We start from the raw sequence: 57,671 nt of genomic DNA, 5'->3' as shown, positions 1-57,671 counted from the left end.
GCGGGTTACCTCCTGGAGCATCAGTGAAGTCTTCTTCGTTGCGCTTGTTACCAGCTCCATATAGAGCTGAGGGGTCTTGAATAATCCGCTCCTGCCGATTACACGGCAATCGCGTTCAAATACTTTATGAATAAACGTCAGCAGCAGATAGCTTCTCACAAGGGACAGTTCGTCTTTGGTTATATCTTCAGGAATAATGGGTGTGTTCAGAGTAGTTCTGGTAGTGGTCGCCATATAAATCACCTCATTTATAGTATGCGAACTTCTGTTCTTATTATACCTTGAATTTATAATGAAAAGCAATAATTATCCAAAAAATAATGAAAAGCAATGAAATAATAAAAATATTGACTCTGATATCTATACATGATATGATCTATCTTGTGGTCGCGAAAGTGCCCCTCATAATATGCGGTCATGGCGGAATTGGCAGACGCGCTGGCTTCAGGTGCCAGTGGTAGCAATATCGTGGAGGTTCGAGTCCTCTTGACCGCATCCTATTGTAGAAGACCCGTAATCGCTTAGGCGATACGGGTCTTCTTTTTGCTATGGACAGATGATCACTGTGTGTCGGTTTTATGTGGAATCCTGTAATGAACACTTGACATAAGCCTTTAAAGCCACTATATTTGCACTTATTAAAAGAGTTATAATAACTTGCCGTTATGAAAGGAGCCTGTTATGACCGTATCCCATAATACACATCAGGTCAAAAGGATAAATGTAGAGCTGGTGAAAAATACATTGAAGGCCGCGGGGACCGGAACGAAGGCATCGATTGCCGGTATGACACAGCTGAGTGTAGCTACTTGCGGCAGTATTTTGAATGAGCTGGTCCGCAGCGGGGAGGTGCTGGAGCTTGAACTGGAGGAGTCGAGCGGCGGTCGTCCTGCCAGACAATACATGTTCAATGCTGATTATGCCTGCGTGCTCTGCCTTATGGTGAGAACTGAAGGCGGACGGCATTCCGTATCGTACATAGTGGTTAATCTGACAGGGGACAGGCTGGATGAAGGGACCCGTGACTTTACCAGGATTAATGCGGATACAGTGGATCTGCTAATCGGAGAGCTGACCCAAAAATACAGCAATATAAAGGCAGCCGGCATCGGCATACCGGGAGTTGCACACCGCGGGGTAATCGGCATCTGTGATGTGGCTGAGCTGGCTGGAGTCCCTTTGGGTGAGCAGCTCAGCGAGAAGTACGATATGGATATCATCGTTGAGAACGACATGAATGCTACCGTATACGGGTTTTATCAGCTGCATAATCCGGAGGAGGACCAGCCGTTTGCCGTAGTCACCTTTCCCAAGCACCATTTTCCGGGAGCAGGCTTTATCGTAAACGGGCGGATGGTGTCGGGGATCACCCATTTTGCCGGAGAAATCTCGTACCTTCCTTCTGCATACACACGGGAGGAGCAGCTTCAGCGGCTGCATAAGCAGGAGACCTTTATCCCCATGGCGGCCCAAATGCTGGCTTCGGTCATCACGATACTCAATCCGGTCTCGGTAGCCGTTACCGGCGAGCTGACAGACCCCTCTATGACGCAGGAGCTGCTTAATGAATGCCTGGAGCATATTCCGCAGGAGCATATGCCTGCGCTGCTGATCAAAAATAACACACAGGAAGAATACATGACCGGCATTACTGCCCTTACGCTGGAGAGTCTGACGTACAGGCTGCAGCTGGTTGAACGCAAATAATAACGGGCATCAAGTCCGGTCTGAGTCTTTAATTTGTCCATAATCAACATTCACATCTTTCGGGAGGCTTTTACGTTGAAACAGCGCACAACATCATTTAATAAAACCTATGCTATGCAGCTGGTTACGATCTTCTTGGGTTTTATCATCTTTGGGATATCAGAGAATATTAAAGGACCGGCCATTCCGCGGATCCAGTTAGACTTTCACTTGAACGAGGAGCAATTAGGAAGCCTGCTGTCCCTCAACGCACTGGGTTATCTCATTGCCTGTTCGTTCACCGCTATACTGGTCCGTAAATTCGGAATTAAAGCGACAAGCATCATTTCATTTGCCTCCATGCTGCTGTCCGGTATTTTTATCTTTGTCTCGCATGCTTATCCGGCTTTTGCCGCCTCTTACTTCCTGATGTATATCGGCAACGGAATGCTGGAAATTGCCCTGGCTATACTGGGGGCGCGGATTTTTGTCAAAAATGTCGGTACGATGATGAATCTGTCCCATTTTTTCTATGGATTAAGCTCGACTGTTGCCCCGCTGATTGCCACGGGGATGATGTCGGTGCAAATATTCGGGCAGGAACTGGATTGGCGGGGAATGTATCTGGTGATGCTCTCACTGTCTCTGCTGCCGATTCTGACTGCGCTGCGCAGCACCTTTCCGGGGGATGATCTGCCGGCTGAACAACGCACGCCCTTCAAAGAATTAAGGCGGGACCCGGCCTTATGGTGGATGGTACTGATCCTCTCCTTCGGCGTTGTGTCTGAGCTGGCTGTCGGCGGCTGGCTGGTTAATTTCCTGGAGAAGGCTTACCGCTGGGATACCGTTAAGGCCTCCGGCCTGCTGTCCGCATTCTTCCTGCTGTTCTCAGTCGGCAGGCTGGTACTGGGACCGTTGACTGACAAAATCGGCTTTACGCTGTCGCTGATTATCTTCTCGGGCTTCTCAGCTGTCTGTACCTTTGCAGCACTGGCAGGAGGTGAGTCCTGGGCATTCCTGTTTGCTGCCGCCGGCCTTGGGATTGCGATGATCTATCCGACCGTTATGGCCTTCATAGCCAAGCGTTATCCGGGCGGAAGCGATACAGCCATTACTTTTACAGTTACTATGATGGGGCTGGGCAGTGTAATCGGGAACTATATAATCGGCTTTGTTATCGAAGCGGTAAAGAAGGTGTATGGTGAGAATAACCCGGATGCACTGCTGCGCGGGCTACAGGCTGGATATGGTTTTATTGGACTGTGTGCGCTGCTGTGTGCGGTATGCGGCTTCGTTCTGTACCGCTTCCTGAAGAAGCGCGGCGAGCTGATCTAACGCACAATAGCCAGTTTGTCAGACAAGATCCATGCTCTAGCCGGGGAATCGGGTTGCTGGGGAGTTGGCTTAATATAGGTACGAACTGAGGACGCAGTGACTACGCTCGAATATGAAAAAGGGTGCTTTCCTGTTATAGGAGAGCACCTTTTCTGCGTTAATTCAGGCTGATTTTAAGCCGTCTGTAATACAGCCAGGTTCTGCTGACAAAGGAGCCGAAGATGATGACTGAGACAAGCATCAGCAGAATATTGGTAAGCCGCGCAGGGTTGGCGCCGTCACCGCCGGCACTGCCGATAAAGACTGTAAGATTCAGCGAATAGAGCAGCAGCATAGGCAGGAAAAGCAGAGTATAGTACATAGCGATTCTGCGCACATGCTTCAGGCGGTGGAACGGATCGCTGTACATTTGCGGGCGCTCTTCACCCTGGTCATACTCCTTGCTCCATATCGTCCATTTGCGGGTAGAAAAAGAGGTGCTGAACCTGTTCTTCCAGCCGGCCGCCCTGTGCAGCTCGAAGTAATCCGGGTCTGCGGCAAGCTGATAATCCGCATGATAATTCACCAGCCGCGGACTGCCTTTAATGAAGTAGAACATCGTACCCAGCCGTCCGACCTTGTACAGGTTGTAACCGCGGCGTTCCTGATTCTCAAGCCATTTCTCCAGCCGGTCCGGGGAGTACATCCAGCCGAGTCTCAGACGGACAGCCCTGCGGCCTGCTGACAGATGCATAGGCTCGGACGTTTGTGTCCGCCCATTCTCGCTGTAGTAGTGCCTGCTCTCAGTTCTGATCTTGTAAAGAGCTGTCACGGCGGCTGTAAGCAGCAGAAGAAGAACGAAGCCTGCAATCCCGGTAACCAGCCACATGGGGCTTTTCACAACATGGACAGGTGTGCCTGACCATACTGAAGCAGCGAGAAGAGTCACCGGGATGATGGTAATAACAGCTGCATACACGGTTACTCCAGTGAAGAACAGGGAGTGGGTTCGGCTGCGCTTAAGCAGGTCTTTCCGGGCCGGGTATAGCTTAATCTGCTCCGGCTGGCCGCTGTTAGCATATACAGACCATTTGCCCTGCTGCAAATGCTTCCTCCAGCCAACGGCGGCCAATGCTGCCGGAATATCCGTTATGGCTGAAGGGTCATAGGCGATCTGCCATATCATGCGGACAGGGCTATCCTGCCGGAATGAAAATGTGCGGAGCCGCAGATTCCAGCCTGCAAACATCCAGCCCTGGGCGGCCATTTCTGTTAACCAGGCTTCGGTCCGGTGTAATTCATAGCTCCAGAAGGGACGAAAGACGGTTTTCATAAAAAATCCTCCTCACAGGCGACGGCGTTGCGGTGCAGCTCCTTCAATCTGCTGATTTCAACTGTCATCACTTTTTTGCCGGACTCCGATACCTCATAGACGGTTTTGCGTTCTTCGTCGGCGTATACAGTAATCAGCCCGTCCTTGTTCATTTTGGTTAATGTACCGTACACTGTGCCTGATCCCAGCTTAATCCTTCCGCCGGACAGCTCTTCTACATGCTTGATGATCCCGTAGCCGTGGCGCGGTTTCGACAGAGACAGCAGGATGTAAAAAGCCGTTTCGGTCATCGGTACATATTTTTTCAGCAGCTTATCGGTTGCGGACAACTCCATCACCTTTTCCTTGGTCATGCTCAAACTATATCATGACGTGACTATATCACGTCGTGACATAATAATCAACCGTGTCTGGCCGGAATGGTAATCTTACGGTTCAGCAGAATCGCATTGATCTCTCCGCCAACCAGAATAATAATCGAGCTGATATAGAGCCAGATTAGCAGAATCATGACCCCGCCAAGGCTGCCGTAGGTTTTGGTAAAGTCACTGAACTGGTTGACATAGACGGAGAACAGCACGGATGTGATGATCCAGCCCAAGGTGGAGAAAAGCGCTCCCGGCATAACCTCTTTAAGCCGCAGCCTGCGGCTGGGGGCAATCCAGTAGAGCAGTGTGAATACGACGAACATGACGAAGAGGGGGACGGCATATTGGAGCAGATCCCAGAGCTTGTTCAGGCCATAGGGCAGATCAGCCAGTAAAAAGACCTGTGTCTTCAGCCAGCTTCCGAACACGAGCAGAAGAATGCTAAGCAGCACAACTAAGCCGATTGACAAGGTAGCCAGAAAAGCGATCCCCCGGACCTTCCAGAACACTCTGCTCTCATCAATATCATAAGCACGGTTGAGGCCTTTGATAATGGCATTAATTCCTTTTGAAGCGGCCCACAGTGTTGCAAGCATCCCAAATGAGAGCAGTGCCTGGCTCCGCCCCTCAGAGACATCCTGCAGAATTTCATTGATAATGGAGACGGCTTCGGCCGGCATAATCCCCTCAAGCTGACTGATCTTGTCCTCGAGGGAGATATGTGCATACCCGATCAGCGTCATAATAAAGATCAGGAACGGAAACAGGGAGAGAATCAGATAATAGGTTAATTGCGCGCTGATGCCCTGCACATCATCGTTTTTAATTTTGGTTAACAGCTCTTTGCCAAAAGAGTACATTCCGGCCGAATTCTTCTTCATATTTCCCTCCTTCAATTACTCTATAATATGTACTTGTGTGATATTAATATTATTATCATTACCCTGAATAAGGTTAAACTCTCTATATACAGGACTGGTTCTACCGTAACGCCCGCCCGCTTGATCTGGCAAGATGGCAGTATCACTTTGAGGACAGCGGACAGGAGGCTGTACTTAAGGCACTGGCTGCCTACCAGAATGAGGATGGCGGATTCGGACATGCCCTGGAGGCGGATTCATGGAATCCCAATTCCTCGCCGCTGTCTACGGCGACTGCCGCAGAACGGCTGCTGGAGATCGGCTATGAGAACAGCGCGCATCCGGTCGTGCAGGGAATGCTGTTGTTTCTAGGCAGCGGGGCCGAAATGGATGATAACACCTGGCGGAATGTGATTGCCTCGAATAACGAATATCCGCATGCTCCCTGGTGGCATACAGATTCGGACAGCACCTTTAATCCGACGGCGATATTGGCCGGGTTTATTCTGCAGCATGCGGACAGGGAGAGCCTGCTTTTTGCCCGGGGATTGGAGATTGCGAAGGAGCTGGAACGGCTATGAACGGGAATTTGCGGTCAGTGAAAACTGGTGGAAGGCGGGAATAGCACTTGATAAGCTGCTGTTTCTGCAGGCGTTCGGGCGTCTGGATTAAAGCTCTATTATAAACAAAGCGGTGCAGAGGCTGATCTCCGGAGGGAGAAGGCTTTCGGCACCGCTTTGTTGGGGATTAGATTACGGGGGCTCCTGAGAATTCCTGCAGATAGATATGTTGAACCTGGTTCAGTACGGCAGGGGCATGTCCGGAGAACTTCAGTGAAGATACCTGATCCTTGATCAGGAAGACACCCGGATTATCTTTGTGTTTACCGAGTGCAGCATTATATAGCAGGCCGGCGCCGTAGCTCGGGTGATGGAAAAACATTTTCATCAGCGGCTTGATGTAAAAGGGCAGACCTGAATTTTTATCCTTGCGGAGTGTATTGTTGCCTCCCGGATCAGCACTGCGGAGCTGGATGCCTTCAGCAGCCAGTGTAGGGGCCAGCTCCTGTGTCCACAGGGAGAGCGCCATTTTGGTGTGAGCATACGGCCCGAACAGCTTTTTAAATGTAAGCGGACGCTCCAGCAGGGCGGGGTCGAATGATTTTATACTCAGAATGGCATTTGAAGAGGTGTTGATTACGGTCGGCATGGAGCCCTTGAGCAGCAGCTCCTTCAGCTCCATGGTTATAATATAGGGAACAACCGTCTGCAGCTCATAGTGCAGCTCACGACCTTGAGGGGAATACAGCAGCTCAGGAAAGCTGCCTCCGGCGTTGTTGAACAGCAGCTCCAGCTTAGGCTCATCTGCTTTGATCCGGTTCAGCGACCCGCGCAGACTGCTGAAGTCGGCCAGATCTGCTGTGTATATCCGCAGTTGCCTGCTGTTGACGGCTTTCATAATTGGAAGGTCATCTGCCGGGAAAGCTGAGCGAATAAGTGCAGCGACCTCCCAGCCCTCGTTAAGCAGTCTGCGGGTCAGCTCAAGGCCTATTCCGTTATTGGCTCCTGTAATCAGCGCGGTTCCTGTATATTGTGTGTTCATTGGAATCTCTCCTTAGGTTAAGTGTAGGCTTTGACAGAGGTGTCTGATGCCCCTTTATCTGCCGGTGGGCCCATTCTATAACTTGGAGCCGGCTCCAAGTCAACAGATGTTTTGACGGAAAATAACAGGCTTGACTTGGAGTGGACTCCAGGTTATACAATAAGGAAACTGCATTGCGGACAGATTACGGTGTGAATTATGGAGGTGAGGGAAATGACCGAAATGACCGAAATGACCGAAATGACCGAAATGACCGAAACAGCTGTAATACCGGAGCAAGCAGGATATTCCATCAAGCAGACAGCTGAGCTTACCGGCATAACAGAGGATACTATCCGGTATTATGAGAAGATTGGACTTCTGCCCCGGGCACAGCGTAAAGGAAATACCCACCGGATCTACAGCAGCGCGGACGTAGAGAGGATGAAGCTGATTGGCTGCCTCAAAAAAGCAGGAATGCCGCTGGATGATATGCGCCCCTATCTAAGTCTGACCCCTGCTACCGCTCTGACTGAGTATCCGGAATTGTACGAGCAGCTTCAGGTGCATAAGCAGAATATTCTGGAGCAGATTGCCTCTCTGCAGCAAATTGTTGATTTCATAGACAACAAGGTCATCGGGAGCGGTTTTGGAGCCAGAAACCAGGATTGTACCCTTGCAGGAGATACCAAACGGATGCCTGTCCGCAAGAAATAAAGGATACTGAAATGAGCTCCATTCCGCCGGAATTGGGGCTTTTTTAATTGCATGCGGAAGGTTACTTCTATACAATGATGCTCAGCTGGGAAATGGAGGAAATTAAATGAGACAGATTACTTTTGCACCGTCCAAATACATTCAGGGCGAGGGAGAGCTAGGCAGGCTGGGAGCCTATTGTGCAGAAATGGAAACCGGGGAGGCTTATGCCGTTATCGACCCCTACATTCTGTCTGTGTATGGTGAGGCCGTAAGGGACAGCTTTGCAGCAGCAGATCTGCCGCTTCAGCTGCGGGAATTTCAAGGGGAGTGCAGCTTCGGACAAGTAGAGCAGATTGTCTCGGGGCTCGATCTTGACAGGGTAGGGGTCATTCTGGGCATCGGCGGCGGTAAAACACTGGATACCGCGAAGGCGGTCAGCCATTATGCCAATCTGCCGGTAATGCTCGTTCCCACAGTGGCTTCTACGGATGCACCGTGCAGTGCGGTCGCCGTTCTGTATTTCGAAGACGGCCGGTTTGACCGTTATCTGTCACTGCGGCGCAGTCCGGATACAGTGATCGCTGATACGGCTCTGATTGCCAAAGCACCGGCCAGGCTGCTGGCGGCAGGGATGGGTGATGCTTTATCTACGTATTTTGAAGCGCGGGCCTGCCGCGAATCGGGCGCTGTCACCGAAGCCGGGGGAGCCGGTTCCATTGCTGCCCTGGCACTTGCCCGGGCCTGCTACGATACTCTTCTCGCTGACGGGGCGGCAGCCTTGGAGGATGTCCGCAAGGGACGGGCTTCAGCGCGGGTCGCCCATATTGTTGAAGCGAACATTTATCTGAGCGGCATCGGCTTCGAGAGCGGCGGCCTTGCCGCAGCCCATGCCATTCATAACGGCCTGACTATACTTGAGGAATGCCGCCACGTGCTGCACGGGGAAAAGGTAGCTTTTGCCACCCTTGTCCAGCTGATGCTGGAGCAGGCGCCGGAGGAGGAGATTGCCGCTGTTGCCGGCTTTTGCCGTGATGCCGGATTGCCGGTAACACTGGAGCAGCTGGGCCTTGCCAATGTTAGTGCAGAGAAGCTGACGGCTGCCGCTGCAGCCAGCTGTACCGAAGAGGGACCGATGAAGAATATGCCGTTCCCTGTTACTCCCCGGGATGTATACGCAGCGATACTGGCTGCCGACCGCCGGGGACAGCAGACGGATTAGGACTGTTAATTATTGCGCATCCCGCCTGTACATATTAAACCTTCGGATTCCAAACAATGAGAGCATTAGTTGCAGAAGACGAAGGGGGCGTTCCTGATGAACACACGATACACAGTCCGTTACAAATGCCGAAAGCTGCTTTCATATGCCGCCGTAGCCGTTCTTATGACCACGCTGATTCCGGGAGCTACATCTGCTGCGGGGACAGCAACTGAACTCCGGGCAGAGGGGAGCAGCATTACGGGAGCTAACGAACAGCCGGCGGAGAGCGTCCGCAGCCGGGTAGTAATCATAGTTGATGATTTCGGCAACGGAATGCGCGGCACGGACGAGATGTTCGAGCTGCCGGTCAAAATAACAGCAGCGGTCATGCCGTTCCTGTCCACTACGGAGCAGGATGCGAAGCGGGCTCATGAACGGGGATATGATGTGCTCGTGCATTTGCCGATGGAGCCGCGTAAGGGCAAGCCGGAGTGGCTGGGACCCGGTGCTGTACTGACCAGCATGAGTGATGCGGAGGTTCGCCAGCGGGTGGAAGCAGCCTTGGATAATGTCCCGTATGCAATCGGAATTAATAATCACATGGGCTCAAAGGTAACCGGAGATGAACGGGTTATGGGCATTGTGCTGGCAGTCTGTAAGGAACGCGGCCTGTTCTTTGTAGACAGCCATACGAATTACCGCTCTGTTGCCGGCAAGCTGGCCCGGGAGCTTGGTCTGCCGCCTGTGGAGAATCACATCTTCCTTGATGATGTTCACTCGGCGGGCCATGTGCTGAAGCAGATGCGGCTTGTGCAGGAGCGCGCGCTGAATCAGGATTTCTGTGTAACGATCGGGCATGTCGGCATTCAGGGTAAAGAGACCGCTGCGGGCATCCGCAGCGGCATTGCAGAACTGAAGGATCATGTGGATTTCGTCGGCATTTCGGATCTGGTCAAGCAAGAATGGCAATGGAAGGCACAGCTCACACTTCCATAAGATAAGCAGCGATTCCGCCGGCAATGGCTTCTGCAAGCTCTTCCTGGCCATGCGGTGTGCAGAGCCGGCTGCGGTCTGCCGGACTGCTTATAAAGCCCGCCTCAACGATTACTGTTGTGGCGGTTATTTTGTTGAGCAGATAAAAGGGCTTGCCCGGTCTCGGGTCAGCCTGCATGCCATACAGCTTGTTGAGCTGATCCTGAATAGATCTCGCCAGCAGAAAGCTGCGCCCTTCCTGGCGGTACAGCACCAGCGGCCCGTGCTTTACCGGTGAAGGAGCCCAGTTGATGTGGACGCTAACCACCACATTTGCCGGAAGCGTCTCCGCGAGCTCCTTGCGCTGGGCCAGATCGCGCATATGGCGGGAGGAGCTGCGCAGCCAGCGGTTCTCATCGCTGGGGGCATAATCCCCTGTACGGTTAAGGATGGCATCGAAGCCGTCGCTGCGCAGCAGCAGAAACAGGCGGCGGGAAATTGCCAGGGTGATATCCTTCTCCAGAATGTCACCATGGGAGGTCCCCCCGTCGATTCCCCCGTGTCCGGCATCAATCAGGATAATCCGCTGGTCGTGGCCCAGCACCTGCCGGCGTTCGTGCTGTGCGGCAGGCGGTGATGCGGCAGGGGTAGTAAGAAGGCGAGCAGCATCAGCGGGTTCGGCCAGCAGCGCCAGCAGTCCTGCTGTAGCGAGCAGTATCGACCATCTGCACCATGTGCGCCTTACGGTTCTTTTGTCATAATCGGCAGTACTCAAGCTTAAATGTCTCATGTGCATGACCTCCTTGCACGTTATTCGGTTCTTCCGGCGAATTCTTTGTTAGATTGTGCTGGAAAAGGCAAGTCTATACGGTCCGCTGCCGGTTTAGGGAGATAAGCTTTGGAGCACACTAGATCCATAGAGATCCGGCAGCGGCCGGATGAAGAAGGATAGCTGATTGTAGAACAAACAGAGGAGGTATGAAGAATGGCTTCCAGCGGAGATGATCTGGTAAAGTACATTACCCAGAAGGTAGTAGTCTATATGGAGGACCCGAAGGCGAGCCGGGAGCGCCGTAAAGCCGAGAAGCAGCCGTGGGCGCAAAGATGGTTCGGCATGCTGCCGCTCGCACTCTCGATCTGGCGGAGCAAATGGACCCGGGAGGAGCGCCGGTGAGCGGCGGATTCCGGATCTGCGGCAGGTTTATACACAAAGCAAACAACCTTCCCGGCCGCATGGCGGCCCTATAACGGGAAGGTTGTTTTGATATTAGGAAGAACATTCGGATGAAAAAGCGGACCCGTCCTGTAAACAGTCTGAAATGACGTTATTTCTGCTGAATAATACGGCGTTTAAAAATTATAACGGAGTCCGTAAGCATGACCGGAAGGGAATCGGGATGCCATAAACTATCGCAGGAGCACAATTAACGGGTCACTGTCAGCCTTTGTTCCATAAGCCATGCCGTTGCCCTTTGCATCCGGCAGCTTATGCAGTGTTCCTGTCTGCTGCAGCAGGGCGAAGGGGAGATACCGCAGTCCCTTCGGGCCGGAGGCAGCATAGATAACTGTGCGGCTGTTCTTGCTATTCGCTCCTTCGGAGTTATGCCAGCTCTGATAGCCGGTAATCATAAACGGAGCTCCGGTCGTGTCATTGGCGCCAGGGGACTGAAAGGCCAGGGCACGGCCGCTGCCAAGCAGGACGGCAACATTGCCGCTATCTACCGCCTTCAGTCTGGAGCTGGCCAGCCAGCTTATATCTTTATAAGGATCATCGGTTCCTCCGCTGAAGCTTGCTGACAGCGGAGTCCAGCCGTTGTCCTTACTGGTTACGGCACCAGCCGCCGGGAATACTGCTCTCATTGCTGCGTCTGCTTTGGCCGGATTCCACGGCAGAAGTTCAAGGGTTACAGCATTTATATAGTAGGTGTGATTGTCCAGCGTCAGCTTCCATACCGGCAGCATTGGCGCATAAAGGGCTGTTAATTCGGCGTTACCGGAATAGGATGAAGGGATAAGAGCCTCCTGCACCGCATACTGGCGCAGTTCGGTCAAGCTGTAAGGAAGGCCGGTTGTGCCCGCCCCGTATTCACTAAGGGAGTAGCCGCCGTCTTCCGTCGCGGAAATGATCATGTAGCCGATACGCTGATCACCGCTGAGCACATTTACAAGCCAGCTGTGAGTGCCCGGGCCGAGCGGATAATATTCGGTCTTGGCATTCTTCCAGGCTGTAAAAGGAGCAGCCACAGATAATTTGCTGATGTTATCCGCAGTAAACTGCTGAAGGGACTTGGGTGAAGTCTGCGGTTTCAGGGTAAGGGTAAGGTCTGGCTGAAGTACCGGAGTGACGGCCTGTGACACCGTATTACGGCTGCCTTGAGCGGTAGCCTCACCTGTTCCCGCAAAAGCTGCCGTAATAGGCAAAAGGGCCAATCCGAGACACAGCAGGGGGAAAAAACGGGTGTGCCGTTTAACCGCTGCAGGCGGTCTTGCCAATGATTTCATATCATCATTCACCTTTCTTCGTCCATAATCATACGGGCTTGTCCTCTACAGCTATTGTAGAGGACAAGTCCTGAAAAGGCTGTTGCTTGCTGTCGCGCAGGTGCTTGGAAAACGGCTTGTTTTTTTGCCTGCTTTTAGCAGACCTGGTCGTATTCTATGAGCTGCGCAGATGAAACAGACCATATGTGACAGCGGAAACTGCAACTTGCGGCTCGTACTGCCAAGCCGTCTCAGTCCGCCGGGCATTATATTGCTCCTCGATTGCCTGCTTCTTCTCCTCGTCCGGCTCCTTTAGCAGCTCGGCATAATAGAGATCGACGATGCTTAGCTCCAGCTTCAGCCGTTCCCGCGCCTGCTCAGCCCAGCTGTAATCCATCCCGGCAAGCTGTCCGGTCAAATAGCTCTCCAGCCTGTCGGCACCGCCGGATACACTTAAATCATAAGGCTGAATATGAATATTCTCCGGCAGCCGCGGAGTCAGCTCCAGCCGGTCCAGCCTGGAGCCGAAATCTGTGGCAATCTTCCCGGTGGTCAGCGAGATCCCGAGAAAATGCAGCTCCTCCCGTTTCAGGTCGCAGGTCATCTCAACCTTGTAACAGACGCCCAGCCATGGCTCATAGGCTGCTGAGAATAAGGTCATCCGCTGCCTGCTGCCGGGGTCCTCGAACAATTGGAGGCATTTGCCTTCATCCCGCGCCGCAGCCCAGATCTGGTTGAGCCGTTTGCTGCCGTAGATGACATCCTCGCGGCGGATCATGCCAGGCCCCAGACGCGGCAGTGCCGGAACAACCCCGAAATAACGGGCGAGTATGCTGTCCTGCGGATCGGCCGATACTCCGGGCGGTCCTCCAGCCGGGGCACCGTCCGGGGCCGTTCCGGCGGCGGCTGGCTCGGCAGCAGCCTCTGCGTTTAAGCTGACCTGCGGCTGATTCACGGCGCTGCGCGTCCGGGCAGGCGCTGCTGCCTGGGCAGCGGCATGATCATATTGCTCCGGATCGAATACGAAGGTGAATGAAAGCGTCTCCGGCGCTGCGCCTGTGCGTTCTACAAATCCCCAATAATAAGGCCTGTCGGTCAGCATACGGTCAGCCCGGGGTGAGAGCTTAACGGTTACATGCAGCGGCGAAACTTCGATAATGGTACAGTCTGTGGCCTCCAAATATTCCATTACATGCTTGCGGACTTCCTGTGCTGTCAGCGTCATGGCGTAGCCCTGCTTTCCTTCCGGGCTTCCTGGGAGAGACCGCTCAGCGATTCGCCGATATGATCCAGGCTGCTGCGCAGCTCCTCGTCGCTGCGGGCTTCCAGCATGATTTTATAAAGGCTTTTTTCCAGTGATTCCTTCTGTTCAAAGCGTTCCAGGATTACATCCAGCCCCCCGATGACCATCTCGAACATGTTGATTTTTTCGTGCAGCAGGTGGAGAATATGCTCTTCAATGGTTCCCTGGGTAGACAGGTTATATATAACAACGTCATTCTGCTGGCCCAGCCGGTGCACCCGGCCGATCCGCTGCTCCACCCGCATCGGGTTCCAGGGCAGATCGAAATTGATCATATGGTGGCAGAACTGCAGGTTAATGCCCTCGCCGCCTGCTTCAGTGGCAATCATCACCTGGGCACGCCCGCGGAAGAGATCCATCATCCAGTCCTTTTTACCGCGGTTCATCCCGCCGGAATAAGGTACACACTGCAGCCCGTGATCACGGAAATATTGCAGCAGATACTCTTGCGTGGCCCGGTATTCCGTGAACACAATGACCTTCTCGTTCATATCCCGGATCAGCTCCATCGTTTTCTCTGCCTTGGTGTTCGTCTTGACTGTACGGATGCTCTGCAGAAGTTCCATCATCCGGTCACGTTTGGGCGAATCGGCAGGCAGCTTTTTGATCAGATTAACGAGTGTGATGAAGACCGCATCGCGGCTGCTGCAAACCTCGCGCTGAAGCGTGACAAGGGAGAGCATACTGCTGAGATTGCCGCCGGATTCCTGATAAGTGTCCTTTACAAAAGCAGTCACCCCGTCATACAGCGCTTTTTCCTCCGGTGAGAGGATGAGCGGGATGTTCCGCACTTTACGTTTCGTGAAGTTTACAGGTCCTTCGCCGCGGCGGTTGCGGATCATCACCTTGGAGAGCTCGCCGCGCAGCTGAACCTCGTTCTTCGGCTGCCGCTTATCGACAACGAAGTTGGCTGCAAAATCACCCTGATTCCCAAGCTGTCCCGGCTTCAGCAGCGTGATCAGATTGAACAGCTCACCAAGATCATTCTGGACAGGCGTCGCGGTGAGCAGCAGGCAGTATTTTTTGCGGAGCTGCTGTACGAACTGGTAATTGGTCGATTTCTTGTTCTTCAGCTTGTGGGCCTCGTCAATAATCAGCATGTCATATTCGGAGCTTAACAGCAGCTCCTTATGCGGGTCTCGTTTGGCTGTATCCAGGGATGCGACGACGATGTCATTGCCCCAGGAGTAGGCTTTTTTCTGGGCGACGGCGGTAATCCCGAACTTGGCATTCAGCTCCCGGACCCATTGCAGCACAAGTGAAGCAGGGACCAGGATCAGTACTTTACCTACCAGGCCGCGGACCAGATACTCTTTTAGGATAAGCCCGGCTTCAATTGTCTTCCCGAGACCGACCTCATCAGCGAGAATCGCGCGGCCGGACATTTCAAACAGCACCTTATGGGCGGTATCAAGCTGATGAGGGAGCGGAGACAGGCCGGACAGATGCTTGGTGCACTGCAGCTCGTCAAAGCTTGTGACCAGTCCACTTTGTTCACCCTGCACAGCAAGCCGGGAACATTTCCAGTCTCCCCAGGGGCCGCCTTTTTCCAGCCTCGATTCCAGATCCTGCAGCCAGTTTCGCTCAAAGGATAGAGGGACCGGCAGCAGCGGGGCAGCCTGGCCTTCCACCTGCGGTAAGGAATTGCGGGATAATTGCGTCATGTTGCAGCCTCCTCCGGCGCGGTATTATATCGGAATGCGTAGAAGTAGTATGCTCGTATTAAAGAGAATTCATAACAGAGACTAAAAAACCGCGAAATCGCCGGAAAAAGCGACCCAAAACTGTTTTTTCTGCGGAATCGCTTCTATTTTCAAAAAGGAACTCTGCTACAATATGTGGTATAGTGATGAAGCATGTTCATACAATATATTGTTACAAAAGCGTGAAATGTTGGTTTGCTGAATGCATTTGGCGGTTGTTTTTTATTGACAAGCCAGGGCATAGTGTTACTGTAATTCTGTTTTACATATCACATACCGGGAGGTTTTTCTATTGAGTACAGAGGGACCCAAGCAGCGCCTCGAAGGACTGAGCGAGAAGATATTTTTGGACCGTTACGCCTGGAAGGATGCGGACACAAACAATGCCAAGGTGGGCGATGTAGTACTGGTGCTGACCAAGGATGACCCGAAATTTCCGACCAAGGAGGTCGGTGAGATTGTCGAGCGCAGCGGCCGGATTGTGAAGGTTAGAACCCGCAGCGGCGAGCTCGTGCAATCCGATGTGGAGAAGCTGACACTTAATATAGAAAAAACACCGGAGGAAATGTGGGACCGGCTGGCTGCAGCCATGGCCTCTGTCGAGAAGACGCCGGAGCTGCAGAAGGAGTGGACGGACAAGTTCCGTTCGATTCTGGATGACTGGAAGCTCGTTCCGGGCGGCCGGATTGCCGCTGGTGCAGGAGCGAGCGAGGAGCTCACTTTGTTCAACTGCTATGTGGTTCCTTCGCCCAAAGACAGCCGCGGCGGCATCATGCAGACTCTCTCTGAAATGACCGAAATTATGGCCCGCGGCGGCGGTGTCGGCATTAACCTGTCCTCGCTTCGTCCGCGCCGGGCAATTGTCAGAGGCGTTAACGGCTCGTCCAGCGGCTCTGTGTCCTGGGGCGGCTTGTTCAGCTACACTACCGGACTGATTGAGCAGGGCGGCAGCCGCCGCGGGGCGCTGATGCTGATGATCAACGACTGGCATCCGGATGTGCTGGATTTCATCACCGTGAAGCAGACAATGGGCCAGGTCACCAATGCCAACCTGTCGGTGTGCGTGAGCAACAGCTTTATGAAGGCAGTCAAAGAGGATCTGGACTGGGAGCTGGTCTTCCCGGATACAACGGATTCCGATTACGATGAAATCTGGGACGGTGATCTGGATAAATGGAAGGCGGCCGGCCGCAAGGTTATCCCTTACCGGACCGTCAAGGCCCGCGATATCTGGCATACGATTATCGAATCGGCCTGGAAATCGGCGGAGCCGGGCGTTGTGTTCATGGAATACTATAACCAGATGTCGAACAGCTGGTATTTCAATCCGATCATTTGTACGAATCCTTGTTTCCACCCGGACACTCGCATTACAACAGAATATGGACTCCTTACAATAGAGGAATTATATAAAAAGACAGCCGGAGAATCGTTCCTGGTCGGAACCGATTTAAGACTGGTCGAGCAGGCAAAAGTAGTCGGCGGCCGAAGCTATGAAATTCCGGGTCTGCAGATGAGAAGGGCGACGGTATTTCCTACCGGCACGAGAGAGACCTTGAAGATTTCCCTGCAAAATGGGGTTGAATTATCTGTGACACCTGAACACCGTCTGTTTACCGACTCCGGCTGGAAAGAGGCTCACGCCTTAACCGCTGAAGACCATGTATATCTGCAATCAGGTGAAGGCGGCTTCGCGGCGGAAGACACACTCGGGGAACAGTGGGGCTGGTTCCTGGGGTGGCTGACTGGAGATGGCTGGATTTCCAGACGCGGCGACATTGGCATGGTATTTGGTGAGGCGGACAGCGAAGTCATCCCGGCACTGATTGCTGCTGGAGAAAGTATTACGGGCGTAACCGCCAAAGTGTTTAACCGGGACAACGGGACCAAGCAGGCATACTGGTGGCGCAAATCGTTCCGCGAGCAGCTTGAAGCCCTTGGAGTCAAAGCTGTCAAAGCGGCGCAAAAAGAGGTTCCGGCCGCACTGTATACCGCTTCGCGCACGACAGTTGTAGCTTTCCTTCAAGGATTATTTTCGGCAGACGGAACGGTGTATGAGAATGACGAGATGCACCGGAATGTAAGGCTGACATCTGCATCAAAGAAGCTGCTGCAGGGCGTTCAGTTGCTGCTGCTTAATTTCGGGATTAACAGCTCCATTTATAATCGTCCCAAGAAAGCACAGGCTGTCTTTACTTACACAACTCTAGGTGGAGAAGAACGAACTTACGAGGGCAGCGGGTTCTATGAGCTGATTCTAAGCGGCAACAACATTGTGCAATTTAAGGAAAAGATCGGCTTCAAGCTGATTACCCGAAAACAAGAAGCGTTGGAACGGATCGCCAGACCATCGCGCAAATCAGAGAAGTTCATGTCCAAAGTCGTTGGTATTGAGACTGGAGAGGTTGTAACGGTCTATGATATCACCGAGCCAGTAACGCACTCGCTGATTGCCGGCGGAGTAGTTGCTCATAACTGCGGTGAACAAGGACTTCCAGGCTGGGGTGTCTGCAACCTTTCGGCGGTTAATCTCTCCAAGTTCTATGATGCGGAGAACCATGATGTGGACTGGGCAGATCTGGCGAGAACAACCCGTTACTCCGTCCGGTTCCTTGATAATGTTATCGACAAGACACCGTATCATTTCCCGGAAAATGAAGCGAATCAGAAGCTGGAACGCCGCGTAGGCATGGGCACGATGGGTCTGGCCGAGCTGATGATCAAGCTGAATATCCGTTACGGCAGCCCGGAATCGCTGGAATTCCTGGACAAGCTGTACGGCTTCATGGCAAGGGAGGCTTATCTGGCTTCAGCGGAGATTGCCGGGGAGAAGGGATCATTCAAGGCATTCGATACTGAGAAATATCTGCAGAGCGGATTTATGCGCAATATCGCCGGGGTGTATCCGGAAGTCGGTGAATCCATCCGCAAGCACGGCATGCGCAATGTTACCGTAATTACCCAGGCTCCTACAGGCAGCACAGGAACTATGGTCGGGACCTCGACCGGGATTGAGCCTTATTTCGCCTTCAAATATTTCCGCCAGAGCCGGCTTGGGTATGATGAGCAATTCGTACCGATTGCCCAGGAATGGCTGGAAGCCCATCCGGGTGAGGAGCTGCCGGAGTATTTCGTTACATCAATGGACCTGTCCGCCAAAGACCATATCCGTGCGCAGGCGGCGATTCAGCGCTGGGTGGACAGCTCGATCTCCAAAACAGCGAACTGTCCGTCCGACTTCACCGTCGAAGAAACGGCTGAGCTGTATGAAATGGCCTTCGATCTTGGCTGTAAAGGCGTAACGATCTACCGTGACGGCAGCCGCGATGTTCAGGTGCTGGAAACGTCGAAGAAGGAAGACAAGAAGGACACCCCGGCCGCAGCAGAGCCTGCTGCCGAATTGGCTACGGCGGCAGCGCCAGCTCCGGTAGTAGCAGCTAGCCCGGCACTACAGGCGGATGTGGTCGATAAACAATACAAGAAACGTCCGCAGGTGCTGCGCGGCGCTACCTATAAGATCAATACGCCGTTCGGCATGGCGTATATCACGATCAACGACCTGGACGGCATTCCGGGTGAAATCTTCCTGAATGTCGGCAAGGCCGGCTCGGACGTCTTCGCCATGGCCGAAGCCCTGGGCCGTGTCTGCTCGCTGTTCCTGCGCTACGGCGACCACGGCGAGAAGGTTGAGCTGCTGATCAAGCACCTCAAGGGCATCGGCGGCTCCGGCGCTATCGGCTTCGGCGCGAACCGCGTCGAGTCCATCGCCGACGCAGTAGCCAAAGCCCTCGAGACGCATGTGCAGAACAACGCACATGACGATCACGTCGCCGCTCCCATCGCGGCCACCCTGGAGCTCGATTTCAATGAGGCGCTCAGTGCCGAGCTGCAATCGAGCTTGCCAGCCGCGGCTCCTGCAGATGCCGGGCATGGCGGACACGGGGCGCATAGCCACTCGGCGGCATCGCGGGATCTCTGCCCTTCCTGCGGAGGTGCATCGCTGATAAATATTGAGGGATGTAAGACGTGTGGGAATTGTGGGTATAGCCGGTGTGGGTAATAAATTAATAATAAACATTTATAGACCATGACATTTGACTTTAAAAGTATCATTTTAAGCTCAGACCTTATAATGGTTTGGGCTTTTTATTTTCCTAGGAGGAGACATATGGATATTATTGAATTTCAACAATGGGTCAAGGAATATTACAAGAATCGCAACTGGTCAGACTTAGATATATTTGTCCGCATTGGATTTCTTGCTGAGGAAACCGGGGAGGTAGCCCGTGCAATACGTGCCTTGGAAATTGGCAGAGATCGTCCGGATGAGGCTGCAGGCACATTTCAGGAGAATAAATCTGCATTAACCGAAGAGCTTGGAGATGTTCTGGGAAATCTCGTTGTAATTGCAAATACATATGATATTTCACTTGAAAATATCCTCATATCGCATAAACAAAAGCTTCAGGCACGTTACGCAGAAAATCAAATAAACGGGGGCTAGGTTATGAAATCAATTGCTGTATTTTGTGGTTCTAGTGAAGGGGCTCAGTCCATTTATAAAGAAAGTGCAGCTAAATTAGGCCATGAACTTGCTAAACGCCATATTACTCTTATTTACGGCGGAGCTAATGTCGGACTAATGGGAATTGTTGCCGACGCTGTGCTGGAACATGGAGGTTCTGTTATTGGAGTGCTTCCTCAATTTCTCCAAAATCGGGAGATAGCGCACATGGGCTTAACAGAGCTTATAATGGTGGAATCGATGCACGAGCGTAAGGCCAAGATGGCCGAATTAGCAGATGGATTTATTGCTCTTCCCGGTGGACCCGGAACATTAGAGGAGTATTTCGAGATCTTTACGTGGGGGCAGTTAGGATTGCATCAGAAGCCATGCGGATTGCTGAACATCAATCAATATTTTGATCCGCTGATCGCCATGTTTGATACTATGGAACGCGAACGTTTTATGCAGCCGAAGTATCGTTCAATGGTCATTAATGATGTTACTTCTGAGGGTATTCTAAATCAGTTCACGAATTATAAAGCTCCATCCGTCAAATCATATCTCACAGAAAAACGGACCTGAGCTTCATTTATTCGAAAAATAATGAATTCCAATGAAGTAAAGCAGCCATACTATGGCTGCTTTTTTGATACATGTTGCCAGTTCAAGAACTACTAGAGTTGCTTTTGTGGTCTTTGAAAATCAGCAGGATAAAGTCTACTCATTCCTCTACTGTGACCATCATTATCCATAGCTTAGAGAGGCCAGTAGATGTATTCAATCTCCCTATTATGTTTTATCATCTGTTATCCTTCGCTATCATCTCTTGCCCAAAAGGGCAGAGGGCCTTGCCCCTATGTACGATGTTAAAGAACATTACGTCCTGTATCATGAAGCTATACACAACATGAGGAGGAAAATTATATGCGTTTAGAAAATAAAGTAGCTATTGTTACAGGGGCAGCATCAGGAATGGGTAAAGCAATTGCCGGGTTATACGCCAAGGAAGGCGCTAAAGTCATCGTTTCCGATTTGAACTTAGGCGGAGCGGAAGAGGTTGCAGCTGCTATTAACGGTATGGGGGGCGAAGCTGTTGCCGTTAAAACTAATGTTGCTCACGAAAACGACATTAATGAAATGATTAATTTGGCCATTTCTGCCTTCGGCGGGCTGGACATACTGGTCAACAATGCTGGAATAATGGATGATATGGCACCGGTTGGCGATGTTCTTGATGAGAAGTGGGAGCTTATGTTTGATGTAAATACGAAAAGTGTGATGCGGGCAACACGTAAAGCACTGCCTGTTTTCCTAGAACAGGGAAAGGGCGTTATTATTAATATAGCATCAACAGGCGGTTTCAGCGGTGCCCATGCCGGCGTTGCCTATACAGCTTCTAAACACGCAGTGGTTGGCATCACGAAGAATACTGGCTTCATGTATGCACAAAAGGGCATCCGCTGTAATGCGATAGCGCCTGGGGCCACAATGACCAATATCGTCAACACAATATCCAACGTGAATGAATTAGGTGCAGCACGCACAAAGGTGATTAAAGGTGTGATTCCCCGTCTTGGACAGCCGGAGGAAGTTGCCCAGGTTGCCTTATTCCTCGCATCGGATGAATCGAGCTTCGTCAACGGTGCTGTCATTACGGCAGACGCAGGCTGGACAGCAGGCTTTTAAGAGAAGGCTTTTAAATAAACAAAAAGGTCGTGACAGATTGTAAATCTGCATGACCTTTTTATTTTGTGTGAAACACGGCCTGCCCAAAAGGGCAAATCTCCGCTGCCCGTTCGGACGATGTGCTCTCTTCTTTCAGACTGTACGATAAGGACATGACCTTAGTCGTAGAGAGTATTGGAGGAGAGAAAAGAATGGCAAAGATGTTATTCAGATTAGGAAGCTGGGCAGGCTCCAACAGTAAAAAAGTGATCGTGGCGTTTATTTTGCTTATGGCTGTATTGGGCGGACTGATCTTTAGTATGGGAACAGCGTTCAAAGAGGATGTATCCATTCCGGGTACAGAATCAGAAAAAGCGATGAAAATTTTAGCGGAAAAATTCACAGGCGGGGAACAGGACGGGCAGGTTAAAATCGTATTTAAGGCTCCAGATAACGAAGCCTTAGACTCAGAAGATAATAAAACAGTTATTAGCGAATTGCTTACGAAGATTCAAGAAGATGATGCGGTAACCTCGGTTGCGTCTCCATACGAGCTGGCGAACATCAATCCGGATAAACAAATCGGGTATGCAGTTGTAACTTATAATTCTCCTGCAGACAATGTTACTCAGGAATCAAAGGATAAAGTAGAAGACAGTTTAGCGATAACACGGGATAAAGGCATAGAGACCGGACTTAGCGGGACTGTAAAATTTGAACAGACGGAAGCGGGCGGAGGCCCGGGCGAGATTATGGGCGTCATATTAGCCTATGTTATTTTAGCCATTACCTTTGCTTCCTTGCTTGTAGCAGGAATGCCGATACTTATGGCATTGATTGGTGTGGGTATCGGAGTATTGTTAATCCTGCTGGGAACTAACTTGTTCGATATCTCCTCGATCTCGCTTACTCTGGCAGGAATGCTCGGAATTGCCGTCGGAATTGATTACTCCCTGTTTATCTTCTCCCGTTTCAAACAGCAATTAAAGAAGGGATTTTCCGTTCAGGAATCGATTGCTATCGCCAACGGGACTGCCGGTAATGCGGTAATCTTTGCCGGATTAACGGTAATCATTGCGCTGTTGGGACTCATGGTTGTGGACATTCCCTTTATGACCACCATGGGAATCGCGACCGCTGTAGTCGTGTTGATGTCAATCATTGTAGCTGTAGTGGTTGTACCCGCCGTCCTGGGAATCATGGGACATCGCATCAGACCCGAGAAAAGCAACCGGTTGATCGCCATGCTGACGCGGGCCAATAAGAAAAAAGAATCCGATACCAATGCCTGGAGCAGATTTGTTACGAAAAATCCATTGATCGTGGCTGTAGTCGGTATAGCTTTATTAGCAGTAATGGCTACTCCGTTCTTTCATTTAAATCTTGGTCTTCCTGATGATGGAAATAAACAATATGAAACCTCGGAGAGACAAGGGTTCGATATGTTATCGGATGCTTATGGGGCAGGGTTCCATTCGACATTAGTTGTAATTGCTGAACCTGTTAATCAGGAGGCGGCTTCTGCGGATAACCTGAAAGTACTGTCGGAAACCATAAACGGACTCAATCATGTGCAAAGCGCCAGCCCTGCAATGCCGAACCAGACGAATGAGCTATTTCTAATGAGTGTCACACCGGAGGATGGGCCGAATGCACCGGAAACCAAAGATCTGGTAAATGAGATCAGAGCTCTTTCTGACAGCGGGAATATGGAACTTCTGGTGACAGGAGCTACAGCCGTTAATATTGATATCTCTGACCAGATCATGAGTGCCATGCCAACCTTTGCTATTCTAATCGTGGCGTTTGCCTTTGTCCTAATGATGGTTGTCTTTAGATCCATTCTCGTGCCATTAAAGGCTGTGCTCGGATTCGTACTTTCGATTGGCGCAACCTTAGGGTTTACCGTATTCATCGTCCAGGACGGCAACTTCCTTGATGTGTTCGGGTTCCCTGGCTCAAGCGCCATATTATTTTTGTTGCCAGTCTTATGTATCGGTATTCTGTTTGGTCTATCCATGGATTACGAGGTATTCCTTGTCAGCAGAATGCGTGAAGAATTTGCGCACACCAGCGATGCCAAAAAAGCGATACATGCAGGACTCAAGGAAAATGGGGCTGTCGTAACGGCGGCAGGACTGATTATGATATCGGTATTTTCAGGGTTTATCTTCTCGCATGATCCGACCATTAAGCAAATGGGTCTGGCGTTAGCTGTGGGTGTTCTGTTTGATGCCTTTGTAGTCCGGTTGGCTATTGTGCCTGCTGTGATGACATTAATGGGGAAATCCGCCTGGTACTTCCCTAAATGGCTGGATAGAATACTGCCGAACTTTGATATTGAAGGGGAGACCATCATGAAAGAGTATTCCAAGCAGGGCGGGGAGAGCGACTCACTTGGTGCATACCGTAAGATAATGTGATACATGTTATGCATATGGAAAAGTCCTGCAATGCAGGGCTTTTCTATTGCCCAAAAAGGAGCATCGACGATATGAGACTAAAAATGATTATAAACCCGGTATCTGGTCATGTTAAAGCGCGGAGTGTCGTTGCAGAAGTAACGAGCCGTTTGACAAGAAAACATGCTTTGCGCCAGGCGGATATTTTCTATACCTCTCTGACAAGTAGGCCGATGGAGAAAGCGTTTTTCGATCATTGCGATGTCATTATAGTAGCCGGCGGTGACGGAACACTTCACTATGCCGTTAATTCTATTAAGCGCCTTGGGATCGACAAGCCTGTTGCCTATCTCCCTACGGAAACGGTAAATGATTTCGGACATTGTTTGAGCTTGCCGTGCACTGCGGAGGCTTTTTGTGAGATGTTAGACGGAATGCATACCCGGAAGGTTGATCTCGGATTAGCCGGAGATGAGTATTTTCATTACGTTCTGGCAGGCGGGGCAATTAATACGATCAGTTACTCTACCAATCAGTATTTGAAAAATATGTTCGGGGAAAAAGCGTACTATTTATCTGCTGTTCCTAAGCTTGCCAGGATCTTTCAAGGCACGCATATCAAGATCGAGAGTGAAGAGCTGCGCAAAGAGCAGGAGGCATTACTTTACCTGGTTACTAATTCGTCTGTAATAGGAGGACTCGAAGGCATTGTTCCGGATGCCAAAATGGACGATGGTCATCTTCATGTGCTCGTTATCAAGAAAAGCTCATTATTAAACACTCTACAGCTCTTATTAGATATTAAAAACGGTACACACATTGATCGCTCAGATGTTCTCTATTTTAAAACCAAAAGGTTATGTATCACTCCATTCGATGCGGATGCGGCCCGGATTGGAATGGATGGTGAGCTACGCAAAAGTGCAATAGCGAATATCGAGGTTGTTCCGCAGGGGCTTACGATAGTCGTTCCATCCCAACAGATTGCTTAAGCACTTAGAGAAAAGACTACGTTATAATGAAGTAAGGCTGAAAAAGCCAACTATTGAGGAACTTTGCAGGGGGAGCAGGCTTGAACGAAAAAAACAAAATACAAAGCATCAGTGAGCTGTTTGCTTCAAGGATCCCAACCTTAATCTGGGTATCGATTGTCTATGCCGGGACTATCATATTGCAATTTCTTAAGGAGCCTTTGATTTTAGAAAGCGCAGTATTTACTGCTTTATTTACCCTTCATGTATTGTTGCATTGGAACTCCTACAGAATTACGCAAAAAACGTTCTGGATCTACTTTTCGATACAAGCGGCATTAGTCTATCTTTGTGCTATTTTAATGCGGGACGGTTACCAGGCTGTATTAATTGGGCTGCTGCCTATACTCATTGCACAGAGTCTTGGATATTCATTCCGGGTGAAGAGAGCAGTCTTTATAGCGCTTATAAGCATTATTGTCTTTTTTGATTCAGCTCTGACTGTGGGGGATCGGGATGAACTGATTGTATTTCTTCCTATATTTGTCCTAATGCTCATCGTTGTTCTTGCCTATGCCATATTATTTTTTAAGCAAGTACAGGAGCGGCTTAAAGTTCAAAGCTTTCTGGAGGATTTGAGAGCAGCACATGACAAGGTAGAGGAGTTAACCCTTGCGAATGAGCGCCAGCGTATGGCGCGGGATCTGCATGATACCCTTGCTCAGGGTGTTGCCGGGCTTATTATGAGTCTTGAGGCTGCAGATGCGCACATGTCACAGAACCATATGGAGCGCGCACATGAAATTATCAGGCAGTCCATGCAGCAGGCACGCCGTACACTGGCCGAGGCCCGCAGAGCAATAGACAATTTACGTTTAAAGTCAGCTCCGGAGATAGACTTCAAAGAGGCGGTAGCAGATGAAATTGAACATTTTCACGGCGCTACGGGTATCATGGTTACCAAGGATTATCGGTTTAACAAAAAACTATCCAGGCTGCAGATGGAGCACAGTCTGCACATTATTAAAGAGTGTCTTACCAATATTGCCCGTCATGCCAAGGCTGATAAAGTATACTTATCGGTCTCCTCACAGGACAACAATTTAATTGTTGAAATTAAAGACAACGGTATTGGCTTTAGAACAGATGATATTGGCAAGGATGCGGGGCATTATGGATTATTGGGATTAAAAGAACGGGTAAGGCTGATCAGCGGAGAGGTTTACATGAACAGCACGTCTGAAGGTACCTCAATTAAATTTAAAGTGCCCTTAACTAAAGGAGAGCATATATGACGGTGTATAAAATTGTAATTGTTGATGACCACTTAGTTGTACGGGAAGGCCTGAAGCTGATTCTAGAGACCAACGAACAATTTCAGGTTATCGGCGAGGCTGAAAATGGTTCACAGGCGTTGCCAATGATTAAGGAACTGCAGCCTGATGTGATTCTAATGGACTTAAATATGCCGGTTATGGGCGGTCTGGAAACGATGCAGGAATTAAAAAGACAAGGATCTTCAATTCCCGTAATTATTCTCACCACCTATAACGAAGATGAGCTAATGATAAGCGGATTGGCAATAGGAGCAAAGGGTTATTTGTTAAAGGATACAAGCCGCGATAATCTGTTCAGAAATCTTGAATCGGCAGTCCGGGGGGAAACCTTGCTGTCAGCGGATATAATGGACCGTGTTATTGCAGCAAAGTCTAAGGAGAATACGGCTGCCCCTGCCTCCAAAGCAGTTTCTCCCTTGTCAGAAAAGGAAACATCTATTCTGCAGGCTGTTGCCCGGGGGTACAAAAGCAAAGTCATTGCCTCCGATATGGGCATTTCAGAGAGGACAGTAAAAGCACATTTAACGGCTATTTACAACAAGCTTGGGGTGGAGTCACGTTCCCAGGCTGTAGCTGTTGCATTGGAGCAGGGGCTTATGGAAATTTGATGTTACGCTAAAGAATATGAGAGAGTTCACCATCAACATGTGAACTCTTTCGATCCAGCGATTATTTGTGATGAAGCCTTACCCTAACTCAGGCACTTTCGAATAGATCCGCACCGTAAGCCCGGCTGTATAGCCTTCCAGCACTGACTCCGGTAAAAAGAACAGCAATCTGTCTGTGCGAGCCTTCCTCCTCGCGGCCCTCCGAGCCTGTAATCTGGGCACAGATGGTTAAAATCTCTTTTTTACCAAGCAAAAACTGCTGTATCGACACCAAGGCACTGGCATTCTGATTCTCGGTAAAGGAATGTCCTGCCTCCTGGATCAACTGCAGGTGACATTGCTCCGGTGCATAGGATTCCTGGGCTTTAACAGCGTAAGTGTAAGGTACAACCTGATCATCCATTCCGTGCATCAGTCCGCAATCGATAACCTCAGGTACATTATTGATATCATAGGAGGCGCCGCCCAGAGTCCCCTCGCGGGCATGATCCGGTATGCAGAGCGCAGGATTTAGTATACGCTTTCATTATAACTGAATTGTTATCTGATTTCTCTGCTTTGTAAAACTCAGAGCTGAGTTTATAATTATGATTGATCATTTAGAGATTATTAACAAGATTGCGCTTAGAGAAAAGGATAAGGTTGGAATCGCACTTTGGTAAGCGTATGTTTTTATCTAATATTATAAAAGGAGACCCCAATGAAACGAATAACCAAGCTATGGCCCGGCGGCAAACCGAAAGCCTTTACATTAAGCTATGACGATGGTGTGGAGCAGGATAGAAGACTGATACAAATCCTTAATAAGTATAAATTAAAAGCAACGTTTAATTTGAATTCCGGGATTCAGCATGAAGGCAGCTTCTGGGTGGATAAAGGGATTACCATCAGACGGATGAATCCGGAGGGACTGGAGGCTGTGTATGAAGGCCACGAAATTGCCGTCCACAGCCTGACTCATCCTGTACTTCCTGATCTGCCGCATGAGCTCGCGCGGGCTGAGATATTAGAAGACAAGCGGAATCTGGAGCAGAAATTCGGTTATCTGGTAACGGGGATGGCTTATCCCTATGGCGCATACAATGCTGCGACTGTCGGGCTGCTGAAGGAATGCGGGCTGGAATATGCCAGAACAGTTAATCAGCACTTGAAGTTTAATCTGCCGGAGAATCCGTATGAATGGCATCCGACCTGTCATCATAATGATCCAGAGCTGATGAATCTGACGGAGGCTTTTCTTGCTGACGGGTCCCCGTCCTTATCTTTGTTCTATGTATGGGGACACAGCTATGAGTTTGATGTGCAGAATAACTGGGAGCGGATCGAGGAATTCAGCCAAAGGATCAGCAGCCGTGATGAAGTCTGGTATGCAACAAACATCGAAATCATCCATTACATGGAGGCTTACAGCCAGCTGAGATTGTCAGTTGACTGCAACCTGGTGTATAACCCGAGCGCCTTAGCCGTGTGGATTATGGCTGATGATACAGTGGTTGAGGTTCCGCCCGGGAGTACGCTGCAAATTTAGTTATGGAAGATTAATATGAAACGGGAGCCTGCAGGGGCTCCTGTTTATTTTTATTAGTATAAAAAGAATTCTAAGTATTAATTAGTTCGGGTGATACAGAACAAGTTTCCAGACCGGGCACTACGTTTGGGCGAAATACATAAAGGGGGAACATAAATCCAGCGGGTAAATGTAAAATATATATTTCTTATATGCATGTTCATTTTGTGCTATTCAATAATAGGATTGTCCTAACCGGAGTTCGCGTTTCTCCTCTACAATGAGAGTATTATTTTACCGGGAGGTATTTACAGAATGATTAATGGCACAGGAAGAAGCAAAGTACAGTTTGACGGGGAATGGAGCTTTTACAAAGGGGATATCCGGATTCCCTATGCAGTTAAGGCCGGAATGACAGGGGGTATTACGGATGCGAGTACCCGCAAGGATGGGGAATGGCTGGATATCGCATTTAACGATAAAGGAATGGGTGAGCAGCAGCTGGACTGGTCTTCTGTCAGCATCCCGCATGACTGGTGTGTGGAGCAGCAGTACGTCCAGGATGAGCATCTGGGAGCCAGAGACGGGAGCCACGGGTATTTGCCGGGCGGAATCGGGTTTTACCGCAAGGGGTTTGACCTGCCGGCAGAGGCTGCGGGCAGCAAATGGCTGATTCGTTTCGACGGCGTATCCGGCACCAGCACGGTCTGGGTGAATGGCCATCTGATCGGCAGTCACCATGGGGGATACATCGGATTCAGCTATGACCTGTCGGACGTGCTCCGTTACGGGGATGAGGGCAGCAATGTTATTGTTGTCAAAGTGGATGCGACGGAATGTGAGGGCTGGTGGTACGAGGGCTGCGGCATCTACCGGCATGTCTGGCTGGAGAATATGGATCTGCTGCATGTGGCGGAATACGGGACGTACATAACTACACCTGAGGTGGGCAAAGAACAGGCGACGGTTAATATCAACACCCGTATCCGCAATAACTATACCGATGGGCTGCAGGTATCGCTGCAGACCGTAATTTATGACGGCTCCGGGCAACAGGTCTGTGCCGGATCGGCAGATACCTATGCCGAGTGGTACGCCGAGACGGAGCTTGCACAGAGCTTCGTGGTGGAGCAGCCTAATCTCTGGGGACCTGATTCGCCGTATTTATACAGAGCAGAATCGGTAATCATTCATGAAGGGCAAGAGCTGGACCGGTATGAGACGGTGTTCGGCATCCGCAGCATCCGGTTTGATCCGGAGGAGGGCTTCTTCCTTAACGGTGAGCCGCTGGTCATCAAAGGGACATGCAATCATCAGGATTTTGCCGGAGTGGGCGTAGCCTTGCCAGATAGCCTGATAGAATATAAGCTTAAGCTTCTGCAGGAGATGGGCTCCAATGCTTACCGCAGTGCACATCATCCGCCAACCCCGGAGCTGCTGGATATCTGCGACCGGATCGGAATGCTGGTGATGGATGAGAACCGCAAGCTGGACAGCAGCCGAAACGGGATTAGCCAGCTGGAAAGGCTGCTCTACCGTGACCGTAACCATCCAAGCGTAATTATCTGGAGCATGGAGAATGAAGAGGTGCTGGAAGGCACCGTCACAGGCGCCCGGATACTCAAAACACTGGCGGACACAACCCGCCGCATTGATCCGACACGCCCGACCTGTGCGGCAATGAACCACGGCTGGAACGAGAACGGCTACAATGATGCGGTTGAAATTACCGGCTATAATTATGGACACCGCGATCATCTCGATATCCGTGACCATGAGCAATACCCGAATCGCCTGATGATTGGCAGTGAATGTGCCAGCTTCACAGCAACCAGAGGCATCTATGAAGATGATCCGGTTAGAGGCTACTGCTCTGAATATGGTACGAACATTCCTTCATGGGGCTGCACACCGCAGCAGGCCTGGAGAGATTTGGTGAATAACCGCTTTTTGACCGGTGTCTTCATGTGGACCGGATTTGATTACCGTGGCGAACCGACTCCATACCTGTGGCCGTGTATTAACTCACATTTCGGTCTGATGGATACTTGCGGATTCCCGAAAGACAGTTATTATTATATGCAGGCTGCGTGGACGGAGAAGCCGATGGTTCATCTGCTGCCGCACTGGAATTGGCCGGGCTCGGAGGGTAAGCCTGTCGAAGTCCGTGTGTTCTCCAATACCGACACTGTAGAGCTGTATCTGAACGGCAGAAGCCTGGGGGAACAGCAGGTGGACAGAAACGGATATTTGACCTGGAACGTGATCTATGAGCCGGGACAGCTGGAAGCTGTCGGGAAACACGGCGGACAGGAAGCAGCAAGGAAGTCTGTCGTTACCGCTGGCCAGCCTTATCAGATTCAATTCATCCCTGACCGGCATGAAGCACGGGCGGACGGATCGGATACGATTCCGGTCCGCGTTGCTGTACTGGACAAGGATGGCAATATTGTGCCTACAGCCGATAACGAAATCCGTTTTGAGGTTACCGGAGCAGGCTCCTTGCTGGGCGTAGGTAACGGTAACCCGAGCAGCCATGAGCCGGACAAGTCGTCCCTGCGCCGTGCCTTTAACGGATGGTGCCTGGCGCTGGTTCAGGCCTCCGGCGATGCAGGCTCTGTGACGCTGCGTGCTGAATCCTTAGGCCTTGCCCCTGCAGAACTGATGCTGCAGACCGTAACTGGAGATCATATAGAAGGTTAAAGAATTTCACATAGAGGATGGCCCCTAACAATGCGCAGGTTAACGAAATACATGCCTTTCACCTACAAAATGATGATTCCCTATTTGCTTCTGGTTCTAATGACGGATGTATTCATTGGTTATATCTCTTACTCCATGCTGACCGATTCGCGGACAGAGATGGCAGAGACCAATGTCAGAACCGGGATGGAGCAGGCCAGAAACAATATAAGGTATCAGATGGATGAGATACAGAGGATGTCCGATAACCTGTTCGCGAGCCAGCCCTTTCAGCGCGCCATTGAACTGAAGGGGACTCCGTTCGAGAATTACCTGACGCTGATCGATGATATTCTGCCCCAGCTGACTGCACCGCTGCAGCTGTTCGGGAATCAGATCCGCTTCATGCTCTATACGCCAGACAATATTTACAATGTAGTCCCCGGAGATAACCTCGATGAGCCGATAGTGGACAGTGATTACTATATCCTCCCCTTGGAGGATATCACCGGCGAGGAATGGTTTCAGTCTCTCCAGGACTCCAAGCGGGATAATATATGGCTGCAGATTGATACGGATCAGAAGCTTAACAATATCTCGCATGTCCGCAGGCTGATCAGCTTCAGTGATAACAAAACGATGGTTGGCTTTATACGGATTACTGTTCCGCTGGAGGATTTATTCGGCGGCTTCGAGACCTTTCCTGTAGAAGAGGGAATTACGCTGCGCTTGATGGACAGGGCTGCCGGTACAGCTATATTTCAACGCGGAACGGCTGATTACGATGCCGGACGCGAGAAATTCCTGAGTCTGCATGAGCCGATTCCGGGCAGTGATCTGGTTATTGAAACCCTCGTTCCGCAAAAGTATCTGACACAGGATGCCGGCAGGCTGCGGATGGTGATTCTGGCTGCCTGTACGCTCAGCTTTGTAGTCATGACCCTGATCGGATTTGTAGTAGCGCGTATCTCAGGCCGCAAGATGAGCCGGATCGTTGGACTGGTGCGTGCCTTCCAGGAGGGGAATTTTCAGAAACGGATCCGCTTCTCGGGGAACGATGAATTTGTCCAGATTGCTGATTCCTTTAATGATATGGCGGCTAACATCCAGGAGCTTATAGACAGGGTTTACGTGCAGGAGGTTTCCAAAAAACAAGCCGAGCTCGAAGCTCTGCAGGCACAGATTAATCCGCATTTTCTGTATAACACGCTTTCTACTATAGGCAGTCTTGCTAATCTTGGTGAGATTGGAAAGGTTACGCAGATGGTTGAAGGCTTATCACATTTCTACCGGCTGACGCTGAACCAGGGCAATGTGTACATTGAATTAAAGAAGGAAATGGAGCAGGTGGAGACCTACCTTGACATCCAGCGGGTCAAATATGCGGATTCATTCAACCTGTACGTTGATGTTGACGAAGAGATTATGCATATGCAGGTCATTAAGCTGCTGCTGCAGCCATTTGTAGAGAATGTATTCAAGCATGCCTGGTTTGGAAAAACGATCTCCATCCGTCTGACCGGCCGGCGAGTTGGCGATAATATTGAGCTGAAGGTTATCGACAACGGTGTTGGCATGCGGCCTGAAGATGTCAGGAAAATGATGGACGGGCACAGCCAGACAGGCGGTTACGGGGTCAAAAATGTGAATGAGCGCATTAAGCTCAGATACGGGGACGAATATGGCGTGACCATTGCAAGCATATACGGGGCGGGAACCACCGTTCAGCTCCTGCTTCCGGCAGGTCATACAGACCGTGCAGAGCTTGAGGAGCAGTCCCGTTGATGAAAAGTGTGGTGAATCAGAAGCATCAGGAGGAATTCAAAGTGAGGAGCATCAGTGTACTGCTGGTTGACGATGAAGCCGTTGATCTGGAATGGCTGCGGCGCAGAGTCTTGTCCAGCGGATTTGATATTGAAGTAGCAGGTACAGCAAATAACGGCTTTGATGCCCTTGAAATGCTGGAACAGGAGCGTGTAGACATCATTCTGTCGGATATCCGGATGCCGATTATGACGGGGACGCAATTCGCCAGAAGAGCCAAAGCAATCCATCCTAAAGTAAAAATCGTATTCATCAGCGGCCATGAGGATTTCAGCTATGCCAAGGAAGCCATTCAGATCAGTGCCTCGGGATATTTGCTCAAGCCTGTCAAGGATAAGGACTTGTATGAAATGCTTGGGAACCTGTGCCAATCCATTGAACTGGAGCGGGAGCAGAACCGGTCCTTAAACGAAGCCTTGTCGCTTATTAATAAAGAGCTCATCCTGCGCTGGTTCGATGAAGATTCACCGGAGCCTGCTGAGCCGCAGCTGCATACTGCCCTGATTCCGCTGTTAGTAAGCGGCGCAACGGCAGCCGTTATAGAAATCGATGATTTGGAATGGAAAATGCAGGATGTCTCCGAAGACAATGCGCGTATGATGATTCGTCAGACACAGCAGCTGATTAGAGCCGTGCTTGAGGAGAACAAGAGCGGAACGATGATTATCGGGTCCGGTCACAGATTCATTATTCTGTGCAGCCTTCCCCAGGAGGCATTTCTGCAATTAATGGAGGTGCTGATCCGGAGAACGGCAGAGTCCTCTATCTGTACAATAACAGTTGGCGCCGGCCGGCACGCCCGGAATGAAGCAGAGCTGCATGCATCCTATAAGCAGGCACAGGCTGCGCTTAGCGCCAAATGGCTGCTGGGCAAAAACCGGCTGATCCGCGATACAATGGAGCCTGTGCCAAGCGGGACGCCTGGTGCCGATATGGACCAGACTTTGGACCTTCTGCTTGAGGCTATCATCCAGTATGATCTGGTGGCCATTGATGATCATCTGCTCAAGCTCATGATGAACGCAGGCAAAAAGGATGTCTATGATCTGATTATCCGGATCACCTCGAAGCTCCATGCGGATCTGCAGCAGCAGAACGAGAATCTGTACGAGCTGCTGCAGTGGGAATCCCATCAGCCGGAGATTCTGTTCCAGTTCGAGACAATCCATGATATTCTGTCCTGGATGAGACGGAGATTCTTTGAATTGTCAGAACTGCTGTATGTCAAACGCCAGCGCCAGAAGCGCAAGCTGATTGATGAGATCATTAAGTATGTGGAAGATAATCTTGAGCAGAAAATCACCCTGAAGGAAGCGGCAGTCCAGTTTAACTTTACACCGAATTATTTAGGATATCTGTTCAAAGAAGACTATGGAATTCCGTTCATAGACTACGTAAAGGAACGAAAAATGAGCCGGGTGTTCGAACTGCTCAAGGATCCTACCCTTATGATCTATGAGATTGCCGAGCGGATGGGCTATAAAAACCTGATTTATTTTAACAGGCAATTCAAACAGACAACCGGTATGACGCCGGGAGAGTACCGCAAGAAGCATAAAGTATAGCCAATAAAACGTTGTTCCGGACCGGTTATCGTCCTGGGCAGCGTTTTTTGTCTTTCGGGGTATACTTTTTCTAAATTATCGTTGGAAAAGTATTAGTATTTGTTGGCCTGCTCAATCCACAAGCCTGAAACGCATCTTTATAATAATGACATAGAGATATTGAGTAGTGGAGAGGGGATTGGAGATGAAACAGAACAAATATGGATTCTGGCATAAGGTTAGAAAGAATAGAGCCTTGCTGCTTATGCTAACTCCGGCAGTCTTGTTCTTCCTGGTATTCGCCTACGTGCCAATGGCCGGGATTGTACTTGCGTTCAAGCAGTACAACTATAGCGGAGGTATATTTCACAGCCCATGGAACGGGCTGGATAACTTCAGATTTTTCTTCGGGTCCGGTGACGCCTGGCGTGTAACCCGGAACACAGCACTGTATAATATTGCTTTTATTATCATCAATAATGTGCTGCAGATTTTTGCCGGTATCCTGTTATTTGAGGTTGCAGGGAAATGGTTCCGGAAAATTACACAAACGATACTGTTCCTGCCATACTTCATTTCCTGGGTAGTGGTTGGAGCGATTGCCTATAATTTGTTTAACTTTGATGTGGGTACACTTAACGTACTGCTGAAAGGGCTTGGCATGCAGCCTATTGATATCTATAATACTGCATCCTACTGGCCATTTATCCTGATTGTGGTCTCTGCCTGGAAGGCGCTGGGTTATGGTACGATCATGTATCTTGCCGCCATTACAAGCATTGATACTGAAATGTATGAAGCAGCACAGATTGACGGTGCGAACATCTTCCAGCGTATCATGAAAATTACCGTTCCGAATCTGATTCCAACTGTAATCATTCTGGTGCTTCTGGCGATAGGGAACATCTTCCGCGGAGACTTCGGTATGTTCTATAACATGGTGGGGAATAACGGTCTGCTCTTCTCCAATACTGATGTTATTGATACGTTCGTATTCCGCTCCCTGACCACATCCAATGAGATCGGGATGTCCGCTGCAGCCGGTTTCTATCAATCCCTGCTGGGCTTCGCGACCATTATGTTCGCCAATTACGCCGTTCGCAAATACGATAAAGACCGTGCTCTATTCTAAACAAAGGAGGCAGCTTAATGAGTTCAACTACTGTAAACGGCGATATGAAAAAAGTGCGCAAGCATGCTGATATCGATAAAATAACCCTGTCCATCATTGGATATGTTACACTAACCATTCTTGCAATATTCTGCATCGTGCCGTTCCTGCTTGTCATTTCCGCTTCGCTTAGTGATGAGAGTTCCATTATTGAGAAGGGATTCCAGATCATTCCGTCAACCTTCTCTACTGAAGCCTACAGGCTGCTCTTTGAATTCCCCGGTGAAATGCTCCGTGCATATGGCGTGACCATTTCTGTCACTTTGATTGGTACTATAATCGGATTATTCCTGACTGCCATGACTGCCTATGTGCTGTCCCGGAGAGATTTTGAATGGCGGAACCGCTTCTCATTCTATTTCTTCTTCACTACCCTGTTCAGCGGCGGCTTAGTGCCTTCTTACCTGCTGATCATCAACTTCCTGCAGCTCAAGGACACGCTGCTGGTCTTGATTCTGCCGATGCTGATGAATGTATTCTATATTATCGTCATGAAATCGTTCATGAGCAGCATCCCAGATGCGATCACGGAATCCGCTAAAATTGACGGAGCCGGCGACTTCCGCATTTTCATGCAGCTGATTATTCCTTTATCTAAGCCTGCACTTGCTACAATTGGCCTATTCATTGCCCTGGCTTACTGGAATGACTGGTATAACGCGCTGCTCTACATTTCCAAGTCCGAATTAATGCCGCTTCAGTACTATCTATATAAAATGCTGGGCAATATGGACGGTATGCGTAAAGCAATGATGTCTTCTGGTGCGGTTGTGAATTCGGATCTGCCTACGGAGAGCTTGAAGATGGCTATGACGATTGTAGCTACAGGCCCGATTCTGCTTGCTTATCCGTTCATCCAGAAATATTTTGTACAAGGCCTCACCATTGGTGCTGTCAAAGGATAATTCCGGGGTCACCCGGTTATCAATATATTTTTCAAATCACAACTTCCTGAGGGGGAATACATGTCATGATGAACAAGAAAAAGAAACTCACTGTCACATTGGCAACAATGATGACACTCGGAACAATACTAAGTGCATGTGGAGGCGGCAATAATGCCGCTAACACAGCTGGAGAAGCAACGAATGGCGGCGGAAATGCTGCTAATTCGGCTGCTGACTCCGGTGCTCCTGATACGTCCAAAGAAGTTAAGCTCAAAATGATCCTGGTCGGCGGGCAGCCGGGTGATTATGATAAGGTATTCGGTGAGCTGAATACTAAATTGAAAGAAAAAATCAATGCTACTGTAGAAACAGAGTTTCTTGACTGGTCCGACTGGACGCAGAAATACCCGCTGAAATTTGCCGCCAATGAGGATTTCGACCTCGTGTACACGGCTAACTGGGCTTTCTATAACGATCAGGCACTTAAAGGCGGCTTCCTGGAGCTGACAGAGGACATGCTGTCCAAGTATATGCCGCAGACCTGGGCAAACATGCCAAAGGTTAACTGGGAGCAGGCTAAGGTAGACGGTAAGATCTTTATGGTTCCAAACAACAATGTTGAGGTTACCGATAAAGTAGTGTTATACCGTGAAGATCTGCGCAAGAAATACAATCTTCCGGAAATCAACAGTCCTGAGACTTATGCTAATTACTTGAAAACGGTTGCTAAGGATGAACAAGCTGTAACAGCTTTCGGAGCAAAACCTGCTGATGGCTGGAAGTTCCATGAACTGGATCAGCTGCTGCTGGAACAGAACAACGACTTCAACCTGGTAGATGCCAACCTGATGCCTTTGGCTTACAAGCTTGACGATGCATCTGGCCAAATCTTTAACATCTATGATACGCCTGAGTTCACTGAATTGCTCAAATACTACAAAGATCTGGCTGACAATGGTGCATGGTCGAAAAACGTAGTCAGCAACAAAAACGATGTATGGCAGGATGTTAAGGCGGGCAAGATTTCCTCCTACGCCCACAATCTGGGTACTGTTGCCGCCAACCTTACTGAAATGCGCCGTGATAAACCTGATGTAGAGCTGGCAATTGCAGATCTGACACCTGACAAAAAGAAAATTGCTGCAATCGCAACACAGAACGGTATGTCCATTCATGCAACTGCGAAGAATCCGGAACGTGCTCTGATGCTGATTGATTTGCTGCAGAATGATAAAGAAATTCATGACTTGACTATGTACGGTATCGCTGGTACTCACTACAATCCGGAAGGTGACGATAAGTTCACTGCAGGACCGGCAGCAGCTAACTACACAGGCTTCTCGAACTGGGGCTGGAATTCCCCGCTGAACCGTCAGGATGCAGCTTACCCTAAGGAAGCTGACGATATGTTCAATGACTGGCAGGCTAACGTCTTCCACTTCCCGCTGGAAACCTTTGTCTTCGATACGGCAAATGTAAAAAATGAAGTAGCTAATATCGGTAATGTAATGCTGCGTTATGCGATTCCATTGGAATACGGCTTGATTGATGATCTTGAAAAAGGTCAGGCAGATCTGATCAAACAGCTGAAATCGGCTGGTATTGATAAAGTTCAGGCTGAAGTGCAGTCTCAGGTAGATGCCTTCCTGGCTGCTCAAGGACAATAATCAGATTAATGTTAAAGGGCTGCTCCAAAGCTTGACTTTGGAACAGCCCTTACATACAAACAGGATCAGGCCCCGCTATCGTATAGCCGGTCAGTCTGCTTCATGAACTGCTGCTTATCATATTATTGGGAGGTTGTTATGTGAAGAACAGCAAAAGAATTATGGCTATCATTCTACTCATCTCAATGGCACTATCAAGCTTATTTACCGGCTTGCCAGGTAAAGCAGAGGCTTCAGCTGCTCCTGGGTCCTTCTCCAAAGGCGCTGACGTCAGCTGGCTGCCGCAATTAGAGGCACTTGGATATAAATTCTATAACGACAACGGGGAAGAACAGGATCTGCTGCTTATTTTAAAGGATCATGGCATTGATTCCATCCGGATCAGAGCCTGGGTTAATCCTTCGGATGATCCGTCCAACGGGCATAATAGTACAGAAGAGGTTGTTGCTTTAGCTTCTCGTGTAAGCGCTCTCGGATTTCGGGTGATGATTGATTTCCACTATAGCGACAGCTGGGCGGACCCGGGGAAGCAGGTCACTCCTGCGGCATGGGCTGACGCAGATCTGGAGCAGCTGAAAGTCCATGTATCCGAATATACTACCGGTGTTATGAAAGCGCTACAAGATGCGGGTGTTACCCCGAAGTGGGTGCAGATCGGCAACGAGATCAATAACGGTATGCTGCATCCGCTGGGCAGCTACAGTAATATAACCAATCTGGTTCAGCTGCTTCAGGCCGGCTCAAGTGCAGCCAAAGCCGTTTTTCCTGATATCAAGGTGATTATTCACCGGGCAAACGGAGCGGAGGCGGGTGTTGACTCATATTATGCCGGTCTTGTAGCGGCCGGTCTTAAGGATAGCGATTACGATATCATCGGGTTATCTTATTATCCTGAAGCTACCTTTACCTCCTCCATAGATGAATTAAGCGAGAATATGAATAAGCTTGAACAGAATTACGGCAAGGAAGTTATGATTGTCGAAGTTGGAGGGAATGTCTCCGAGGATGTTGACAGCGTTCACAACATGCTTGTCGCTGTACAGGATAAACTGCATAATGTACCAAACCAGAGAGGAACCGGCATATTCTACTGGGAGCCTACAGGGATCATGTTCGATTATCCGTTATCCGCATGGAATAAAGACGGCAGCCCGACCATTGCTATGGATGCTTTTATTGATGGAGCCGCCGCAATTAACCGTTATCCGGTTCAATCCATTACCCTTGATCAGCCTGAAACGGTGATTGAGGTTGGCGGGAACGGGGCATTAACGCCAATCTTCACACCAGAGAATGCAACCTACAAGGGCGTAAAATTCACCAGCTCCCAGCCTGACATTGTTAAAGTCGATCTTTACAAGGGAACGCTCTCCGGGATCTCTGCCGGAACAGCAACCGTAACAGCGGTTACCTATGACGGCGGATTTACGGCTGCCAGCGAGGTTACGGTTATTCCAAGCACAAGCCTGATTCAGAACCCCGGGTTCGAGGACGGTCTGAACTCGTGGACCCTTACCGGTGATGAAAAGGCGGTAACCATCGAAAATGATGTGTATACCGGTTCTTCGGCCTTACACTATTACAGTCCAACACCGGCTGAATTCAAGATCTCCCAGACCCTCACCGGGCTGGAAAACGGAACGTATACTTTATCAGCCTGGGTCTCCGGCGGCGGAGGTGAAGAGATTTCGGAGATTTTTGCCGGAGATGCTGTGCAGAGCTTCACGAATACCGGATGGAAGGAATGGAGCAACCCTGCTATTAAGGATATTGAGGTTACAGACGGTACGCTGACTGTCGGAGCCCATTATAAGCTCGCCGACGGACAATGGGGCAACCTTGATCATTTTGAGCTGAAAGAGAAGGATAATACGGAGTACATTTCGATTACTAATCCAAGCTTTGAAATGGTTAAGGATGACGGTACACCTGAAGGCTGGACCCTTCCTGATACTTCAGCGCTGACTGAAGGCACTGGTTATACGGGTGAAAAGTCGCTTGGATTCTGGAAGGAAACCGCGTTTACCTTTGAAGCCTATCAGGAGCTCACCGGTTTAACAAACGGGACCTACAAGCTGTCTGCCTGGTCGCAGGGCGCAGGAGATGAAATCAATAATGAGCTGTACGCTGCGGCAGGCGGTCAGACGCCATTAACAGCAGGCTTTGCGAATAAGGGCTGGAACAAGTGGAACCAGGCGGTTGTAGACAACATTAAAGTCACCGATGGAACAATGAAAATAGGGGTTTCCCTGGATGCAAAAGCCGGGAACTGGGGCTCTTATGATGATTTTGTTCTGATTAAAATCAGTGATGAGCCGGGAACAAATCCGGGCACAGATCCGGGAATGCCAGGCACATCGCCGGATGCTCAGGTTCCCCCAGTCAGCACTCCGGCAGCAGAGCCGGTTGCTTCTGTTGCAGACAATACCAATGTATACAGTCTCACTATCCAAGCGGCAGCAAATGCTGACAAAGAAGGGCTGACAGCCAAGCTGGATACTAATGTAATAAACAGTCTGCTGCAAAAAGTTAAAGCGTCTCAGGCAGCCGGTCAAAAAACGGCAATTGAAATCAAGCTTGATGGTCCAGCGAACGGGCAAATTGTTCAATTAGCTGTTCCAAAGGAAGCGCTCAAGCTGCTGGCGGATCATCCGGAAACAGCATTCAGGCTGAATAACGGCGGAGCTGCAATTACCTTTGACCATCAATCAGTTCTGGCTATTAGCAGTGCAGCAGCAGATACCGTAATCAGCGTTAACAGGCTCGCTGCAGCAGGCTTCCCGCAAAATGTACAGAGCGTAATCGGGGATAATTCCGTATACGGCTTCACTGTAAAGGCAGCCAATACTGATATCACACAATTTAACGGCGGCAAGGTGACAATCAGTCTGCCATATGCTCCGCGTGCGGGTGAACAGACTAACGCAATTGTTGCCTACTATATTGATCAGGCAGGAAGCCTGACCCCGGTCAGAGGCGGTTATGAGGCTTTGACAGGTACGGTGAAGCTTCAGACAAGCCATTTATCACAATATGCTGCCGGATACAATGCAGTGACCTTCAGTGATGTCAGCTCAGGGCAATGGTACAGTGATGCAGTCGGTTATATGGCTGCGAGAGGCATTGTATACGGGATAGGCGGACATGCGTTTGCCCCTGAGAGTGACGTAACACGAGCTGATTTCCTCATGATGATTATGAAAGCTTACGGAATTGAAGCAGACATGACCGGGGCAGTTCCTTTTGCGGATGCGGCCAATAAATACTATTCCGGCTATGTAAGTACTGCGCGGCAGCTGGGATTGGTATCCGGTACCGGGGATAACCGGTTTGAACCGGAAGCAGCTATAACCCGGCAGGACATGTCCGTTATTTTCTACAATATTCTGAAGCAGCTTAATGAGCTGTCCGCCGGGGAGACCGGCCAGAGCTATGATAGCTTTGCAGATACAGCCGCTGTATCCGGTTATGCACAAGCTGCCATGAAAGCATTGGTGGAGGCCGGATTGCTGAACGGCGACGGAGCCCAATTGGCTCCTGCCGGCTATGCTACCCGGGCGCAGGCGGCACAAATCGTATACAATGCGATTAAATAAGCGGCAGATGGTTTAAGCCGTATATTAAATGTAAGCTGAATTATCCAGCCATCCGGGCCTAATGCGCCGGATGGTTCTTTTATGTGTAATTTTTCAACAAAACTTTGTAGGAATTTTAAGGTTCGTGCAACGCTCGTCCAGTACAATCGAGATAACGCGGTTTGAACATAACAGATGAAGAAGGGGAGAACAATAATCATGAAGCAGCCGGTTAGAAGCAACGCCTTAGAGACAAAAGAGGATTTGCAGACAGCATTCAGGCAATTGACGGACCCGCTTAAAGGAATGTACAGCTCAGGCGGGGCACGCCTGGAAATCAGGGGGGCCGGAGCCGGGCATGCTGAAGAAATAGCCGATATGGAGGGCTTTTCCCGTATACTGTGGGGGCTGGCTCCGTATCTGGCAGGCGGAGGGGAAGCACTGGAGCTGAACCAGATTTATCAGCAGGGGCTAATTAACGGGACAAATCCTGAACATGAGGAATACTGGGGCGAGGCAGGTGATTATGATCAGCGTCTTGTTGAAATGGCAGCGATGGGCTTATCCCTGTGTCTTATACCAGAGGTCATCTGGGAGCCGCTGGATGCCGGAGAGCGCCGGAATGTATATAACTGGCTGAATCAGATTAATGTACATCCTTGCCATGACTGCAATTGGCTGTTTTTTCAGGTGATGGTTAACCTGGGCTTCCGCCGGGTCGGACAGCCTTATGATAAGGAGCAGATGGAACGGAATTTACAGCGTTTCGACCAGTTCTATCTCGGTAACGGCTGGTACAGTGATGGAATTGACGGACATAGTGATTACTACGGCCCGTTTGCCATTCATTTTTACTCGCTGATCTATCTGAAGCTGATGGAAACCGAGGACCCGGAGCGCTGCAGCCGGTATAAGGAGCGGGCATTGCTGTTTGCCGGGGATTTTGTGAACTGGTTTGATTCTGACGGCTCAGCCTTGCCTTACGGGAGAAGCTTATCGTACCGCTTTGCACAGTCCGCCTTCTGGAGTGCCTTCGCTTACGCCGGCTTGAGTACAGACACGCTGACCCCCGGTGCAGTAAAGGGACTTATCCTGCGCAATCTCCGCTGGTGGTTAGCTCAGCCTATTTTTGACAGCGCCGGTGTGCTTACTGTGGGTTATGCCTATCCCAATCTGGTAATGGCAGAAAATTATAATGCTCCAGGCTCGCCGTACTGGGCATTTAAAACCTTTCTTGTACTGGCACTCGCGGAGGATTCAGCCTTTTGGACGGCAGCAGAAGAGGACATGCCGCAAGGGCCCGCTCTAACTGTCCAGTCAGAGCCTCATTTGGTAGTGTGCCGGGATGAGTCAGGGCATGTGGCGGCGTTCAACAGCGGACATTTATCGACCAACGCACATACGAATACTCCGGCAAAATATGAAAAATTCGTCTACTCAACCCGGTTCGGCTTCAGTGTACCCAGAGCGGAATGGGGACTTGAACAGGCGGCAGCAGATTCCATGCTGGCATTAAGTGAGCGGGATCAGCTGTTCCGGGTCCGGCGGCAAAATGAAGAAACGAAGATTTCCGGCAATGTGCTGTATGCGAAATGGCGCCTGTGGCCTGATGTAGAGGTCCGGACCTGGATCGTGGCAGGACTCCCTTGGCATGTACGCATACACCGGATCGAGACCGGCCGGCCTCTTACCGCCGCTGAAGGCGGTTATTCCATAGAATCGAAGCCGGATCAGCAGATAGAGAGAACCGGCAAACCGGGAGTGTCGGTCAAGAATGCACTAGGCGAAAGCGGTATTTACGGTCTGGGAGGATATGAAAAGGGTCAGCTGGTATATGTGAATGTGAATACCAATCTGTTATATCCCCGTACGGTCCTGCCGACACTGATGACTGATCTGGAGCCGGGGAGCCATCTGCTGGTATCGGCGGTCTGCGGAGCCCCTGCGGGCAGCCTTGACGTTCCGCCGCTGGAAGAAGCCTTGAGCGGGCTGGGTATCAGTTGTACTGCGCAAGGCGTTTCCATAATTCGTGAGGGCTTCAAGAGTATAATAATAGATTCTGTTCAGTAAACAATAATCAAAGGAAATCATATCTTTTCAAAGTATCCACAGCAGCCCAAATGTAATATAATACTAGCCTAGCTCATAGTTTTGTGTGCTCAGGGAGGTCTATATGATCAGGCTGTTAGTTGTAGAGGATGAAAATAGAACCCGGGAGCTGCTGCTGAATTACATCCCCTGGGAAGAGCTTGGGATCGGCGAGGCCCGGACCGCACGTAATGGCCTTGCCGCGCTTGAGCTGACTTCAGCTTGGACACCGGACATTATTCTTTGTGATGTAAGGATGCCTAAGCTTAACGGCATTGAATTCAGCAAGAGATACAGGGAGAAGAATCCGCGCTGTAAGATCATTTTTCTGAGCGGCTTCTCGGATAAGGAATACTTGAAATCAGCCATATTTTTGAAAGCGTTAACATATCTGGAAAAGCCGATTATTCTTGAAGAGGTACAGGCGGCGGTTGAAGCAGCAGTCCAGCTGTGTGCAGAGGAGCAGAGGAAACATAATGAGGAGCTTCAGCTTCAGGCTGAAGTCGACAGAAGCCTGCCCTTTCTAAGACAGGAGATGGTCCGTAAGCTGATTACAAGCCCGGACTCTCCCCATGTCAGACCGGCGCTGGGCAGCAGTGAAACCTTCCTGTTACCGCTTCAAGGTCCTTATACGGTGCTGGCCGCAGAGCTGTACTGGAATCCTGCTGACCTCCCGGAGGACCCGCTTCCGGTACAGGATTCGCTGCTGGATGCCATTAACCGCGAGCCGCAGCTGCTGGCTTGGCGTGCCATAGGAGGCTTTGATTCCGGTAACCATCTGGTGCTTATTGTCCCCGGGGTATACCGCAGCTCCTACCGGGAAGGAAGGGACACTGCGGAGAATCTGGGGGATGCGCTGCTGCGGCTTGCCGGACCCGCAATAGAACTGAAGATTGGCGTCGGCGAGCCGGCAGCTTCCCTGTTGGATATTCCCGCTGCGTACAAGCTGGCTGCAGATGCATGCACGCTGCAATACTACTATAATCAGACCAAGCTTGTCTTTGCGGATGCACTGGGCAGGCACGAGCCGCTTGATACGAACCGGGAAGAAGTCCGCCTGATGCGCGGGCAGGTGCAAAAAGGAGAGATCGAAGCTGCAAAGGCCACTTTGCGCCGGTGGACACAATATGCCGGTTCCCGGATAGATCTGGATATTCTGCGGTTAAAGGACTCATACTTTCAATTTCTGCTTACCATTCTTGAATGTGCTGCCCAGTTAGGGGTTGCCGAGCCGGCGGAGGACGCAGAGCGGAGATATATGTGGAAGGAGCTTGACCGCGTATCAAGTCTTGCGGGACTGGAGCGGTATGTTCTGACTTTTTTGGAGCTGCTGCAGGAGCAGCCGGACGGTGAGCAGACAGCAGGTGCGGGAAAGATGCGTGAGATTATCCGGTTCATCCACTCCCATCTTCATGAAAAAGGGTTTACAATCAGGTCAATTGCCGACCATGTTCAATTAAGCGAGACCTACTTATGCGCTTTCTTTAAGAAGCAGCGAGGTCAGACCGTCAAGGAATTCATCACCGAAACCAGAATGAACAAAGCAAGAGAACGGCTGCGTGAGCCTAATGTGAAGCTGCTTGAGATAGCGCTGGACCTCGGATTTACAGACGCCAATTACTTCACTACCTTTTTCAAGCGCTGTGAAGGCTGTACACCGAGTGAATACAGGGAGCGTGCCATGAAATGAAGAAGAGATTCCGGTTCACTAATCTCAGCATCCGCTACAAGCTTTTTACAACCTATCTGCTCGTTATTGCAATCCCGTTCCTGCTGCTCCTGTTCATTCATTTAAATCTCACCCGGCAGGAGAACAAGGAAGCGGCAGTTCATTCCTCGCGTAAAATGCTCGACGAAACCAAATCCTATCTTGAATACAAGTCACAGGCTATTAATGAGGTGCTTAATTTTATTGCCTTCAACTCGCTGCTGCAGACCAGTGTCTCGGCTGACCCGCAGCAGTTCGAAGATGTTAACCATTGGCATATGGAGGCGCTGCGGCTATCCCGGCTCGTCAATCAGTTCCGGTATAATGAAGACATTATCTCCATTCAGGTCTATATGAAAGACGGACTAGCCGGCGCCACAGAAAATTCGGATTTTCTGAATATGAGAAACTACATGCGGACGCCATGGCTACTTCGTTTCGCAGCTGCAAAAGCCGCATTTACGTGGGTTCCCTCTACTGAAATAGATGCAGATTCAGGCAGTGCCGAGCTGTCCATTCTGCGCAAAATCCCTAATGCCAATAATATAAGAGAATTTGACGGCATTGTCCGTGCGAGAGTCCAGGGGGATGCGATGCAGTCTGTTCTGGATCATGCCATTTTAACCCCGGGGACCTCAGCGCTTTTGTTCAATGAACAGGGACAAATAATCAGCCGGGCTGATTCAGGCCGCAGTCTGGATTATCCGGTTCTGGAGATCGGCGGGCTGCTCTCAGCCGGAGAGGAAACGGGCTATTATGACGAGAATTATTCTTTTAACGGACAACGCCATATCCTGGGGTTACAGCATATACCCAATACATCGATGACAGTCGCGCTGTTAGTGCCTTACAAGGATATTCTGGAGTCTAGCATCAAAGCGCGCAACCGGATCATCTCGATCTTTCTTCTGGTCATTCCGCTGATGCTTCCGATTTCTTTTTTTGTATCAGCTTCAGCAACCCGGCGGATCAGGCAGCTGATCCTGCATGTCCGTAAGGTTAAAAACGGCAAATTTCAGCTGGCTCCGCTTCCGGCGAGTGAAGATGAAATCGGTGAGCTTACCCGTAATTTCAATATGATGGTCAACAATATGACCGGCTTGATGGAAGAGACGTATTCGCTCGGCAGGGAAGTAAAGAACAAAGAATTAAACGCGCTGCAGGCGCAGATCAATCCGCATTTCCTGTACAATACGCTTGATTTGATCAATGTAATGGCCATAGAATCAGGTTCCCGGGAGATCAAGCGTGTCGTAGATGAGCTTGCCGTATTTTATAAGCTCAGTCTAAGTAACGGTAAGGAGTATGTGACACTGGAAAGTGAACTGCAGCATATTGAGGCTTATGTACGGATTCAGAATATGCGTTTTGGTAACGGAATTGTGCTGGAGCTTGAAGTACCGCGTGAGCTGTTTGACTGCGAGCTGCCCAAAATTGTCCTCCAGCCTCTGGTTGAGAATGCCATTCTTCACGGAATTATGGAAAAGGAGGATGAAGCGGGTAAGATCAGAGTTACTGCGGCAGCCGACAAAGGTGATGTTATTATTGAATTAATAGATGATGGAATAGGAATGGAAGCGTCAGCCCTGGCCACAATTTTCCTGGAGAAAAGCGGCGGGGTGAGCAAGGGCGGAGGCTACGGGGTGCGCAATATTGAAGAGCGGCTGAAACTGTCTTACGGAATATCGTACGGAATTACATTTGCGAGTACTCCGGGAGCTGGGACCCGTGTGTCGATGCGTGTTCCAGACCGCAGAACAGGAGCCTCTTCCGCATAAAATACGATACCAAGATTACAGAGTGTTACAGCATGGGGGGGACATAATTGAGGAGGGTCATATTTGGCTGTATATCGGTGCTGATACTGGCAGCCGTTGTGCTGTTCTGGCAGTCTGTTGTATCCAGGAAGGTTGATATGCCGGCAGGGGACAACACCCTGGATTCAGCTTCAGGCAATACGGACAAGAATGAGGTGAAGCTGACCGGATATTTGATCGGTGAAGCACCGGAAGGATTGCCGGAGGTCCTGCGTGCACTTAATGACAAGTTGAAGCAGGATATCAATGCCACACTGGAGCTGAATTACATCGCCTGGGACGAGCTTGCCTCCAAGTATTCTTTGCTGCTTGAATCCGGAGAGAATATTGATTTCATATTTGCTGCCGACTGGTCCTTTTACACTACTGAAGCGGCAAGAGGAGCTTTTATGCCGCTTAGTAAGGAGCTTCTCCGCACCTATATGCCGCGTCATATGGCGCTAATGCCGGATGAGGCATGGCAGGCGACGCTTGTGAACGGGCAGTCCTTCATTATTCCTACGGCTGTACAGGAACGAAAGATCAATCTGGCATTATTCCGCAAGGATGTAATGGCAAAGGCCGGGCTCAGTACAATTACAGCCTTTTCGGAGATTGAACCTTATCTGGCCGCAATCAAAAAAAGCTATCCGGACATGATCCCGCTTAACCTGGATTCGCACTTTGACCTTTCAACGCCTTACGGCTATTTAATGGCGGAACAGATAGGCTGGCCTGGGGCTCCTTTTGATTCCGGTGATCCGTCCGCGCAGGGCATAGCCGGCGATATGGACAGTACCTCAAGCGAATTATGGTCTATGGTCGAGGAGCCGATGCTCAGTGTCCAAAAAAAGACAGCGCATATGATGAAGGACTGGTACGACAAAGGGTACGTGAACCGAAATCCTTTTGCCAATCAGGTGCGGTCCAAACAGAATTTCTGTTACGGTAAATCAGGTATAGCCTTCGGTAACTCGAATGACCTTGCACAAGTATTTACGCTTTGTAAGGAGAAAGGAATTGAGGTGTATCCGTTCCTGATGCTATATCCCTCCGGTACAACCAGCCAATCCTCGTGGCTTAATAACGGGGTTTCCATAAGTGCGAACTCCAGGCATCCCGAGCGTGCGCTGCAGGCGCTTGATCTGATTATGCAGGAGCCCTCCTATGCTTATTTGGCTTACTATGGAATAGAAGGCCGGAATTATAACATTCTGAGCGACGGCAGGATCGGTCTGCCGGAAGGGGTGAGCGCCGAGAGTAATACCTATCCGCCTGATGCTTCGGGTTTCTGGTTTGTGAATAAAGAATTATTCCCGCCAATGGCGGAATGGACGGACAGCTACGTGGAGATGAGAAGCAGAATCGACGCTTATCTGAAGCCGGTGACTTATCTGGGCTTTCTGTTTAATTCAGGAAATGTTAAAACCGAAATTGCCAATCTGAAAAGCATCTCGATCGAGTACGCCCAGCCGATCTATATCGGTGCGGTGGAGGATGTGGATGCCGCCTTTACCAGACTCACCGGACAGCTGAAGGCAGCAGGCATCGACAAGGTGAAAGCTGAGGTAGAGCTGCAGGCGGCTGCCTTTTTGCGGGGGGAACATTAGGTTTTAAAAGAAAATCATAGCTTTACTTACTATTACATGGAATCGGCTTCCTTATATAATGGGTGCGAATCAGCATAATCCATTTCGAGGAAGGATGTATGTACATGAAAAAGGGCAGGCTGTTCATCATGTTTCAATGGGCATTGGTAGTTCTGGTTACCGCATTTGCCTTCGGGCCGCTTCCGGCCAAGGCTGCAGCCGGAACGATTACCAACGACGTATTCTGGAAGGATACGGCGGGCAATCCGATTTATTCGCAGGGAGGCAACATACTCAAAGTAGGCAATACGTATTACTGGTACGGCGTGAAATACAATGGGGCAGTTACCTACTACAACAATCCGAGCGGCAAAAATGGGGATACCAGCTTTGCGGCTGTTACCTGCTATTCCTCAACTGACCTTGTGAACTGGACGTTCCGCGGCAATGTCATTACAGCCGGTGCCGAAGGGACCACCTGGGACCCGGACTGGCTGGGCCGGCTGGGCGTTGTGTATAACACCAATACCCAAAAGTATGTGCTAATTACCCAGTATGCCGGGCCTGAGGGCAGCGGTGTGGCCTTTGCCACCAGCAGCACCCCTACCGGAACATTTGCCTTCCATCATGTCCAGACCTCCATCACCAATGTGGTTAACAATCTTCCCGGAGACCAGTCCACCTTTGTAGATGATAACGGAAAAGCGTACCTGGTCTTCAGCAACGCGAGCGGGCGGTCGCGGACCTATGTGTCAGAGCTGCGGACTTCCGACTATCTGAATATTGAACCGGCAACCCAGGTGTTTCAGAGCACGTCAGGGGGACGCGAAGGCAATGCAATGTTCAAATACAACGGCAGATATTACATCGCTTCCTCAGATTTGCACGGCTGGAATGCCTCTCATGCGTATGTCATTTCGTCTACAAGTATAACCGGACCTTACTCGGCAGAGTCCGTCATGGCCAATTCGGAAAAGGATTATTCGCATGTGTCACAGACCGGCTTTTTCATCCAGGTACAGGGAAGTTCCGGGACGACGATTCTGTTCGCAGGTGACCGCTGGAGCGATTTTGCCGGCAACGGGCTCGGCTATAACCAGTGGATGCCGTTGTCCTTTAACGGTACGGAGCCTGTGCTGAACTCGCTGAGCAAATTCAATCTGGACGCAGCAGCCGGTACCTGGAGTGTTGCCGCAGGGAACAACTACATTATGAATCCTAGCTACGAAGCTGACCGGATTACGCTCAATACATTAACCGGCTGGTCCAACTGGAAAAATACCACGGCTGATCCCAACTCCAACATTTCACCCGGACGTACTGGACGTTATTCAATGACCCAGTATAGTGATACCGCTTACAGTGCCAGCATGTACCAGAATGTATCCGGTCTGCCTAACGGCACCTATACCTTGAAAGCCTGGGTCAAGAGCGGCGGAGGCCAGCAGGTGGCCCAGATTTTTGTCAAAAATTATGGCGGGACTGAGAAAAATGCGGCGGTTAACAGTGTGATGAACAACTGGACCGAGATTACAATTCCCAATATTACAGTAACGAACGGCAGCGCACAGGTCGGCATATACAGTGTTGCGAATGCAGGCAACTGGCTGCGTGTGGACGACTGGTCGTTAACAAAAGACTGAATATTGTAAGTGAAGCAGCCGGCGGAGCGTGATACCGCCGGCTGCTTTTTTGCGTGCGGAATGCTTCATCACCTTAAGTTTTCGAAGGTTATCGTAGCTTTGGCCCGTTACTGGCGGAGGGGCTGCTCTTTTACAATAAAAGAGGAGAGAGGCTAACAGAAACTAGACGGAAGGTGATCAATGTGAACATGAAAACCCGGCCCAAATCAGGAGCGGGAACACTGGCGGCGCAAAGACCGGGGAGCATGCTGAAAGGCAGCTGGTTCAAGGATATCCGCTCCCATTGGGTGCTGTATCTGATGTTTGCTCCCATCGCAGTATATTTTATTATCTTTGCTTATATCCCGATGGCCGGCATTGTAATGGCGTTTCAGTCCTATACCGTAAAAGGCGGAATCTTTGGCAGTCCATGGGTAGGCCTGGATAACTTCAGCTATTTTTTCCAGTCAGGCAAAGCCTGGCTTGTAACACGGAACACGATTATTTACAATCTTGCTTTTTTAACCTGCTACACGGTTTTCTCAATTCTTGCAGCAGTCGTGATCTCGGAAATCAGGCAGAAATGGTTCAAGAAGCTGTCCCAGACCTTAATGTTTCTGCCGTATTTCATATCGTGGGTAACCGTGTCTGCCTTCGTCTATAACTTTCTGAATTATGAATACGGCATCGTTAACCGGATCTTCGGCTCCTTTCAGCTGGAAGCGATCGATATTTATTCGACGACCTGGTACTGGTATCTCATTCTTCCGTTCCTCTATGTATGGAAATGGGTCGGCTACGGCAGTGTGCTGTATCTGGCAGCCATCGTCGGAATCGACCAGGAAATCTATGAAGCAGCCACGATTGACGGTGCGACGAAATTCCAGAAAATAACGAAGATTACCCTGCCGCTGCTGAAGCCGACCATGATCATTCTGCTGCTGCTTGGACTGGGCCGGATTATGCGCGGTGAGTTCGATATGTTCTATCAGTTAATCGGAAACAACGGGCTGCTGATGGACGCTACAGATATTATTGATACGCTGGCCTTCCGCTCGCTGATGGGTACAGCCGATTTCGGAATGGCTTCCTCCGTCGGGTTCTACCAATCCGTGCTGACGCTGATTATTATCCTTGGCGCCAACTGGATGGTACGCAGATACGATAAAGACCAGGCCTTGTTCTAATCCTATTATCTTAAAAAAGCAGGTGATTACCATAGACAGCAACTCTGTTAACCCGAAGCTGAACTCAGCGCCGTTATTCACAGCCATTGCCTACACCGTCGTAGGGCTCATTGCACTAATCTGTGTCCTGCCGTTCATTGTGCTGGTCTCGGGAGCCTTTTCATCCGAAAGCGCAATTCTGCAGGAGGGCTACTGGTTCTGGCCCCGCGATTTCTCGCTTGAAGCGTTCAGCTATATTTTCCGTTATCCCGCGGACTTACTGAACGGTTATAAGGTCTCGATCATTGTTACGGTAGTTGGCACGGTGCTCTCGCTGTTTATCTCTATGATGGCCGCCTATGTCCTGTCCCGCAAGGATCTGAAGCACCGTAACGCCTTATCCTTCTTCCTGTTCTTTACAACACTGTTCAATGGGGGACTGGCTCCATACTACATCTGGATCAGCCGCAATCTTGATTTGACCAATACCTATGCTGTACTGATTCTCGCGCCGATGTTCAATGTGATGTACATCCTGATTCTGCGCAGCTTTATCCGCGGGTCTGTACCGGAGCCGCTGCTGGAGTCAGCCAAAATTGACGGAGCCGGAGACTTCCGGATTTTCCTGAAGATTGTGCTGCCGCTGACCAAGCCGGCGCTTGCTTCGATCGGCGTTTTTACAGCGCTGGCTTACTGGAATGACTGGTGGACCGCGATGATGTTCACGAACAAGGACCACTTGATTCCGCTGCAGTATCTGCTGTACAAGATGCTGTCTTCCATCAATCTTTCGGCTGCGATGTCCCAGCATGTGTCCAATCTGGATATGCCGAAGGAGACCTTCAAACTGGCGATGACTGTGATCGCGACCGGTCCGATTGTGCTGATCTTTCCGTTCGTGCAGAAGTATTTCGTAAGCGGTATCACGATTGGTGCCGTCAAGGGCTGATATAGGTTCCGCCAGACTGCGGAATGTATATAGATTCATTATCAGATACAAGGGAGGCCAGAATGATGACAAGGGTTAAAAGAAAAGGGCTATTGGTATGGAGTGCAGCCATGCTGCTGACTACCGTTCTTGCGGGTTGCGGCGGGAACAACAATAACAGTACGCAGAATGCGGCTACAGATGCTCCGGCGGGAGCGGCAGCCCATGCACCTGCGGCAGAAAGCGGCAAGCCGGATAACAGCAAGGAAGTGAAGCTGTCAGGCTTCTTGCTCGGTGAAGCGCCAAAGGGCATGCCTGAGGTTATGGAGGCGCTCAACGAGAAGCTGAAAAAGGATATTAATGCTACACTGGAGATTAACTATATCGGCTGGGGAGACGTGGCCTCCAAATATCCGCTGATCCTTGCTTCCGGCCAGGATGTAGACTTTGTATTCACAGCAGACTGGAACTTCTATGTTTCAGAGTCGAATAAGGGCTCGTTTCTTGAAGTAAACGAAGACATGATCAAGACTAATATGCCGAAATATCATGCCAATCAGGACCCGGCTGCCTACAAAGCAGCAGAGGTGAACGGCAAGCAGTATATGATTCCTACTACAACGCCGGACCGCAAGGTCAATGTGATTGTGCTGCGCAAGGATATTATGGATAAAGCCGGGCTTACGAATCCGACCCGCATCTCCGAGCTGACTCCGTACTTTGAAGCGGTGAAGCAAAATTATCCCGATATGATTCCGCTTAATCTGGATTCGCAATATGACCTGCCTACGCCGTTTGGGGCACTGGCCAGCGAAAAGTTTGCTTACCCTGGTGCGCCGCTTGATTCCGGTGATCCTTCTTCAGTCGGCCTGTTCACCGACAATGAGGACCCTGAAGGTAAAATCCTCAGCATTACGGACGAGCCTGTACAAAGCGCCTTTAAATATGCGGCGGATACGATGAAGCAATGGTACGATGCGGGCTATGTGAACAAGAACCCGTACTCCAATAAAGTCCGCTCCAAGGATAATTTCATTGAAGGCAAGGCCGGCGTTGCTTTCGGCAATTCAATCGACATCCAGGCCACTCTTGCCGCCGCAGCAGATAAAGGCATAGAAACCTACGTAATGCCTGTTCTCTCTCCGACAGGCCATGCTCCTACCAGCAGCTGGCTGAACAACGGCGTCGCCATCGCCGCCAACTCGGCTAATCCGGAGCGTGCCCTGCAGGCGCTTGACCTGATTATGCAGGATGAAGCCTATGTCTACCTGGCTTACTATGGAATCGAGGGCAAGAACTACGCCGTTACCGCAGACGGCAAGCTTACTCTGCCGGAAGGCATTACACCGGAGACGAATACCTACCCTGCGGATGCGGCCGGATTCTGGTTCGTCAACAAGGATTATTTTAAACCAAGCGTCTCGTGGACGGATTCCTACATTGAGCTAAACAATAAAATTAAAGACCTGCTTGCCCCGGCAACCTATCTCGGCTTCTCCTTCAATTCGGAGAAGGTGAAATCGGAAATCGCTAACCTGAAGAATGTCTCCTCCCAGTATTATCTGCCGATTACAATCGGATCGGTTAAGGATGTTGATGCAGCCTTTGCCACACTGAATGACAAGCTGAAAGCAGCGGGAATTGAAAAGGTGAGAGCGGAAGTGGAAGCCCAGACGAAGGCTTTTCTCGGCAAGTAAGGAAGCAGGCTGATGACACCGAACAATCCGCTTAATACTACCGCTTCGACTTATAAAGGCTTCAACTCTGTTGTGCTTGAAAGCGAAGAGATCAGGCTGGAAGCCGTACCGGAAATTGGCGGTAAGCTGGTTTCGATTGTGTACAAACCTGCCGGGAAGGAATGGCTGCTTGACTCCGGCTTGCGCGGGCTGCGGAAGCCGGAGTATGGTTCCTCCTTTGGGGAGGGGGATATGAGCGGCTGGGATGAGTGTTTTCCGACAATAAATAGCTGTCATTGGGATATAGGGGCGAAGGGCGTTATCCCTGATCATGGGGAAATATGGCCGCTTCCCTGGGATTGCAGGCTAAGTGCAGATTCAATTATCAGCTCTGTACGCGGACCCGCGGTTCCGTATTTGTTCACCAGAACCATTTCCTGTCCTTCCGCAGACACCATCCGGTTTGATTATCATGCCGACAATCCGGGTGACGAAACCTTGCCTTTTTTATGGGTGCCGCACCCGCAGTTTGCAGTCACTGAGCCGACACGGGTGGTTATTCCAGAGACCATGAAAGAGCTGTTGTGTGTGTACGGCGGGCTTGGTCTGAATACCGGCGGGCTTTACAATTGGGATCAGCTGTCACTGATTTCTCCGGCGGTGACCGGAGACGGCAGAAAGCTGTATTACCCGGGGAATATTCCCCAGGGCTGCTCCGGTTTATATGGTGAACATAGCGGTGACTTCCTGTGCCTGACGGTTCCGCCGGATAAAGTACCTTACTTGGGCATCTGGGTAGATGAAGGGATGTTTAATGACCGGGTAACCTGTGCGCTGGAGCCGGGCATCGGCTATTATGATTCGCTGGATATGGCAGTGCACAATGGAACAGCCCGGCTGATCCCGCCCCGTTCATCCTTTTCCTGGCATATGGAGCTGACGCTGGGCAACGGGCTGGACAATATGATGAAGCTTTTTAAGTAAACGCTGCTGTAAAGTCCCGGCCGGAGCCTTCCGGTCCGGGACTTTTTTGTGGTATTAAGCAAGCGCTTACGATAAGCTGTAAAGGAGATAGATCAGCTATCTGAGAGCCGTTCTAAAAGGAGAAACCCAAGTGAGTGATTTAAGATTCAGCAACAACGATGCAACCTTCGAGCTGACGCACCGTCAGGCGGAGTCCCATAACATGCCGGTATTTCATCTCCATCCGACATATGAAATCTATTATTTGCTGTCCGGAAAAAGAGAGTTTTTCATCCGTGACCGGACAATGGAGATACAAGAGGGGGATGTAATGATTGTGTCGCCTAATGTGCTTCACCGCACGACGAATGCGGCTGAGCCACAGCATGAGCGGCTGATCGTGAACATCCACAGGGACCTGATGCTGCCAAGCGGGGAAGGCGGCAAGGAGGTATTTGCTCCGCTGCTTGGGGCAGACTACCGGATCATCCGGTGCAGTATACAGGAGCGGCTGTATACCGATGAGCTGGCCAGAAGAATAATCGGCGAGGTTCAGCGCGGTGAGCCGGGGGTTGAGCTGTTTGTACTGACACTGGTTCAGCAGCTGATCCTGTTTAGCTGCCGCAGAATGACAGAGGACAACGAGGAGCCGGCTGAATACCCTAGCCCGATGCATGAGCGGATATCCGGTATAGTCCGGTATATCAACGAGCATTACATGGAGAAGCTGTCGCTGCAGCTGCTGGCAGAGCGTTTTTTCATCAGTCCGTATTATTTGAGCGGGTTCTTCAAAAAGGCGACTGGATTTACCTTTGTGGAATATGTGAACAGCGTACGGGTAAAGGAGTCCATCAGGCTTTTGGCTGACACCGGCTTGCCTGCTCATTTGATCGCGCGAAAGGTGGGTTTCGGCAGTGTGAGCCACTTCGGCAGGGTATTCCGGCAGGTGACCGGGAAGCCGCCGTTATTTTACCGCAAGATATAAGAAGGATTACGCCTTTTCCGCAAAAAATGCGCAGATCGCTGTGTTACTATCGGGTTGAGAATGAATTGAATCCGAGGAGGAGCACCGCTCATGACCGAGAAATCAGTACTAACCCCTATCGCCTGGGGAGAAAAAGCCTGTGAAGCGCTGATGCACAAATTTGAACCGGAGCAACTGCCGCCGCATTATTTTCACTATCATCAGGGCGTCTTCTTGTCCGGAATGGAAAAGATCTGGCAGCAGACCGGCGAGGATAAATACTTTGACTATATTAAACGCTGGGTGGACTCTCAGGTACAGCCGGACGGCAGCATTAAGGAGTTCCACCGGGAGCAGCTGGATGATATCCAGCCGGGTGTGCTGCTGTTCAACCTGTATAAGCAAACGTGGGATGAACGCTACAAGACAGCTCTGTTTACCCTGGTTCCTTTGCTGAAAGGCTGGAAGGTTAATGAAGAAGGCGGCTTTTGGCATAAAGACCGTTACCCCAACCAGATGTGGCTGGACGGGCTTTATATGGCAGGTCCGATTGCGGCTATGTTTGCTGAGGCTTTCAGCCAGCCGGAGTACATCGACATGATGACGTTCCAGGCGCTGCTTGTGCATGAGCATACCTATGATGCCCGGACCGGCCTGCTGTTCCACGGCTGGGATGCCAGTAAGCAGGCACCGTGGGCTGATCCGGTTACCGGGCAGGCGCCGGAGTTCTGGGGGCGTGCTATCGGCTGGTACCCTGTAGCGCTGCTGGAAATGTTCGAATATATGCCGGAGAATCATAAGGACAAGGCCCGGCTTGCAGAAATTACGAAGGAGCTGCTGATTGCCCTGACAAGGTTCCAGGACCCGGCAACGGGGTTATGGTATCAGGTGACAGATAAGACGGATCATCCAGATAACTGGCTGGAGAATTCCTGTACCGCCCTGTATGTACATGCGATTGCCAAGGCTGTCCGCTTCGGTTATCTGGACGAACGTTATATGGAATATGCCTGGAAGGGATATCAGGGCGTAATTGACAGCCTGAAGGTTGATGATGAGGGTTATGTGGTTATCGGCAACATCTGTATCGGAACCGGCATCGGCGGATATGCCCATTACATCGCCCGTCCCACCTGTGAGAATGATCTGCATGGCGTAGGCGGCTTTCTGCTGATGTGCGCGGAGATGAGCCTGGCTAAAACTAAGAGTGTAAACTAATTTGTTCATAAAATAATAGTATTAAAAAAACTACTGATACTCATCAGTAGTTTTTTTGAAATATAAGAATGTATATGTTTTACGCTATCCATAATCCTTATATTT

General features: G+C 50.2%; 44 protein-coding genes and 1 tRNA gene (1 of these 45 running past the window's edge). 35 read left to right on the top strand and 10 right to left on the bottom strand.

What is annotated here, in order from left to right:
- On the bottom strand, positions 1 to 234 hold the 5' portion of the coding sequence (locus tag BN3772_RS20150; protein WP_042175358.1) for a YhjD family protein. 222 nt of this gene lie to the left of the window's left edge; the window shows 234 of its 456 coding nt (coding positions 1–234); the start codon lies at positions 232 to 234; the stop codon falls past the left edge of the window.
- A gap of 177 nt (positions 235 to 411) precedes the next feature.
- Here BN3772_RS20150 and BN3772_RS20145 point away from each other — a divergent pair.
- The 3 genes from BN3772_RS20145 (at position 412) to BN3772_RS20135 (ending at position 3,021) form a co-directional block, all read left to right on the top strand.
- Positions 412 to 495 (top strand) — tRNA-Leu (locus BN3772_RS20145).
- A gap of 186 nt (positions 496 to 681) precedes the next feature.
- Positions 682 to 1,707: an ROK family protein gene (locus BN3772_RS20140; protein WP_042201740.1), complete on the top strand. Its 1,026-nt coding sequence runs from the start codon at positions 682 to 684 to the stop codon at positions 1,705 to 1,707.
- A gap of 114 nt (positions 1,708 to 1,821) precedes the next feature.
- On the top strand, positions 1,822 to 3,021 hold the full coding sequence (locus tag BN3772_RS20135) for an MFS transporter (protein WP_042201765.1): 1,200 nt from the start codon (positions 1,822 to 1,824) through the stop codon (positions 3,019 to 3,021).
- Positions 3,022 to 3,178: 157 nt separating this feature from the next.
- On the opposite strand, the gene BN3772_RS20130 is transcribed toward BN3772_RS20135, so the two are convergent.
- The 3 genes from BN3772_RS20130 to BN3772_RS20120 form a co-directional block, all read right to left on the bottom strand.
- Complete coding sequence (locus BN3772_RS20130) at positions 3,179 to 4,333, bottom strand: DUF2812 domain-containing protein (RefSeq protein ID WP_042201738.1); 1,155 nt, start codon at positions 4,331 to 4,333, stop codon at positions 3,179 to 3,181.
- Entirely contained in the window at positions 4,330 to 4,668 is a 339-nt protein-coding gene (locus BN3772_RS20125; RefSeq protein WP_042201737.1) for a PadR family transcriptional regulator, read from the bottom strand. Before BN3772_RS20125 ends, BN3772_RS20130 begins: the two co-directional genes overlap by 4 nt.
- A 65-nt stretch (positions 4,669 to 4,733) precedes the next feature.
- The gene (locus BN3772_RS20120) at positions 4,734 to 5,582 is read right to left on the bottom strand and encodes a YihY/virulence factor BrkB family protein (RefSeq protein ID WP_042201736.1); all 849 of its coding nucleotides are present in this window, start codon (positions 5,580 to 5,582) and stop codon (positions 4,734 to 4,736) included.
- Between the two features lie 365 nt (positions 5,583 to 5,947).
- On the opposite strand from BN3772_RS20120, the gene BN3772_RS31065 reads away from it, so the two are divergent.
- Entirely contained in the window at positions 5,948 to 6,142 is a 195-nt protein-coding gene (locus BN3772_RS31065) for a hypothetical protein (RefSeq protein ID WP_209443676.1), read from the top strand.
- A gap of 166 nt (positions 6,143 to 6,308) precedes the next feature.
- Here BN3772_RS31065 and BN3772_RS20110 read toward each other — a convergent pair whose 3' ends face one another.
- Positions 6,309 to 7,163, bottom strand: coding sequence for an SDR family NAD(P)-dependent oxidoreductase (locus BN3772_RS20110; protein ID WP_042201735.1), 855 nt, complete (start codon positions 7,161 to 7,163; stop codon positions 6,309 to 6,311).
- 213 nt (positions 7,164 to 7,376) lie between these two features.
- Between BN3772_RS20110 and BN3772_RS20105 the strand changes: the two genes are divergently transcribed.
- From BN3772_RS20105 to BN3772_RS20095, 3 genes are all read left to right on the top strand, one after another.
- Complete coding sequence (locus tag BN3772_RS20105; RefSeq protein ID WP_052380609.1) at positions 7,377 to 7,859, top strand: MerR family transcriptional regulator; 483 nt, start codon at positions 7,377 to 7,379, stop codon at positions 7,857 to 7,859.
- A 106-nt stretch (positions 7,860 to 7,965) separates the two neighbouring features.
- Positions 7,966 to 9,060 carry a glycerol dehydrogenase gene (locus BN3772_RS20100; protein WP_042201733.1) on the top strand — a complete coding sequence of 365 codons (1,095 nt, stop codon included), beginning with the start codon at positions 7,966 to 7,968 and terminating at the stop codon, positions 9,058 to 9,060.
- Positions 9,061 to 9,156: 96 nt separating this feature from the next.
- Entirely contained in the window at positions 9,157 to 10,038 is an 882-nt protein-coding gene (locus tag BN3772_RS20095; RefSeq protein ID WP_042201731.1) for a divergent polysaccharide deacetylase family protein, read from the top strand.
- Here the strand turns inward: BN3772_RS20095 and BN3772_RS20090 are convergent.
- Positions 10,025 to 10,804 (bottom strand): N-acetylmuramoyl-L-alanine amidase, encoded by a 780-nt coding sequence (locus BN3772_RS20090; RefSeq protein WP_086074677.1) that lies wholly within the window; start codon positions 10,802 to 10,804, stop codon positions 10,025 to 10,027. The genes BN3772_RS20095 and BN3772_RS20090 overlap by 14 nt on opposite strands.
- A gap of 195 nt (positions 10,805 to 10,999) precedes the next feature.
- On the opposite strand from BN3772_RS20090, the gene BN3772_RS20085 reads away from it, so the two are divergent.
- Positions 11,000 to 11,188, top strand: coding sequence for a YqzE family protein (locus tag BN3772_RS20085; RefSeq protein ID WP_042201729.1), 189 nt, complete (start codon positions 11,000 to 11,002; stop codon positions 11,186 to 11,188).
- 233 nt (positions 11,189 to 11,421) lie between these two features.
- Here BN3772_RS20085 and BN3772_RS20080 read toward each other — a convergent pair whose 3' ends face one another.
- The 3 genes from BN3772_RS20080 to BN3772_RS20070 all read right to left on the bottom strand — a co-directional run bounded on the left by BN3772_RS20080 (position 11,422) and on the right by BN3772_RS20070 (position 15,462).
- Positions 11,422 to 12,516: a hypothetical protein gene (locus BN3772_RS20080; RefSeq protein WP_052380608.1), complete on the bottom strand. Its 1,095-nt coding sequence runs from the start codon at positions 12,514 to 12,516 to the stop codon at positions 11,422 to 11,424.
- A 154-nt stretch (positions 12,517 to 12,670) separates the two neighbouring features.
- Positions 12,671 to 13,720: a YqhG family protein gene (locus BN3772_RS20075; protein WP_042201728.1), complete on the bottom strand. Its 1,050-nt coding sequence runs from the start codon at positions 13,718 to 13,720 to the stop codon at positions 12,671 to 12,673.
- The gene (locus BN3772_RS20070) at positions 13,717 to 15,462 is read right to left on the bottom strand and encodes a DEAD/DEAH box helicase (RefSeq protein WP_042201726.1); all 1,746 of its coding nucleotides are present in this window, start codon (positions 15,460 to 15,462) and stop codon (positions 13,717 to 13,719) included. The genes BN3772_RS20075 and BN3772_RS20070 overlap by 4 nt, the downstream gene beginning before the upstream one ends.
- A gap of 331 nt (positions 15,463 to 15,793) precedes the next feature.
- Here BN3772_RS20070 and BN3772_RS20065 point away from each other — a divergent pair, with 331 nt between their 5' ends.
- From BN3772_RS20065 to BN3772_RS20030, 8 genes are all read left to right on the top strand, one after another.
- Positions 15,794 to 19,561, top strand: a complete 3,768-nt coding sequence (locus BN3772_RS20065; RefSeq protein WP_244444803.1) for an LAGLIDADG family homing endonuclease — start codon at positions 15,794 to 15,796, stop codon at positions 19,559 to 19,561.
- Positions 19,562 to 19,669: 108 nt separating this feature from the next.
- Complete coding sequence (locus BN3772_RS20060; RefSeq protein WP_042201724.1) at positions 19,670 to 20,005, top strand: MazG nucleotide pyrophosphohydrolase domain-containing protein; 336 nt, start codon at positions 19,670 to 19,672, stop codon at positions 20,003 to 20,005.
- Between the two features lie 3 nt (positions 20,006 to 20,008).
- Positions 20,009 to 20,590: an LOG family protein gene (locus BN3772_RS20055; RefSeq protein ID WP_042201723.1), complete on the top strand. Its 582-nt coding sequence runs from the start codon at positions 20,009 to 20,011 to the stop codon at positions 20,588 to 20,590.
- A 342-nt stretch (positions 20,591 to 20,932) separates the two neighbouring features.
- Positions 20,933 to 21,694, top strand: a complete 762-nt coding sequence (locus BN3772_RS20050; RefSeq protein WP_042201722.1) for an SDR family oxidoreductase — start codon at positions 20,933 to 20,935, stop codon at positions 21,692 to 21,694.
- 191 nt (positions 21,695 to 21,885) lie between these two features.
- Positions 21,886 to 24,096 carry an MMPL family transporter gene (locus BN3772_RS20045; RefSeq protein ID WP_042201720.1) on the top strand — a complete coding sequence of 737 codons (2,211 nt, stop codon included), beginning with the start codon at positions 21,886 to 21,888 and terminating at the stop codon, positions 24,094 to 24,096.
- Between the two features lie 71 nt (positions 24,097 to 24,167).
- Positions 24,168 to 25,067 carry a diacylglycerol/lipid kinase family protein gene (locus BN3772_RS20040; protein WP_042201718.1) on the top strand — a complete coding sequence of 300 codons (900 nt, stop codon included), beginning with the start codon at positions 24,168 to 24,170 and terminating at the stop codon, positions 25,065 to 25,067.
- 80 nt (positions 25,068 to 25,147) lie between these two features.
- Positions 25,148 to 26,341: a sensor histidine kinase gene (locus BN3772_RS20035; protein ID WP_042201716.1), complete on the top strand. Its 1,194-nt coding sequence runs from the start codon at positions 25,148 to 25,150 to the stop codon at positions 26,339 to 26,341.
- The gene (locus tag BN3772_RS20030) at positions 26,338 to 26,991 is read left to right on the top strand and encodes a response regulator (RefSeq protein ID WP_042201714.1); all 654 of its coding nucleotides are present in this window, start codon (positions 26,338 to 26,340) and stop codon (positions 26,989 to 26,991) included. The genes BN3772_RS20035 and BN3772_RS20030 overlap by 4 nt, the downstream gene beginning before the upstream one ends.
- A gap of 88 nt (positions 26,992 to 27,079) precedes the next feature.
- On the opposite strand, the gene BN3772_RS20025 is transcribed toward BN3772_RS20030, so the two are convergent.
- Complete coding sequence (locus tag BN3772_RS20025; RefSeq protein WP_157643628.1) at positions 27,080 to 27,394, bottom strand: hypothetical protein; 315 nt, start codon at positions 27,392 to 27,394, stop codon at positions 27,080 to 27,082.
- 297 nt (positions 27,395 to 27,691) lie between these two features.
- Here BN3772_RS20025 and BN3772_RS20020 point away from each other — a divergent pair, with 297 nt between their 5' ends.
- The 19 genes from BN3772_RS20020 (at position 27,692) to BN3772_RS19930 (ending at position 57,566) form a co-directional block, all read left to right on the top strand.
- Positions 27,692 to 28,519, top strand: a complete 828-nt coding sequence (locus BN3772_RS20020; RefSeq protein ID WP_042201711.1) for a polysaccharide deacetylase family protein — start codon at positions 27,692 to 27,694, stop codon at positions 28,517 to 28,519.
- Positions 28,520 to 28,813: 294 nt separating this feature from the next.
- Positions 28,814 to 31,201 (top strand): beta-galactosidase GalA, encoded by a 2,388-nt coding sequence (galA, locus tag BN3772_RS20015; protein ID WP_042201709.1) that lies wholly within the window; start codon positions 28,814 to 28,816, stop codon positions 31,199 to 31,201.
- Between the two features lie 30 nt (positions 31,202 to 31,231).
- Entirely contained in the window at positions 31,232 to 32,965 is a 1,734-nt protein-coding gene (locus BN3772_RS20010) for a sensor histidine kinase (protein WP_042201708.1), read from the top strand.
- Complete coding sequence (locus tag BN3772_RS20005) at positions 32,965 to 34,569, top strand: response regulator (protein WP_042201706.1); 1,605 nt, start codon at positions 32,965 to 32,967, stop codon at positions 34,567 to 34,569. Before BN3772_RS20010 ends, BN3772_RS20005 begins: the two co-directional genes overlap by 1 nt.
- Before the next feature lie 184 nt (positions 34,570 to 34,753).
- Positions 34,754 to 35,680 carry an ABC transporter permease gene (locus BN3772_RS20000; protein WP_042201704.1) on the top strand — a complete coding sequence of 309 codons (927 nt, stop codon included), beginning with the start codon at positions 34,754 to 34,756 and terminating at the stop codon, positions 35,678 to 35,680.
- A 17-nt stretch (positions 35,681 to 35,697) separates the two neighbouring features.
- A complete protein-coding gene (locus tag BN3772_RS19995) occupies positions 35,698 to 36,624 on the top strand; it encodes a carbohydrate ABC transporter permease (RefSeq protein ID WP_042175465.1) in 927 nt (308 codons plus the stop codon).
- Positions 36,625 to 36,689: 65 nt separating this feature from the next.
- Positions 36,690 to 38,273, top strand: a complete 1,584-nt coding sequence (locus BN3772_RS19990; protein ID WP_052380607.1) for a DUF3502 domain-containing protein — start codon at positions 36,690 to 36,692, stop codon at positions 38,271 to 38,273.
- A 140-nt stretch (positions 38,274 to 38,413) separates the two neighbouring features.
- Positions 38,414 to 41,869, top strand: coding sequence for a glycosyl hydrolase 53 family protein (locus tag BN3772_RS19985; RefSeq protein WP_086074674.1), 3,456 nt, complete (start codon positions 38,414 to 38,416; stop codon positions 41,867 to 41,869).
- 198 nt (positions 41,870 to 42,067) lie between these two features.
- The gene (locus tag BN3772_RS19980) at positions 42,068 to 43,918 is read left to right on the top strand and encodes a DUF2264 domain-containing protein (protein WP_042201701.1); all 1,851 of its coding nucleotides are present in this window, start codon (positions 42,068 to 42,070) and stop codon (positions 43,916 to 43,918) included.
- A gap of 103 nt (positions 43,919 to 44,021) precedes the next feature.
- Positions 44,022 to 45,626, top strand: coding sequence for a helix-turn-helix domain-containing protein (locus BN3772_RS19975; protein WP_244444802.1), 1,605 nt, complete (start codon positions 44,022 to 44,024; stop codon positions 45,624 to 45,626).
- Positions 45,623 to 47,422, top strand: a complete 1,800-nt coding sequence (locus tag BN3772_RS19970) for a cache domain-containing sensor histidine kinase (protein WP_042201699.1) — start codon at positions 45,623 to 45,625, stop codon at positions 47,420 to 47,422. Before BN3772_RS19975 ends, BN3772_RS19970 begins: the two co-directional genes overlap by 4 nt.
- Positions 47,423 to 47,469: 47 nt before the next feature.
- Positions 47,470 to 49,050 (top strand): ABC transporter substrate-binding protein, encoded by a 1,581-nt coding sequence (locus tag BN3772_RS19965; RefSeq protein WP_042201696.1) that lies wholly within the window; start codon positions 47,470 to 47,472, stop codon positions 49,048 to 49,050.
- 104 nt (positions 49,051 to 49,154) lie between these two features.
- Positions 49,155 to 50,672: a family 43 glycosylhydrolase gene (locus BN3772_RS19960; protein WP_086074673.1), complete on the top strand. Its 1,518-nt coding sequence runs from the start codon at positions 49,155 to 49,157 to the stop codon at positions 50,670 to 50,672.
- Between the two features lie 245 nt (positions 50,673 to 50,917).
- On the top strand, positions 50,918 to 51,838 hold the full coding sequence (locus BN3772_RS19955) for an ABC transporter permease (protein WP_042201749.1): 921 nt from the start codon (positions 50,918 to 50,920) through the stop codon (positions 51,836 to 51,838).
- Between the two features lie 22 nt (positions 51,839 to 51,860).
- Positions 51,861 to 52,766: a carbohydrate ABC transporter permease gene (locus BN3772_RS19950; RefSeq protein ID WP_244444801.1), complete on the top strand. Its 906-nt coding sequence runs from the start codon at positions 51,861 to 51,863 to the stop codon at positions 52,764 to 52,766.
- Positions 52,767 to 52,828: 62 nt separating this feature from the next.
- Positions 52,829 to 54,442, top strand: coding sequence for an extracellular solute-binding protein (locus tag BN3772_RS19945; RefSeq protein ID WP_244444800.1), 1,614 nt, complete (start codon positions 52,829 to 52,831; stop codon positions 54,440 to 54,442).
- Positions 54,443 to 54,454: 12 nt separating this feature from the next.
- Positions 54,455 to 55,405: an aldose epimerase family protein gene (locus BN3772_RS19940; protein ID WP_042201694.1), complete on the top strand. Its 951-nt coding sequence runs from the start codon at positions 54,455 to 54,457 to the stop codon at positions 55,403 to 55,405.
- A gap of 130 nt (positions 55,406 to 55,535) precedes the next feature.
- Complete coding sequence (locus BN3772_RS19935) at positions 55,536 to 56,369, top strand: AraC family transcriptional regulator (RefSeq protein ID WP_042201693.1); 834 nt, start codon at positions 55,536 to 55,538, stop codon at positions 56,367 to 56,369.
- Between the two features lie 90 nt (positions 56,370 to 56,459).
- A complete protein-coding gene (locus BN3772_RS19930) occupies positions 56,460 to 57,566 on the top strand; it encodes a glycoside hydrolase family 88/105 protein (RefSeq protein ID WP_042201691.1) in 1,107 nt (368 codons plus the stop codon).
- The last annotated feature ends 105 nt before the right edge of the window (positions 57,567 to 57,671 follow it).

Origin of the sequence: Paenibacillus camerounensis (genome assembly GCF_000723885.1) — a bacterium.
In the GTDB taxonomy this organism is placed as follows: Bacteria; Bacillota; Bacilli; order Paenibacillales; family Paenibacillaceae; genus Paenibacillus_AQ; species Paenibacillus_AQ camerounensis.
The sequence above is the reverse complement of the archived record's forward strand: the minus strand, read 5'-3'. Positions and strand labels throughout refer to the sequence as shown.

Coding starts and splice junctions, on each gene's coding strand:
- BN3772_RS20000 (WP_042201704.1), top strand. CDS start 34,754: ATGAAACAGAACAAATATGGATTCTGGCATAAGGTTAGAAAGAATAGA.
- BN3772_RS19945 (WP_244444800.1), top strand. CDS start 52,829: ATGATGACAAGGGTTAAAAGAAAAGGGCTATTGGTATGGAGTGCAGCC.
- BN3772_RS19975 (WP_244444802.1), top strand. CDS start 44,022: ATGATCAGGCTGTTAGTTGTAGAGGATGAAAATAGAACCCGGGAGCTG.
- BN3772_RS20110 (WP_042201735.1), bottom strand. CDS start 7,163: ATGAACACACAATATACAGGAACCGCGCTGATTACAGGAGCCAATAAC.
- BN3772_RS19970 (WP_042201699.1), top strand. CDS start 45,623: ATGAAGAAGAGATTCCGGTTCACTAATCTCAGCATCCGCTACAAGCTT.
- BN3772_RS20005 (WP_042201706.1), top strand. CDS start 32,965: ATGAAAAGTGTGGTGAATCAGAAGCATCAGGAGGAATTCAAAGTGAGG.
- BN3772_RS20075 (WP_042201728.1), bottom strand. CDS start 13,720: ATGACGCTGACAGCACAGGAAGTCCGCAAGCATGTAATGGAATATTTG.
- BN3772_RS20100 (WP_042201733.1), top strand. CDS start 7,966: ATGAGACAGATTACTTTTGCACCGTCCAAATACATTCAGGGCGAGGGA.
- BN3772_RS20135 (WP_042201765.1), top strand. CDS start 1,822: ATGCAGCTGGTTACGATCTTCTTGGGTTTTATCATCTTTGGGATATCA.
- BN3772_RS20105 (WP_052380609.1), top strand. CDS start 7,377: ATGACCGAAATGACCGAAATGACCGAAATGACCGAAATGACCGAAACA.
- BN3772_RS20140 (WP_042201740.1), top strand. CDS start 682: ATGACCGTATCCCATAATACACATCAGGTCAAAAGGATAAATGTAGAG.
- BN3772_RS20080 (WP_052380608.1), bottom strand. CDS start 12,516: ATGAAATCATTGGCAAGACCGCCTGCAGCGGTTAAACGGCACACCCGT.
- BN3772_RS19940 (WP_042201694.1), top strand. CDS start 54,455: ATGACACCGAACAATCCGCTTAATACTACCGCTTCGACTTATAAAGGC.
- BN3772_RS19955 (WP_042201749.1), top strand. CDS start 50,918: ATGCTGAAAGGCAGCTGGTTCAAGGATATCCGCTCCCATTGGGTGCTG.
- BN3772_RS20120 (WP_042201736.1), bottom strand. CDS start 5,582: ATGAAGAAGAATTCGGCCGGAATGTACTCTTTTGGCAAAGAGCTGTTA.
- BN3772_RS20045 (WP_042201720.1), top strand. CDS start 21,886: ATGGCAAAGATGTTATTCAGATTAGGAAGCTGGGCAGGCTCCAACAGT.
- BN3772_RS19990 (WP_052380607.1), top strand. CDS start 36,690: ATGATGAACAAGAAAAAGAAACTCACTGTCACATTGGCAACAATGATG.
- BN3772_RS20025 (WP_157643628.1), bottom strand. CDS start 27,394: ATGGATGATCAGGTTGTACCTTACACTTACGCTGTTAAAGCCCAGGAA.
- BN3772_RS20125 (WP_042201737.1), bottom strand. CDS start 4,668: ATGGAGTTGTCCGCAACCGATAAGCTGCTGAAAAAATATGTACCGATG.
- BN3772_RS20090 (WP_086074677.1), bottom strand. CDS start 10,804: ATGAGACATTTAAGCTTGAGTACTGCCGATTATGACAAAAGAACCGTA.
- BN3772_RS20055 (WP_042201723.1), top strand. CDS start 20,009: ATGAAATCAATTGCTGTATTTTGTGGTTCTAGTGAAGGGGCTCAGTCC.
- BN3772_RS19980 (WP_042201701.1), top strand. CDS start 42,068: ATGAAGCAGCCGGTTAGAAGCAACGCCTTAGAGACAAAAGAGGATTTG.
- BN3772_RS20020 (WP_042201711.1), top strand. CDS start 27,692: ATGAAACGAATAACCAAGCTATGGCCCGGCGGCAAACCGAAAGCCTTT.
- BN3772_RS31065 (WP_209443676.1), top strand. CDS start 5,948: ATGGATGATAACACCTGGCGGAATGTGATTGCCTCGAATAACGAATAT.
- BN3772_RS20095 (WP_042201731.1), top strand. CDS start 9,157: ATGAACACACGATACACAGTCCGTTACAAATGCCGAAAGCTGCTTTCA.
- BN3772_RS20010 (WP_042201708.1), top strand. CDS start 31,232: ATGCGCAGGTTAACGAAATACATGCCTTTCACCTACAAAATGATGATT.
- BN3772_RS20130 (WP_042201738.1), bottom strand. CDS start 4,333: ATGAAAACCGTCTTTCGTCCCTTCTGGAGCTATGAATTACACCGGACC.
- BN3772_RS20085 (WP_042201729.1), top strand. CDS start 11,000: ATGGCTTCCAGCGGAGATGATCTGGTAAAGTACATTACCCAGAAGGTA.
- BN3772_RS20030 (WP_042201714.1), top strand. CDS start 26,338: ATGACGGTGTATAAAATTGTAATTGTTGATGACCACTTAGTTGTACGG.
- BN3772_RS20060 (WP_042201724.1), top strand. CDS start 19,670: ATGGATATTATTGAATTTCAACAATGGGTCAAGGAATATTACAAGAAT.
- BN3772_RS20050 (WP_042201722.1), top strand. CDS start 20,933: ATGCGTTTAGAAAATAAAGTAGCTATTGTTACAGGGGCAGCATCAGGA.
- BN3772_RS19995 (WP_042175465.1), top strand. CDS start 35,698: ATGAGTTCAACTACTGTAAACGGCGATATGAAAAAAGTGCGCAAGCAT.
- BN3772_RS19960 (WP_086074673.1), top strand. CDS start 49,155: ATGAAAAAGGGCAGGCTGTTCATCATGTTTCAATGGGCATTGGTAGTT.
- BN3772_RS20040 (WP_042201718.1), top strand. CDS start 24,168: ATGAGACTAAAAATGATTATAAACCCGGTATCTGGTCATGTTAAAGCG.
- BN3772_RS19930 (WP_042201691.1), top strand. CDS start 56,460: ATGACCGAGAAATCAGTACTAACCCCTATCGCCTGGGGAGAAAAAGCC.
- BN3772_RS20070 (WP_042201726.1), bottom strand. CDS start 15,462: ATGACGCAATTATCCCGCAATTCCTTACCGCAGGTGGAAGGCCAGGCT.
- galA (WP_042201709.1), top strand. CDS start 28,814: ATGATTAATGGCACAGGAAGAAGCAAAGTACAGTTTGACGGGGAATGG.